Origin of the sequence: Acinetobacter tianfuensis (genome assembly GCF_003611465.1) — a bacterium.
Classification (GTDB): Bacteria; Pseudomonadota; Gammaproteobacteria; order Pseudomonadales; family Moraxellaceae; genus Acinetobacter; species Acinetobacter tianfuensis.
Genome location: NZ_RAXV01000008.1, coordinates 57672 through 98917, shown reverse-complemented (window position 1 = coordinate 98917; position 41246 = coordinate 57672). Strand labels below are relative to the sequence as shown.

The 41246-nt window shown below is 41.9% G+C and carries 41 protein-coding genes and 1 pseudogene (1 of these 42 only partly in view); 27 read left to right on the top strand and 15 right to left on the bottom strand.

The window, feature by feature from the left end; genetic code table 11:
- On the top strand, nt 1-203 hold a 203-nt coding region (locus tag D7V32_RS17455), incomplete at its 5' end, for a hypothetical protein (protein WP_213072543.1).
- Nucleotides 204-246: 43 nt separating this feature from the next.
- Here the strand turns inward: D7V32_RS17455 and D7V32_RS17690 are convergent.
- From D7V32_RS17690 to purL, 3 genes are all read right to left on the bottom strand, one after another.
- The gene (locus D7V32_RS17690; RefSeq protein ID WP_257227276.1) at nt 247-375 is read right to left on the bottom strand and encodes a KGW motif small protein; all 129 of its coding nucleotides are present in this window, start codon (nt 373-375) and stop codon (nt 247-249) included.
- A gap of 271 nt (nt 376-646) precedes the next feature.
- Nucleotides 647-1258 (bottom strand): hypothetical protein, encoded by a 612-nt coding sequence (locus tag D7V32_RS05550; protein ID WP_120401914.1) that lies wholly within the window; start codon nt 1256-1258, stop codon nt 647-649.
- Nucleotides 1259-1305: 47 nt separating this feature from the next.
- Nucleotides 1306-5142 carry a phosphoribosylformylglycinamidine synthase gene (gene purL, locus D7V32_RS05545; RefSeq protein ID WP_120401919.1) on the bottom strand — a complete coding sequence of 1279 codons (3837 nt, stop codon included), beginning with the start codon at nt 5140-5142 and terminating at the stop codon, nt 1306-1308.
- 727 nt (nt 5143-5869) lie between these two features.
- Between purL and D7V32_RS05540 the strand changes: the two genes are divergently transcribed.
- The 10 genes from D7V32_RS05540 to pal all read left to right on the top strand — a co-directional run bounded on the left by D7V32_RS05540 (nt 5870) and on the right by pal (nt 16134).
- Nucleotides 5870-7207 carry a deoxyguanosinetriphosphate triphosphohydrolase gene (locus tag D7V32_RS05540; RefSeq protein WP_120401913.1) on the top strand — a complete coding sequence of 446 codons (1338 nt, stop codon included), beginning with the start codon at nt 5870-5872 and terminating at the stop codon, nt 7205-7207.
- Between the two features lie 141 nt (nt 7208-7348).
- Nucleotides 7349-7951 carry a Holliday junction branch migration protein RuvA gene (ruvA, locus tag D7V32_RS05535; protein WP_120401912.1) on the top strand — a complete coding sequence of 201 codons (603 nt, stop codon included), beginning with the start codon at nt 7349-7351 and terminating at the stop codon, nt 7949-7951.
- Nucleotides 7952-8248: 297 nt separating this feature from the next.
- Nucleotides 8249-9250: a Holliday junction branch migration DNA helicase RuvB gene (ruvB, locus tag D7V32_RS05530; protein WP_120401911.1), complete on the top strand. Its 1002-nt coding sequence runs from the start codon at nt 8249-8251 to the stop codon at nt 9248-9250.
- Between the two features lie 747 nt (nt 9251-9997).
- Nucleotides 9998-10381 (top strand): hypothetical protein, encoded by a 384-nt coding sequence (locus tag D7V32_RS05525; RefSeq protein WP_120401910.1) that lies wholly within the window; start codon nt 9998-10000, stop codon nt 10379-10381.
- A gap of 487 nt (nt 10382-10868) precedes the next feature.
- Complete coding sequence (ybgC, locus tag D7V32_RS05520) at nt 10869-11276, top strand: tol-pal system-associated acyl-CoA thioesterase (protein ID WP_120401909.1); 408 nt, start codon at nt 10869-10871, stop codon at nt 11274-11276.
- Nucleotides 11277-11301: 25 nt separating this feature from the next.
- Nucleotides 11302-12000, top strand: coding sequence for a protein TolQ (gene tolQ / locus D7V32_RS05515; RefSeq protein WP_120401908.1), 699 nt, complete (start codon nt 11302-11304; stop codon nt 11998-12000).
- A complete protein-coding gene (tolR, locus tag D7V32_RS05510) occupies nt 12000-12449 on the top strand; it encodes a protein TolR (protein ID WP_120401907.1) in 450 nt (149 codons plus the stop codon). Before tolQ ends, tolR begins: the two co-directional genes overlap by 1 nt.
- 3 nt (nt 12450-12452) lie before the next feature.
- The gene (gene tolA, locus D7V32_RS05505) at nt 12453-13595 is read left to right on the top strand and encodes a cell envelope integrity protein TolA (protein WP_120401906.1); all 1143 of its coding nucleotides are present in this window, start codon (nt 12453-12455) and stop codon (nt 13593-13595) included.
- Nucleotides 13596-14247: 652 nt separating this feature from the next.
- The gene (gene tolB / locus D7V32_RS05495) at nt 14248-15531 is read left to right on the top strand and encodes a Tol-Pal system beta propeller repeat protein TolB (protein ID WP_171407587.1); all 1284 of its coding nucleotides are present in this window, start codon (nt 14248-14250) and stop codon (nt 15529-15531) included.
- Between the two features lie 33 nt (nt 15532-15564).
- On the top strand, nt 15565-16134 hold the full coding sequence (gene pal / locus D7V32_RS05490; protein ID WP_120401918.1) for a peptidoglycan-associated lipoprotein Pal: 570 nt from the start codon (nt 15565-15567) through the stop codon (nt 16132-16134).
- A gap of 75 nt (nt 16135-16209) precedes the next feature.
- On the opposite strand, the gene D7V32_RS05485 is transcribed toward pal, so the two are convergent.
- Nucleotides 16210-16398 carry an NF038105 family protein gene (locus tag D7V32_RS05485; RefSeq protein WP_120401904.1) on the bottom strand — a complete coding sequence of 63 codons (189 nt, stop codon included), beginning with the start codon at nt 16396-16398 and terminating at the stop codon, nt 16210-16212.
- 186 nt (nt 16399-16584) lie between these two features.
- Here D7V32_RS05485 and D7V32_RS05480 point away from each other — a divergent pair, with 186 nt between their 5' ends.
- The 5 genes from D7V32_RS05480 (at nt 16585) to D7V32_RS05460 (ending at nt 19876) form a co-directional block, all read left to right on the top strand.
- Complete coding sequence (locus D7V32_RS05480) at nt 16585-17559, top strand: class 1 fructose-bisphosphatase (RefSeq protein WP_120401903.1); 975 nt, start codon at nt 16585-16587, stop codon at nt 17557-17559.
- Between the two features lie 53 nt (nt 17560-17612).
- Nucleotides 17613-18389 carry a TrmH family RNA methyltransferase gene (locus D7V32_RS05475; RefSeq protein WP_120401902.1) on the top strand — a complete coding sequence of 259 codons (777 nt, stop codon included), beginning with the start codon at nt 17613-17615 and terminating at the stop codon, nt 18387-18389.
- A gap of 158 nt (nt 18390-18547) precedes the next feature.
- The gene (locus tag D7V32_RS05470; protein WP_120401901.1) at nt 18548-19162 is read left to right on the top strand and encodes an RNA polymerase sigma factor; all 615 of its coding nucleotides are present in this window, start codon (nt 18548-18550) and stop codon (nt 19160-19162) included.
- A complete protein-coding gene (locus tag D7V32_RS05465) occupies nt 19159-19479 on the top strand; it encodes a hypothetical protein (protein ID WP_120401900.1) in 321 nt (106 codons plus the stop codon). The genes D7V32_RS05470 and D7V32_RS05465 overlap by 4 nt, the downstream gene beginning before the upstream one ends.
- Complete coding sequence (locus tag D7V32_RS05460) at nt 19469-19876, top strand: DUF3106 domain-containing protein (RefSeq protein ID WP_120401899.1); 408 nt, start codon at nt 19469-19471, stop codon at nt 19874-19876. Before D7V32_RS05465 ends, D7V32_RS05460 begins: the two co-directional genes overlap by 11 nt.
- 135 nt (nt 19877-20011) lie before the next feature.
- Here D7V32_RS05460 and D7V32_RS05455 read toward each other — a convergent pair whose 3' ends face one another.
- The 4 genes from D7V32_RS05455 to cxpE all read right to left on the bottom strand — a co-directional run bounded on the left by D7V32_RS05455 (nt 20012) and on the right by cxpE (nt 26321).
- Nucleotides 20012-22468 carry a CSLREA domain-containing protein gene (locus tag D7V32_RS05455; protein ID WP_120401898.1) on the bottom strand — a complete coding sequence of 819 codons (2457 nt, stop codon included), beginning with the start codon at nt 22466-22468 and terminating at the stop codon, nt 20012-20014.
- Between the two features lie 13 nt (nt 22469-22481).
- Nucleotides 22482-24266, bottom strand: a complete 1785-nt coding sequence (rbtA, locus tag D7V32_RS05450; RefSeq protein ID WP_120401897.1) for a rhombotarget A — start codon at nt 24264-24266, stop codon at nt 22482-22484.
- Nucleotides 24267-24383: 117 nt separating this feature from the next.
- A complete protein-coding gene (hda, locus tag D7V32_RS05445; protein ID WP_120401896.1) occupies nt 24384-25088 on the bottom strand; it encodes a DnaA regulatory inactivator Hda in 705 nt (234 codons plus the stop codon).
- Nucleotides 25089-25103: 15 nt separating this feature from the next.
- Nucleotides 25104-26321 carry a chloramphenicol efflux transporter CxpE gene (cxpE, locus tag D7V32_RS05440; protein WP_120401895.1) on the bottom strand — a complete coding sequence of 406 codons (1218 nt, stop codon included), beginning with the start codon at nt 26319-26321 and terminating at the stop codon, nt 25104-25106.
- Between the two features lie 135 nt (nt 26322-26456).
- On the opposite strand from cxpE, the gene purM reads away from it, so the two are divergent.
- A complete protein-coding gene (purM, locus tag D7V32_RS05435) occupies nt 26457-27527 on the top strand; it encodes a phosphoribosylformylglycinamidine cyclo-ligase (protein WP_120401894.1) in 1071 nt (356 codons plus the stop codon).
- Nucleotides 27528-27534: 7 nt separating this feature from the next.
- A complete protein-coding gene (gene purN, locus D7V32_RS05430) occupies nt 27535-28164 on the top strand; it encodes a phosphoribosylglycinamide formyltransferase (RefSeq protein WP_120401893.1) in 630 nt (209 codons plus the stop codon).
- Between the two features lie 52 nt (nt 28165-28216).
- Here the strand turns inward: purN and D7V32_RS05425 are convergent.
- Nucleotides 28217-29023: pseudogene (locus tag D7V32_RS05425) on the bottom strand (alpha/beta fold hydrolase).
- Nucleotides 29020-30054 carry a signal peptide peptidase SppA gene (gene sppA / locus D7V32_RS05420; protein ID WP_120401892.1) on the bottom strand — a complete coding sequence of 345 codons (1035 nt, stop codon included), beginning with the start codon at nt 30052-30054 and terminating at the stop codon, nt 29020-29022. The pseudogene D7V32_RS05425 and the gene sppA overlap by 4 nt, the downstream one beginning before the upstream one ends.
- 127 nt (nt 30055-30181) lie before the next feature.
- Here sppA and D7V32_RS05415 point away from each other — a divergent pair, with 127 nt between their 5' ends.
- Complete coding sequence (locus D7V32_RS05415; RefSeq protein ID WP_120401891.1) at nt 30182-31141, top strand: lysophospholipid acyltransferase family protein; 960 nt, start codon at nt 30182-30184, stop codon at nt 31139-31141.
- A gap of 27 nt (nt 31142-31168) precedes the next feature.
- Here D7V32_RS05415 and D7V32_RS05410 read toward each other — a convergent pair whose 3' ends face one another.
- From D7V32_RS05410 to D7V32_RS05400, 3 genes are all read right to left on the bottom strand, one after another.
- Nucleotides 31169-33589: a DNA internalization-related competence protein ComEC/Rec2 gene (locus tag D7V32_RS05410; protein ID WP_120401890.1), complete on the bottom strand. Its 2421-nt coding sequence runs from the start codon at nt 33587-33589 to the stop codon at nt 31169-31171.
- 103 nt (nt 33590-33692) lie between these two features.
- On the bottom strand, nt 33693-34376 hold the full coding sequence (gene lolD / locus D7V32_RS05405; RefSeq protein WP_120401889.1) for a lipoprotein-releasing ABC transporter ATP-binding protein LolD: 684 nt from the start codon (nt 34374-34376) through the stop codon (nt 33693-33695).
- Nucleotides 34369-35604 carry a lipoprotein-releasing ABC transporter permease subunit gene (locus tag D7V32_RS05400; protein ID WP_120401917.1) on the bottom strand — a complete coding sequence of 412 codons (1236 nt, stop codon included), beginning with the start codon at nt 35602-35604 and terminating at the stop codon, nt 34369-34371. Before D7V32_RS05400 ends, lolD begins: the two co-directional genes overlap by 8 nt.
- A 27-nt stretch (nt 35605-35631) precedes the next feature.
- Between D7V32_RS05400 and D7V32_RS05395 the strand changes: the two genes are divergently transcribed.
- Nucleotides 35632-36201 (top strand): PilZ domain-containing protein, encoded by a 570-nt coding sequence (locus tag D7V32_RS05395; protein WP_120401888.1) that lies wholly within the window; start codon nt 35632-35634, stop codon nt 36199-36201.
- Here D7V32_RS05395 and D7V32_RS05390 read toward each other — a convergent pair whose 3' ends face one another.
- On the bottom strand, nt 36202-37119 hold the full coding sequence (locus tag D7V32_RS05390) for a DMT family transporter (protein ID WP_120401887.1): 918 nt from the start codon (nt 37117-37119) through the stop codon (nt 36202-36204).
- On the bottom strand, nt 37119-37601 hold the full coding sequence (locus D7V32_RS05385) for a YaiI/YqxD family protein (protein WP_407641535.1): 483 nt from the start codon (nt 37599-37601) through the stop codon (nt 37119-37121). Before D7V32_RS05385 ends, D7V32_RS05390 begins: the two co-directional genes overlap by 1 nt.
- Before the next feature lie 399 nt (nt 37602-38000).
- Between D7V32_RS05385 and D7V32_RS05380 the strand changes: the two genes are divergently transcribed.
- The 7 genes from D7V32_RS05380 to D7V32_RS05350 form a co-directional block, all read left to right on the top strand.
- Nucleotides 38001-38297, top strand: a complete 297-nt coding sequence (locus tag D7V32_RS05380) for a hypothetical protein (RefSeq protein WP_120401885.1) — start codon at nt 38001-38003, stop codon at nt 38295-38297.
- The gene (locus D7V32_RS17825) at nt 38198-38431 is read left to right on the top strand and encodes a DUF2750 domain-containing protein (RefSeq protein ID WP_120401884.1); all 234 of its coding nucleotides are present in this window, start codon (nt 38198-38200) and stop codon (nt 38429-38431) included. The genes D7V32_RS05380 and D7V32_RS17825 overlap by 100 nt, the downstream gene beginning before the upstream one ends.
- Complete coding sequence (locus tag D7V32_RS05370) at nt 38424-38873, top strand: PAAR domain-containing protein (RefSeq protein ID WP_120401883.1); 450 nt, start codon at nt 38424-38426, stop codon at nt 38871-38873. Before D7V32_RS17825 ends, D7V32_RS05370 begins: the two co-directional genes overlap by 8 nt.
- Nucleotides 38866-39423, top strand: coding sequence for a PAAR domain-containing protein (locus tag D7V32_RS05365; RefSeq protein ID WP_120401882.1), 558 nt, complete (start codon nt 38866-38868; stop codon nt 39421-39423). The genes D7V32_RS05370 and D7V32_RS05365 overlap by 8 nt, the downstream gene beginning before the upstream one ends.
- An 18-nt stretch (nt 39424-39441) precedes the next feature.
- On the top strand, nt 39442-40125 hold the full coding sequence (locus tag D7V32_RS05360; RefSeq protein ID WP_120401881.1) for a hypothetical protein: 684 nt from the start codon (nt 39442-39444) through the stop codon (nt 40123-40125).
- On the top strand, nt 40125-40628 hold the full coding sequence (locus D7V32_RS05355; protein ID WP_120401880.1) for a putative periplasmic lipoprotein: 504 nt from the start codon (nt 40125-40127) through the stop codon (nt 40626-40628). Before D7V32_RS05360 ends, D7V32_RS05355 begins: the two co-directional genes overlap by 1 nt.
- A 369-nt stretch (nt 40629-40997) precedes the next feature.
- Nucleotides 40998-41246, top strand: partial view of a hypothetical protein gene (locus D7V32_RS05350; protein WP_120401879.1) — the 5' end (the start) only. It continues 681 nt past the right edge of the window; 249 of the gene's 930 nt are visible here — the first part of the coding sequence; its start codon is at nt 40998-41000; the stop codon falls past the right edge of the window.

Genomic DNA, 41246 nt, shown 5'->3' with positions numbered 1-41246 from the left:
AATTATCTAATAGGCTGCTAGATGAATTTGAACTTCTAGATGTTTTTGAATTAAATACTCAAGAAATAGTTAGCACTTCAAAGCAATCTAAATTAATTAATGACTCCACAACATTTATTAAAAACCAAATATCTCAACCACGTTATATTCTTCCATCTATTATTTTCATTTATATAACTCTGAACTACTTTTTCAACAAATAACACATAAAAAAACCGCCTCACGGCGGTTTCTATATTTCAAATATTACATCTGCAACGCATAACCCAAAACTAAAAACACCAACTGCAAACACACGACTGCACCAAAAAGCTTCCAGCCCTTTTTACGCAGTGCAGACTTATCAACTGCCGAATAATCTACTGTTTTAATCATGTCATCACCTCATCATGAGTGTTGATACTGAACTCGTTTAGTTATCCATCTTTCTTTTATTTTGCGTAGTTTTTGCATAGTTATTGCGCATAAATTACACACTAGCATGTTTCCACAAATATAAAAGCAAAATCTAAACCAAGTTCAGCATGGGAGACTGCAAAAGTTGCAGACACAAAAAACCACCAAATAGGTGGCATAATAATGAGGCATCTTAACCAATGTTTTAATATTTTTCCATAAGGTAAAATTAAGACATTATTTTACAATATTATTTACTACAAAAATTATTGTTAGCCAATGTCATTACGGTTCCATCCAAAGCCTGACTAAATGCTAAATGCGCTTTAAAACGTATTTTGGTATTCATGGTAATTGCACTAATATCTTTAACAACCGTCATTGCTTTAGGCAATTCATCTACTTGAAAACGTTCATAGATGCACCCTATTGCACGTGATTTCTCAAATGAAATATGTTTAACCTGCGCTAGGTTCTGTTTATCTACTAATAGGCTCTTTTGTAATTGCATCGCATATTGAGCGACTGCCCTTTGCTGCTGTATCTGCTTAAAATTTTGAGCGATATAAAGATCAATATCATCACGGACACCATTCAGATCTGCATCCGTACCCTTTAAATTACTATCAGTATTCAGCTGAAGTCGTCCGCTTCTTTTTTCCACTTCATGGAGCTGTACAACATTCTGTCGCCACATATACGCTTCACAGCCATTCAGAAAAATAATACTCGGAATAACAATAAGGGGAATTTTTACTAATTTTTGTAGATTCATAAGCGATCTATTTTTTATTTTAGCAATCCATCTTAAACGAAAAGCCAAGCCATTTAAAACGCTGAAAGATAAGTATCTCTTCGCCATAAAAAAAAGCCCCTTGCGGGGCTTTTTCAATTTGTTGATTAAATCAATTAACCAATAAATTTACGTGCATTACGGAACATACGTAACCATGCACCATCTTGATCCCAATCTTCAGGTTTCCAAGAATGCTGAATCGCACGGAAGTTACGTTCAGGGTGCGGCATCATAATCGTTGCACGGCCGTCTTTAGACGTTACACCTGAAATCGCTTCTGGCGAACCATTCGGGTTCATTGGGTAATGCTGCGTTGGGTTGCCTTGGCTATCTACATAACGCAAGATCACTTGATCGCCTGCATTCAATGCTGCAATGTTTTCCGCGCTAGCAACTACACGGCCTTCACCATGTGCAACAGCGATAGGAAGAATCGAACCTTCCATACCTTCTAACAATACAGAATTTGATTTTTCAACGCGTACGTTGACAGCACGCGCTTCAAACATCTCTGAAGTATTGCGGTGGAAACGAGGCCAAGCTTCTGCACCCGGAATTAATGGTGCAAGCTGAGACAGCATTTGACAGCCGTTACAGATACCTAGAGAGAAAGTTTCATCACGGTTGAAGAATTTCTCAAATTGGTCACGAAGTTTTGGATTGAACAATACAGATTTAGCCCAACCGCCGCCTGCGCCCAATACGTCACCGTAAGAGAAACCGCCACACGCAACTAGACCTTCAAAGTCATCAAGACTGATACGGCCAGCAAGCAAGTCGCTCATGTGTACGTCTACAGTGTTGAAGCCGACTTTATCGAATGCAGCAGCCATTTCTACATGGCCGTTTACACCTTGTTCACGCAGAATCACCATGTTTGGACGGCGTTCATTGATGTACGGTGCTTCGATTGGCTCGTTCAAATCAAATGTTGGTTTTGCAATTAAACCTGCATGTGATTTATCAGCGATTAACGCATATTCTTGATCCGCAGTTTCTACGTTGTCACGCAGACGTTGGATTTGATGTGACACTTCTGTCCATGCTTGCTGTAATTCAGCACGTTCTAAGCTCAAACCATTTACAGTTAAAGTATCTGTATCATTTACAGTACCTACAACTGCAATCGCATCTTTAAGGCTAGACGCTGCAACTTCAGCTTCTAATGCAGCCCAATCCGCTTTGCTGATTTGTAGCACTGCACCAATTTCTTCTGCAAACAAGCTTGCAGTAGATTGATCTTCAAGTGCTGCACCTAGACGTGAAGCAAACATCATTTCTGCAACAGTTGCCAATAGACCACCATCACCGATGTCATGGTAAGCCTTGATTAGACCACGGTTGTTCCAATCTTGAACCAATGCAAAGAATGCTTTGAAGTCATCGAAACTGTCTACGTCTGGTGTTACAGAACCGATTGCTTTATAAACCTGAGCAAGGATCGAACCGCCAAGACGGAATTGACCTTTAGAAAGATCGATACGTACCAGTACAGACTCGATATTTTTAAGTTCAGGTGTAAGTGTTTTGCGAACATCAGTCACAGGTGCAAATGCAGTGATTACGCCTGACATTGGAGAAGTTACAGATTTATCTTCGCCTTCGTCATTCCACGTTGTACGCATAGACAATGAGTCTTTACCCACTGGAATTGCGATACCTAGTGCAGGACACATTTCCATACCGATGGCTTTAACACCTTCGAATAGCGCTTGGTCTTCACCTTGTTGACCTGCAGCAGCCATCCAGTTTGCAGACAATTTAATGTCGCTGATCTGGTCGATTTTTGCAGACATGATGTTTGAAATCGATTCTGCTACAGATAAACGTGCAGAAGCAGCAGGATTCAACAACGCAACTGGTGGACGTTCACCCATTGCCATCGCTTCACCTGTATAGCCTACAAGGCTCGTCGTAGTTACTGCAGCGTCCGCTACAGGAACTTGCCACTTACCTACAAACTGATCGCGTGCAACCATGCCTGTAATCGAACGGTCACCAATGGTGATTAAGAACGACTTAGATGCAACAGTTGGGTTTTTAAGAACGCGGTAAATCGCATCTTTCAAATCTGTTACTGTTTCAGCAGTGAAGTCATCGCCTTTACGTTCAATTGTTTCATATGAACGGCTCATGCGCGGTGTACCGCCAAGCATTACTTGCATTGGCATATCCACAGCTTTGTTTTCAAACAATGGATCGTTCACTGTCAATTGACGCGCTTCAGTTGCTTCACCAAGTACGGCGAATGGGCAACGTTCACGTGCACATAGTGATTCAAATAATTCTAATGAGCTTGGACGGATTGCCAATACATAACGCTCTTGTGCTTCGTTCGACCAGATCTCCATTGGAGACATGCCTTTTTCCAATGATGGAATTTTACGAAGATCAAGAATTGCGCCTAACTCGTGATCGTTCACAAGTTCAGGCATTGCATTTGAGATACCGCCCGCACCCACGTCATGTACAGACACGATTGGGTTATGGTCTTCCATGCGCCAGCAGGCATCAATCACTTCTTGGCAACGGCGTTCCATTTCTGGGTTTTCACGCTGTACAGATGCGAAGTCTAGGTTTTCACCTAACTTACCGCTGTCTACAGAAGACGCTGCTCCACCGCCTAGACCGATCAGCATTGCAGGACCGCCAAGTACGATTAAAAGATCACCCGGTTGGATTGCATCTTTTTCAACGTGGTCAGGACGGATGTTACCGTAACCGCCGGCAATCATAATTGGCTTATGGAAGCCTTTTACATCACCATTTACATTTTGTTCAAATGTACGGAAGTAACCATTTAAAGCAGGGCGACCGAATTCGTTGTTAAACGCAGCGCCACCCAATGGGCCTTCAATCATAATTTGAAGCGGAGATGCCATACGAGACGGCTTGCCGTAGTTTTCTTCCCAAGGCTGTTCAAAGCCCGGAATGTTCAAGTTAGAAACAGTGAAACCTGTTAAACCTGCTTTTGGCTTACCGCCACGGCCTGTTGCGCCTTCATCACGGATTTCACCGCCTGAACCTGTCGCAGCACCCGCAAATGGAGCAATTGCTGTCGGATGGTTATGCGTTTCCACCTTCATTAAGATGTGAGCAGCTTGGCTCTTATATTTGTAAACGTGCTGACCTGTTTCTTCGTCTTTTTTCGGATAGAAACGTTGAGTGTCAAAGCCTACGATTACTGATGCGTTGTCTTTATATGCAGACAAAACGTCATCTGGAGATTCTTTATAGGTGTTTTTAATCATTTGGAACAATGACAATGGCTGAACTTCACCATCAATTGTCCATTCAGAACCAAAGATTTTATGACGGCAGTGCTCAGAGTTTGCTTGAGCAAACATCATCAGTTCGATGTCATGCGGATTACGGCCAAGCTTGTTAAACGCAGCAACTAAATAATCAATTTCTTCATCAGATAAAGCAAAACCAAACTCAGAGTTCGCTTTTACTAAAGCATCTTTACCCTGACCTAAAATGTCAATTGCATTTAGCGGCTTTGGTTCTGTTTCTGAGAATAATGCAGCAGCGTCATCAATCTGACTGAAAACACTTTCCGTCATACGGTCATGCAGCACTTGTTTTACTGCATCAGATACGTCTGAAATACCTTTTAAAGTAAACAAAACACCGCGTTCAAGGCGGTGTACAGGCGTATTGCAGTTGGCAAAAATATCTGTTGCCTTAGACGACCACGGTGAAATTGTACCTACGCGCGGTGTCACTAAAATTTGAACTTCATCACTTGCAGCCTGACGAACTTCAAACGATGCGCCATCGTTTAAAAGCTGTAAAGCAGATTGCTGTTGTTGCTCGTTGAGCGCTTGGTCAAATAGATAGACCAATTGACTTTCAATTTCTTGAACAGAACTAATCGAAGATAGACGTGTTAATAGTTGCGTTTTCTTAAAAGAAGAGTGTGCTGGTGCACCGGCCACGATAAACATGCTGATTTTGGCTCCACGGGCTGGTCTTTTGAACCAAGCCGCAATGTGACTTGAAGAGAGCGCATATTCTACTGTGAAAGCGGATTTTGAGCTAGTCATATCAGGCTTTAAAAAAGCTGAAATCTTTGTTTTAGATGCTCGATTTTCTTTGACTTTCAGTTTTAATCATGATTCGTAACAATTCAGTTATGTTATGAATAAATAAGTTTGACTATTTGCTGCAGTAAAAATCATTCCCCTTTTTTCAGCGTATATGCACAATTATGCTTATACATTGTACACCTAATATTAAATGAATGACTGCCTTTGTCAAAAGGCTCTATTTGCGTTGCAGACAATAGGAGTTCACATACAGCGCATAAAGTAAAAAAAAACTTAAAATGACAGAAAGAATCCATCCTCTCCAAATGATCAAATAATGATGATTTATCTATCATGTTCCTAAAACAATCAGTAAGGCGGCAGCGCCTAATTGATAAATTACTAGAAAATAACTTTTCTCATTTCAATAATTTTTAAGGTTATATTTCTGAGGTTCGACCAGCGCTATTCTTATTGCATTTTAAAATATAGATTCAAACGCCCAATGCATCAGTATATTTATTAAAGCGGCTTGAAAATTAAAACAAACATCATCCATTTAACAAGACAACTTATGTCGCCCTGCACTGGTACATTTTCAAGAAATTTGGCATGATGCATTCAGATCACCACTGAATAATGATAAATGGAACAAATGCGTTGGTTAGAGCTGCTTTCGACAGTTCGTATTGGCAGTAAAAAGCAAAGTTCAGAACAGGCTCGAAGCCCATTCCACAAAGATTATGACCGTATTATTTTCTCGCAAAGTTTTCGCCAGCTGAACCGAAAAACCCAAGTTCATCCGCTGACGCAGCATGACGGCATTCATACCCGCTTAACGCATTCACTTGAAGTTTCCTGCATTGGCCGCTCTCTTGGCATGCTGGCGGCAGAAAAAATTAAAGCTCAGCTTCCTGTATGGATTTCTCCAGCCGATGTCGGCGCCATTATTCAAGCGGCTTGCCTTGCGCATGATATTGGCAACCCGCCTTTTGGACATGCAGGCGAATATGCGATCCGCGAATGGTTCGATGATGCTTCGCATACCGACTTCCTGCAGGACCTCAGCCCAGAGCAGGAAGCCGACTTACGCCAATTTGAAGGCAATGCGCAAGGTCTGCGCCTGCTGACCAAAATTGACTACCATCCCAATGACGGCGGCATGCGCCTAACTTACGCAACGTTAGGGGCTTACTTAAAGTATCCATGGCTTTCGAAAACCATTGCATCTCAAGGTGATACTCCTGCCAGCAAACGCGCAAAGTTTGGCTGCTATCAATCTGAAAAAGAAATTCTGCAGCAAATTGCAGAACAGCTTGGCCTCATTCAGCTCGGTGACTTTCATTATTGCCGCCATCCGCTGACTTATTTACTCGAAGCAGCCGATGATATGTGCTACGCCCTGATTGATTTAGAAGATGGCATTATTCTGAATATGCTCAGCTATGAAGAAGTTGAACCAATCTTTCTAAATCTGATTGGCGACTATGGCATCCCTGCTGAACTTTCAATGAATACCACTTGGCAGCAAAAAATTGCAGCTTTGCGCGGCCGTGTCATGAAACGGCTAGTCGATGAAGTCACGACTGCTTTTGCCAAGCATCATGTTGAAATTCTATCTGGACAGCTGCAAGGCAGCCTGCTGGACTATTGCCCAAAGGATGTTGGCGAAGGCATTAACCGCGCAAAGAACTTAGCGCGGGATAAAATTTTTGAGCACCCGCAAAAAGCTGGACTCGAAATTATTGCCCATCAAAGTCTGCAAAATATATTAGATGCCTTTATTCCGCTCACTACGCCGCATAAAACACTAAGTTTTAAAGAACAGCGCCTGATGTCCATTTTACAGCGCTCTGGCACGCAGTTTAGCCATGATCATTATGAAAACATCATGATGGTGCTGGATATTATTTCCAAATTTTCAGATCATCAGGCATATAACTTGTCGCAAGAACTGCAAGGCAATAAAACAGGCCTCTTATAGTCTTTGCCTTGGATTTTTGGTAAATACTGCAGCATATGCATAAATACGCCGCATAAAATCAACTGAACAGCATCGGTATTTTGTAATTATGCATCATGCCGATTACTATGCTTTCCAACTACATAGAAGTGAATAAATTTAATGATCGGATGTCTAATTGGTGAGGTGCTTGCATTAGAAGCGCCAACAGTTCTTTTAAATGTAAATGGCGTGGGCTATGAAATAGACACCCCGCTTTCAACATTTTGCCAATTGCAAAAAGGACAAAAAGTCACTTTATGGACACACTTGGCTGTACGTGAAGATGCACAGCTGCTATACGGCTTTATCAACCCGCAAGAAAAAACCATTTTCCGCACCCTGATTAAAGTCAATGGGGTAGGTCCAAAAATGGCTTTGGGTATTTTATCTACACTCAGTGTCGAAATGCTCATTCATACTGTTGAAAATGGTGATGTTAAAACACTGGTCAAAGTCCCGGGCGTTGGCGCAAAAACAGCTGAACGTCTAATGATTGAACTGCGTGATCGCTTTAAAGCAATGTCAGCTGTATCTGTTCCAAGCAACTCTACAAGCCCGCAAATTCAATTTACAGGCAACTCAGCTGTGGCTGAGGCTGAAGCGGCTTTACAGTCTTTGGGCTACAAACCTGCTGAAGCCCAAAAACTGGTAAATGCGGCTAAAGGTGATTTCACTGAAGCCAGCGATATTATTCGCGCTGCACTTAAGTCGATGAATAAATAAGACGATAAAGACCAATTACAACTAGCTTGTGATACGCGTAAACGTCATTCGCAACTGTTCGAGGCAGGAAGCATAGGCATGATAATGTTTCTACGATATAGTTGATTCGCATCATCATTCGACGAGTTTTGCGAATGACAATGGTTTTGCTTACTTTTGCCGAATGAGAAATATATTTCGTAAGGTAAGGCGAACCGCAGGTTATTCCCTGAGTAAAAATATTATTGAAAAGACACTGTTATGCTTAGCAGCATGCTGCATGTTTTTTAGCAAATCGTATTAATTGAAGTCAAACTTATGCAAGACCGTCTCATCGGTGGTTCCGAAAAACCCGAAGATCATATCGACCGCGCCATCCGCCCAACCTCACTCGATGACTATATCGGTCAGCCTGTGGTTCGTGAACAAATGGAAATCTTTATTGGCGCTGCCCGCGGCCGTGAAGAAGCGCTGGATCATACCCTTATCTTTGGCCCGCCGGGTTTAGGTAAAACAACACTTGCCAATATTATTGCCCGTGAAATGGGCGGCAATCTAAAGTCCACTTCAGGCCCTGTCTTGGAACGCGCTGGCGATTTAGCAGCCATGCTGACCAATCTTGAAGAAGGCGACGTTTTATTTATTGATGAGATCCATCGTCTTTCTCCAGTCATTGAAGAAATTTTGTATCCTGCAATGGAAGACTACCAGCTGGATATTATGATTGGTGAAGGCCCTGCTGCCCGCTCAATCAAACTGGATTTACCGCCATTTACTTTAGTTGCGGCAACAACACGCGCAGGCTTGCTCACCTCTCCGCTTCGTGACCGTTTTGGTATTGTGCAGCGTTTAGAGTTTTATTCAGTTGAAGATCTCACACATATTGTCACCCGATCTGCAAATTTAATGGATGTGCCGATTACAGCTGCAGGCGCACAGGAAATTGCCCGCCGCGCTCGCGGCACACCGCGTATTGCAAACCGCTTATTACGCCGCGTTCGCGACTATGCTCAAGTGAAAGGCACAGGTGAAGTCACCCAAGATATGGCTCAGCGTGCACTGGATATGCTGAATGTTGATAAAGACGGCTTAGACACTTTGGACCGCCGCTACTTATCCATGCTGCTGGAACGCTTTGATGGCGGTCCTGCAGGTGTAGAAGCTTTAGCTGCTGCCATGGCAGAAGATTCAGGCACATTAGAAGATGTGATTGAGCCCTATCTTATCCAGCAAGGCTATGTCATGCGTACCGCACGCGGCCGTATTGCAACCAATATGGCATACTTGCAATTTGGCATGACACCGCCAGAACCTAAATAGTTAAACGCTTTTGTACAGCCCAAAACGAGACTTCAACTGCTATCCTTCAGTTGAAGTCTCGTTTATTTAAGATACATAGCGCCCATTCACCATCACAATAAACAGCAGTGTATAAAAAAACAAAGGCTTTGGGCTGATTTCAATCTATCAAAAGCAACAGCCCGCTTGCGTAAAGCGCACTTATAAATAGTATAAAAAAAATAGGGCTATAAAACATTCTGCCCCCCAAATAATAAACGCCAAAGCGGGTTAACTATCAAAAAACAGTCAGAACTTATGTATCTTGACACATCAGAGCGCTAATAATCTTGGCATCAGAAAATCATCACTATTTAAACTTTAAAGAATTATATCGCTGAGCATAAATTTGCGGGACCGCAATAATTTCCCTCCCGTTTTTATTTATCATTATTCAATAAAACTTCCTAAAAATCACAAAAACAGCCACTTAAAAACGTGATTCAATTTACATTTCATTACCGTTTATACAATTAATTTTACAAAATATTCATACTGGCTTGTTGTGTTTAGCACTTTGTTTGTTTAAGTTTATAAATGTGATGAACTTAACATTAATACTGTAAAGCGTTAAATAAACAGATCATTAAAATCATCAATATAAAAATAAAAAATAAGTTGTAATCCAAGCCAGATCAAAAGAAGCAACACCGGTGTTATGACTGTTCCCAATGTTTTCAGTACAGTCATAACACCGCTAACTTAAGATATTTATCAGGGATAACGGTCATGAAAAAAATTATATTTATTGCTGCCACGGCAATGTTTTCAACGGGGCTTTGGGCAAATGGGGCATGGAAGTGCGCCAACAGCATTGCAGAAGTGGCATGTCAGCAAGGAAATTGTACAGCTGCCCATACACCCGCAGACAGCTTTCTCATTTCCATTAAACATGACACGCAAGTTTCCGTTTGCGCTAAAAACAAATGCTGGCGCGGCAATACACAGCCGAATACCCGCGGAAATCTTGTGCTCTATCCAATTAAACAATTCAATTGGACAACCTTAGAACAGCCCGACAATGAATACACTCTTGCGGTAAATCAGCATAACAAAAATCTATCTATTCAAGGCGGAAACCGCAACTACCCATTGCAATGCGTACAGGCATAGACCAAAGAAGATTTAATTTTAATGATGACAATTATAGCACTGTGACCATTTTCCCAATCTAAAAATAAAATACAGGGTATGGTCGCACAGCTTAAACTTTTGCTTCATCGCATTTATTGTTCAATATTTACTGCACTCTTACTTCTTCTGCTTTTTAAATTATTCATCCATCTAATTTTAAAGAAATTTTTATTTATGTTCTGCAGTTAAGCTAAAGCTCATCTAAATAGCGCGGCACAATACAACGATACAAAGCATCCTGAAGATCTATTTTTATCCAAACATAAAAGCACAGCTTTCCCCCACAGCAAAAATTACAGTTTAGATTTGAAACCTTGTGCCATTGGACGGATTATTCAGAGTGCTAAACTGCCCCGCGTTACAGCGCTTGACCTTCAGCAATAAACACGTCAATTTGAACGGCATATAAAGCTTGCTGAATGAAAGCAATATTTAAGAAAATAGATTGAAAAAACGGGATACTCTCATGGCGAATCACTTCGAATTCAACATTCGTGTTTATATTGAAGATACAGATGCAGGCGGTATTGTTTACCACGCCAATCATATCCGCTTCATGGAGCGCGCCCGTACCGAATGGCTTCGCGCATCTGGCATCAGCCATTACTGGCACCAGAAAGATTATAATTTTGTCGTACACAAAATAAATGTAAAATATTCACGTCCAATCCTAATGGATGACCTCATTACGGTAACTGCACGTGTAGTTTCATGTAAAGCTACGTCATTTGTATTGCAACAAAATATTTATCGTGGTGAAATCATGCTTGCGTCAGGTGAGGTCGAATTGGCATGTATCAGTGCAGAAATGAGGCCTTGCCGCCTTCCTGAAGAAATTCGTGAACTGATTCTAAAAGAATTGGAACAAGATTAAAAAAATTAATTGGCTTAATGTAACTATGGCAACACAACTAGAATCTACTTTGCATGTCTCTGATCTTATTTTACAGGCGAGCCCTGTAGTCCAGCTGGTCATGCTTGCTCTCCTCTTAGCATCATTATACAGCTGGTACTTGATTGCCAAACTGCATCTAAGCTACAAAAAAGCCCAAGCCGAAGATGAACATTTTCAAAAAATCTTTTGGTCAGGCGCTGAATTAAACACCCTGTACAACAATGCTCAGCTAAACTCAAAACGTGTAGGCCTTGAAGATATTTTCTATCAAGGCTTAGGCGAATTTTTTAAGTTAAAGAAACGTCAAGCCGCAACAGCCCAAAGTATTGAAAGCACCGAACGAATTTTACGTGTTGGCCTAAGCCGTGACCAAAGCGGTTTAGAACAAGGCCTTGGCGCTTTAGCCAGCATCGGCTCTGTTGCGCCTTATGTCGGTTTATTCGGTACAGTCTGGGGCATTATGAATGCCTTTATTGGCCTTGCAGATGTTGACCAAGTGACATTAGCGACTGTTGCCCCTGGTATTGCCGAAGCGCTTATTGCAACGGCAATTGGCCTATTTGCAGCGATTCCAGCTGTATTGGCTTTTAACCATTTTACTGCCAAAGGTGAAGCCGTATATTCTGACCGCGCATTATTCGCAGAAGAAATGATTGCGCTGCTTCAGCGCCAATCTATCGGTACAGCTCAGGAAAATGACTAATGGCCATTCAGCGTTCTGGACGCTTCGAGCGTATTAAAAAACCGCTGAAAAGCGAGATGAATGTCGTTCCCTATATTGATGTCATGCTGGTATTGCTGGTTATTTTCATGGTCACAGCACCCATGATCACCAGCGGCATCAAAGTAGATTTGCCTCAGGCTAACGGCAACCCTATTGAATCTAAAGATGCGCCTGCAATGGTGACCTTAGATCAAAATGGACAATACTTTTTAGAATATAAACAGCATAAAGCGGAACCTTTAGAGTTATCTCAGCTAAAACAAATTTTAACCGAAGCTCAAATACAGGCTGAGGCCGAAAATAAACAGCTGCAAGTTGTCATTCGAGGCCACAGCAACCGTCCGTACGGTGACGTGATTGCACTGATGTCTAATTTGCAAGATGCTGGTTTAACTCAAGTTGGTTTGTTGACCGAGCCTTTAAAGTAACTTATGAAAGATTTTAAAAAGCCGCCATTTAAACAAAATACTGTCGCAATTGCCTTCACCTTAGGTGTGCATATTGTTGCGGTTGTGGGCTTGCTATATCTTGGCATGAGCAAACCGCCGGAACCGCCAAAACAAATTAAAACAGTCCTCATCAAACCTGAAGACTTAAAGCCAGTTACACGTGAAGAAACCGACTTCACTGAAACAGCGCATGAAAATGCAGCAAAAGAAATTACACAAACAGCAGAGCCGGCAGTTGAACCAGCTCCTGTTTTGCCGACAGCTGCCCCTATACCGCCCGCTCCTGCCGCTGCCCCTAACACACAAAAGTTAGATGCGCAAAAAGCAGCCCAGCAAGCTGAAGCCGCGGAACGTAAAGCAGCAGAAGATGCAAAACGTATAGAACAAAAGCGTGCAGCTCAAGAAGCAGCGCAACAAAAAGCACAGCAGGCAGCACAACAAAAAGCGCAAGCTGAAAAAACTGCACAAGCTAAAGCTGCTGCCGATGCAAAACGTAAAGCAGATATTGAAACGCAGCGCCAAGCTGAAAATGCTAAATTAAAAGCTGCTGCGGATGCAAAAGCCAAAGCTGCTGCTGATGCTAAAGCCAAAGCCGCTGCTGATGCTAAAGCCAAAGCTGCCGCGGATGCTAAAGCCAAAGCCGCTGCTGATGCTAAAGCCAAAGCCGCTGCTGATGCTAAAGCCAAAGCTGCCGCGGATGCTAAAGCCAAAGCTGCCGCGGATGCTAAAGCCAAAGCTGCCGCGGATGCTAAAGCAGATGCCGATGCACGTGAACGCGCGGCCGAAGAAGCCAAAGCCTCTTCTGCCCGTAAAGCGGCAGAGGAAGCTGCCCAGAAAAAAGCTGAAGCGAAGAAAATTGCCTCAACAGCAAAGCGTGATTTTGAAAATAAAATCCGCCGTGCTTGGGATACGCCTTCAGGTTCAATCGGTAAAACGGCTACTGCACGAATTAACCTCACAGAAAGCGGCGCAGTACGCTCTGTAGTGGTTACGTCTAGCGACCCAGACATGAAAGCCAGTATTGAAGCTGCAGTTCATGCCGCTGCTCCGTATCCAATGCCATCTGATCCAGATGCACGCCGTGAAGCCATGAGCATGACTTCAACATTCAGATCCTCAAATTAATATCAATCCCTTTGACTCTTCAAAGGGGTTTTTTATAGAACTAACCCTTCATCACGCGCCTATTTAAATTTTTCCTTTTATTTCCTGTAATATCTGGTTTATCGCTCACATTTACCAGCCAAACAGATAATCAAACCGCGGCTCTGAGTTAACCTGAAACAATAGCTGCGGCAAAAATCTGAAACTAAAAAAATTGCATCAGATACAAAAACAATAATACAGCAAACCATTCTCAAAAAATGGCAAGTTCTGCCAAATTCAACAGGTCAAAAAACCCAAGCAAGAATCATCCTGACACCGTCAGGTTCAATTCAAGCCATAGTCATTCACGGCATACCCAATCCAGCATTTTAAAGACAGTATTAAAAAGTCATTTATAGTTTTTGCGCTCTTTTGAGCTGCCTGAAAATCCCAGCAGTAAACATCAGCCTCAAGCCATTTATATTTCTTTTCAAACCAAATAGATCATGCTTTAAACGATTTTTTGTATTTTTAAAGAAAGAGTCATCATAAAATGTGAATATTGAGACATGAATTCACAGACGAATAACAGATTAATCATAATGTTGTGCTTTCAATATTTCAGAAACATGCCATTATGTGACAGATTCACACCAACAAAAATTTATTGTTTTAGAGTATTCAGCGAATGATGGAAATGACGCGAAAACATCTGCTCTGCTTAGCCGTATTAACTGCACTCAGCCCTATTTTAATCACTCAATCCCATGCTCAGCTGCACTTGGAAATTACCAAAGCGCCTGAAGAAGCGCCAAAGATTGCCATTATTCCATTCAGCAATGATCAAAGCATTTACCCGATTGTTGAAAATGACTTAAACCGTTCAGGCAAGTTTACCAGCGCGTCCAAAAACCTTCCGGCCACAGCTGCTTTGAATTCGCCAAATGCTGAAGCATGGCAAGCAGCGGGTGTGCCGTATGTGGTAACGGGCAATATTAAAACTGCAGCTGACGGCTCATTTGAAATTCAATATCAGTTATATGATGTCGCAAAAAAACAATATTTGCTGAATGAATTGCTCAGTGTTCCAGCCTCCCGGACACGCCAAGCCGCTCACATGATCAGTGATGCAATTTATGAAGCTTTAACAGGAATTAAAGGCGACTTCAGCGGCCGTATTGCTTACGTTTTACGTAACCCGGCAACACCTGAACAGCGCTATACACTGCAAATTGCAGATACAGACGGCGAACAGCCGCGTACCATTTTAACTTCACGTGATCCAATTTTGTCTCCAGCATGGACACCAGATGCTAAAAAAATTGCTTATGTATCATTTGAAACCAAACGTCCTGCAATTTACATTCAGGACCTAGCGAGCGGCAGCCGCGAGAAAGTTGCCAGTTTCCGCGGTTTAAATGGCGCACCAAGCTTCTCGCCTGACGGCAGCAGCATGCTGTTCACGGCATCTCTGCATGGCAATCCTGAAATCTATCAAATGGATTTAAACACACGCCAATTGCAGCGCATGACCAATGACAGCGCAATTGATACCGAAGCCCGCTACTCACCTGACGGCAAATCTTTTATTTTTACATCTGACCGCGGCGGCTCTCCGCAAATTTACCGCTATAGCTTTGCAGATGGCTCAAGCAAACGCTTAACTTTCCGCGGCGCATTTAATGCACGCGGCACACTCAGCGCTGACGGTAAAAAATTAGCACTGGTACACCGCCCTAGCGGCAGCAACTATAAAGTTGCGGTCCAAAATATTGACTCAGGTGTAACCAATATTTTGACGCCAACAAGTTTAGACGAATCACCAAGCTTCTCACCAAATGGACAAATGGTGGTCTACGCAACACGTGAAGGCAGCCGCGGCTTATTGTCTATTATGTCTTTAGACGGACGCTTCCGCATGAATTTGCCAAGCGAGCAAGGCGAAGTTCGTGAACCAGCTTGGGCTCCGAAATAATTTTAATTTAAATTCAACATCATGGAATTAAAAATGCAAACGATTAAACTTTTTGTACTTCCAGTATTAGCTGCAGCAGTTGTGATGACGGGCTGCGCAAACCGTAAACCTGCAACCGTATCTGAAGCAGGCCAAAATCCGACTGGCGCAACAACAGTAAATACTCACGGCTTAAGCGAAGATGCCGCCTTAAATGCACAAAACCTTGCAGGCGCTTCTTCTAAAGGCGTAACAGAAGCCAATAAAGCTTTTTTAGCTAAACGTGTTGTACATTTTGACTATGACAGCACAGAGCTAAGCAATGAAGACCTCCAAACATTGCAAGCGCATGCGCAATTTTTAGTTGCAAATGCAAACTCGCGTGTTGCGCTGACAGGCCATACTGATGAACGCGGTACACGTGAATACAACATGGCGCTCGGTGAACGCCGTGCGAAAGCAGTAGAAAGCTTCCTTGTAACAAGCGGTGTAAGCGCTAATCAGCTTGAAGCTGTAAGCTACGGCAAAGAAATGCCAATCAATGCAGGCCATGATGAAAATGCATGGAAAGAAAACCGCCGCGTAGAAATCAACTATGAAGCTGTTCCGCCGCTTTTAAAATAATGCTGCAGATGCTTAATTGAGCGACACACATTAAAAAAGCACTCAATCGAGTGCTTTTTTAATGCTGTTTTTTCATCATTCAGAAGTTTCTGCTATCTGATCAGCACTTTGCATAGATTCAATCAAATCATGCTTATTAAACTTCTTATATTCAGGTTTAGATTCATAGCTGCTCCAAGCTTCTTTCATCTTGTCCGCCGAAATTTCATCTAAATTAATGCCTTCTGTCGGTGTTGGAGTCGCATCAAATTTTTGTGTCGTCATTGTTGTGCTCCTTTGCAGTTGTAATAAATATCCTGTATCCAACATAGCATGTTATTCAGGACTTGCAAGCGCAAAATCACGGCAAATAATCGAGTTTAATTGTTCTTTTCATCCATTCTCATCTAAAATATAGCCATATTCTATTCCGATCAATTTTGACCGTATTTATTTTGGAGCATTCCACTGATGTCTTATCTAAACCTTTCCCAATTTTTACAACAACAAAGCGGAAATTTAACTCCTGCCCTAGCTCAAGTTATTGAAACAATTGCAAATACCTCTATGGATATTGACCAATTACTGCAAAAAGGCGCTTTGGCTGGCGTATTGGGCAGCGCACAGCATGAAAATGTGCAAGGTGAAGAGCAAAAAAAATTAGATGTGATTTCTAATGACTACTTAATTAATGCGCTTCAAGTCAATCCGCATGTCGGCGGTTTAGCGTCTGAAGAACTGGATGAGTTCACTGCTGGTCAAGAAAATGGTGAATACCTTGTACTGTTTGACCCGCTAGACGGCTCAAGCAACATCGACATTAATATGTGCGTAGGTACAATTTTTTCCATCTTGCCTGCTAAAAATGCAGTTACTCAAGCTGATGACTTCATGCAAGCTGGCGTAAACCAAGCAGCAGCAGGCTATGTGCTGTATGGCCCTTCTACAATGATGGCGCTTACGGTGGGCGCTGGCACAATCTTCTTTACTTTTGACCCAGAATCTAAACAGTTCCTGTTGACCACTGACAGCGTTCAAGTCGCAGCTGAAACAAAAGAATATGCGATTAATGCCTCTAACCAGCGCCACTGGGAAGAACCAGTTAAACGTTATATTGATGAACTTCTTGCAGGTAAAACAGGCCCGCGTGAAAAAGACTTCAACATGCGCTGGGTAGCATGCATGGTAGGCGACATTCACCGTATTCTTTGCCGCAGCGGTATTTTTATGTACCCATACGACTTAAAAGACCCTAAAAAAGCAGGCCGCCTACGTTTAATGTATGAAGCAAACCCAATGAGCATGCTGATTGAGCAAGCTGGCGGCGCATCTACAACGGGCCGTTTGCGTATTCTAGACATTCAGCCAACTGAACTTCATCAGCGTGTTCCTGTAATCATCGGTTCAAAAAATGAAGTTGATCTTGTTACTGGCTACCATAACTAATTTATTTTTTAATACAGCGGTTAGATGATTAACCGCTGTGGATTTAATCTCCCATGGCAACAATTTTTCTTGAATCAAAAGACAATCCCAAAATTAAACATTTACGGGGTTTGATTGAGCAAAACACTTACCGTAAAAAGCAAGGTCAAACCGTGCTTGAAGGTACTCACCTCTGTCTCGCTTGGCTGCATGAAAGTAAAAAAATCAATTCGATTTTCACTACTGAACGCGCGCTTGAGCATCCAGATTTTGAAAGTATTTTGGCAAAATATACAGGCGCTGTTTTTGTTATCAGTGAATCGCTTTATAAAGATCTCAGCACCTTAGGAACAACGCTTGCATGCTTAGCGATCATTGATTTGCCTAGTTCAAGCCAAGCGCTGCAGTTTGATCAAGACACATTAATTTTAGAAAATGTTCAAGATCCGGGCAATGTCGGCACATTGTTACGTTCAGCAGCTGCAGCAGGCATTGATCAAATTGTCTGTACCAAAGGCTCAGCATCTTTGTGGTCTCCGCGCGTCTTACGTGCAGGTATGGGCGCGCATTTCAGCCTGCATACTTTTGAGAACATTGAACTAGAAAGTATTTTAGAACGCTTTGAAATTCCAGTTTATGTGACCAGCTCACACCGCTCTGCCAGCCTTTACAGTAAAGACTTGCGTAAAGCCTGTGTATGGATTTTAGGCAATGAAGGCCAAGGCGTAAGTGACTACGCGTTAGCACATGCTGAAGCTGTGACAATCCCGCAGCCAGGCGGTCAAGAATCATTGAATGTCGCGATTGCAGGTTCAGTCTGTTTCTTTGAAATGGTACGCCAGCGCGTATAAATCGTTATTTTATTTTAAACGGTCTAGCTCATTTCAAAAAATAGATTACACTAGAAAAATAACAAGTAATGATGTCAACCAAACCATTATTTTCAACGTTATAGTAATATGAACTTGAAAATAATGGTGGGTATCCAATGACAGGATTTTCCATCTCTATGGATTTAGCGCCAAAACAGTCAAAACCAGCGGATTCGAGTGTTCTTAAGAGCACGGCAGAGTCTCGCCTCAAAAACTTCATGCATGAAGTGACTGGACGCGCGCTGGTGATGATGGAAAGCGCAACCCATAATCAGCAAGGCATTGCAATGGATTTGGTTCAGGAAGCTTTTATTTCCTTACACAAATCTTATGCAGATAAATCCACCGAAGAGTGGTACCCGCTCTTTTACACCATTTTAAATAACAAATTACAAGATTGGCGCCGTAAAGAAGCGCGCCGCGCTCAACCATTTTCTTTTTTCAGAAAAGTCTCTTTAGACGATGACGAATTTGAAGTACAGGATGTCGTAGATGAATCGACACCTAATCCTTTTGAGTTTTTATCTCAAGCGGTTACTGCAGATGAAATTCAAGATGCAATTGCGCAGCTTCCAGTGCGCCAGCAGCAGGCATTTACGCTGCGCGCTTGGGAAGGGTTTGATACGCAAACCACTGCACAAATTATGAATTGCACTGAAGGCAGTGTAAAAACGCATTACCACCGCGCTATACAGGGCCTAAGAGCCGCGTTATCACATTTGAATCCCAACTTGGGAGGGTCATCCAAATGAAACACGATGATTTTATCAAGCAAGTGAACCAAAAATTGGATGGACTTGCTCAGTCACATCAGCATAAAGCCAAAGTCATGAATAACGTTTTGGATCGTATCCAGCAGCGAGAAAGCACACGTTACGGCATGCTGAAAATGTCAGGCTTCGCTTTAGCAGCAGCCATTGCTGGCTTTGTTGTACTGCCAAATGCAGCAACAATGAATGAAAAACCCGATACACAAGTTGTTTCAGCACCTAAACTTTCACCGCAAATGGTGGAAGATCTAGAAATGCTGATGGTCTTAGGCGAGGACAAGGTTCCGCATGGCAGCTAAAAGATTAGCTCTCGCATTCTGCGCATTCAGTTTTCTGCAAACCAGTTTTGCAGGCTTTGAACGCTTTTGGATTTTTTCCAAAGATGCAAATACTCAAGTCAGCGATACTTGGGATTCATTATCAGATGCTGAACAAATTGCTTTGATCAAACGCTATCAATCACTGAAAGAAATTCCAAGTGAACAGAGCGTGAGTTTACAGCAGCGTATGGATTGGTTTAATCAGCTGCCAGATGCAGAAAAACAGCGGATGCGTGAAACATGGCAAAAAATGAGCACACAAGAACGCAGAGATCTTGCTCACCGTTTGCAAAAAGCAGCGCCAGATGAACGTGCATCTATCCGAGAAGAATACATCACAAAATATTTAACCAATGAAGCAGGAAGCGTTCATTAAGTTCTGAACAAATAAAAAGCCTCTTGTATGAGGCTTTTTATTTGTTCATTGAGTGGCCAAAAAATATATTTTATAGCCAAACTTACTAAAATTTAAAAAGCCCAATATTCGTCTGGGCTCTTGATCATTTCGCTCTTAGCTTTTACGCATACGGCGCATCATTGCCAAACCAAACAGGCCAATGAGGCCAAATACACCTATTGAGCCGCCGCCGCTTGATGACGTATTGGTATTTTTAGCCGTATTTTTAAGCGTAATGATTGTCTCATTTGATTGCTGTTCATCAGAGTCAAAGACAATATATGGAATTTTGTAGTCGAATTGACTTAGGTTATTTTTAACTGTGAACTCAATCGTACCGCCATAACAAGTTTCACGCGCAAAAGCATTTGGGCATGGGCCGCTTAACTCGGCTTTCCAAGTAATACCTGCCGGCATTGTTCCAAATTTAATTGGAATATTTTTACCTTCTGCATTTTGGTGCCAAATATGTTTTCCAGCAGGTACTAATTCATCTGGACCATCCCCGCGGTCATGATCATTTTCCAGCGGATTCACACGTACGCTGAGATTATTGCTGGAGTTAATCTCATAGATGTCTGCCACAGCAACAGGCGGCAAATTCTGAATTTCAGTTTTTAAAATACCAGAGGATGAAGCCAGCACAGCTGATGGATTAGCAGGATCCGCTTTTTCAGTCAAAGTATAAGCACAATACCCTTGAACACCAGATACAGTCGTATTTGCGCCTGTACGATAAATAATGATTTCTTTTAAATCAGCATTCCACTGACAAACCAAATCAGAGTCAGGATCCAGGTTTACAACTGTTGGCACACCTGAATTGACTGTAATATCTGTGCCTAAGCCTAATGTTTTAACACTGACATTATAATTATCTGTATTTAAAATTTTTAATGTTCTATTTCCAGCACTGTCTGCAGCCTTTTCGGCTTCTAATGCAAGCTTAAATGGGTCAAAGTAAATACCGCGGTATTTCAAATTCTTTTTCAAACTGGTCAGATAAAGTTCCAGCTGATCCACATCTGCTTGGTTAGCAATCTTAAATTTACTTAAATCTGGGTTAACGACATCCTTTTTCAGCTGATCTAATTTTGCTTGATAGCCATCCACTAAATTAATGAGCGAAATATTTTTCAACTCATCGACATCAGCTGCAGTCAAATTCATCATTTCAACAGAGCCAATTTCACATAAATTACGCTGATCAGGATTCAGTATTAATGTTCCATCCACCACACGCTCTAAACCCCGCTGATCAAGAATAAACTCGGAACCATCGGACTTACCGCAACCTAATTCACTGAAATTAATTAAATCATTGCCCTTTGCATATGGCTTAGGATAGTACAGCGGTAAAAACACATTATATTCAGAAGATGGCATTAAATTGCTTAAAATATTGCTCATCGCAATTGAGCTGACATCTAGATTTTTTTTGATGTCTACGGCCTGATCTAAAGCAGCCTTAGGTAAATCACATTTTTCTGTACCCAACTCTAAGGCGTTGACATATGCATCGATGATGATGCTGTCTGGCGGTGTTTCATTATTTTTATAACGGCATGATTTTGCATTAGCAATATTGCGGCCATTATATGCCAAGACATTATATGCCAGATATTTCGCGCCATTATTGTCATAATTTAAAGCTGTATATACATCATTTTCGACAATGGTATTGTTCATTAATAACAAAGATGAACTCGCTCCCACCAGCTGATTGCCTTCGGAAACCATTTTTATTAAAGCGCCATTCGCACTGCTTGCAATATTCTGCGCAAGGGTACTGGTTGAAATTTTAGCCGATGCTGTACCGCAAAAATCTAAGACACTCACAGAGCTGCTATTGCCATTTTTGATCATACTGCTTTGTGTAATAGAAATATTTGGCTTACTGCTGCTGAAATTGGCAATACAGTCCATCGCGAGCACACTGCCTTTTTTAGACTGGTTGGCTTGCAATAAAGAGCCTGCTATCGTTAATGATTTTTCACCGCTCTGAGTTGCATTAAAAATTGCTCCTCCCGCTTCAGTTGCGGCAGAATTTAAAATAGCGGCGCGGTTCAGCGTTAAATCACCGCCCGCCAAGATAGCCCCGCCGTAATCCGCTTGACCATTTTTTAAAGCTAGATCTGTTAAAGTTAAAGCTGCAAATGTGGCAGACGTATTAAATAATCGCGACTGACTGCCTGCATCAATGGTTGTTTTAATATCTTCATAAGCTGGGTAGTAGCCTGATAATACGTGCTTTTTATCATAGTTATCCCGGCTCTTACCACGAATCTGCACAAATGAATCTGGCTGCAGCTCACCATGTTTGAGCACATAAGTGCCCGCATCTAACTGAATAATATCTTGTTGCGTAATATTCGTGTTGCCTTGGCTGCAGCCGCCATAAGCTGCATTCTTTTTTGCTGCAACTAGTGCTTCGCGCAAAGAACAATTATTGCTGTTTTCACCATTTTCATCAGCAAAAGTGTTTACCACAATAGTCCTTTCTTCAGCGGCCATTAAAGACATTGCAGTCAGCACCATTACACCGAGCAATCCTTTTTTATAATTTTTCATAGATATTCCCTACTTACTTTTTCAAACGGCGCAATCCAATTAAACCCAACAGTCCTGCAACGCTCAAAAAGCCCAAAGCACCGCCTGAAGTTTTTACCGTCTTACTTTCAACTGTGTTGTCTGGCTTTTGATGAATACGTACTTTAACTGATATATATTTATTCACTGTATTAAATCTTTTAGACGACGTAACAACCTGAATTTCAAATATATCTGCTCCATGCCATGCGCCATTTGGGGTATATTCCAAATCACCATTCAAGTTCAGTACTGTTTTACCCTTAGAATCTGTCTCAGTTTGTTTAATTAGCAAACAGCCATCTTGCCATGCTTCTCCTTTAGGGTGAGCACCCACAATGTTATTGCATTGTTCTTTTGGAATTAAGTCACTGTCACCCAAGGATTCAAGAATATTAAACTGAGCAATTTGACCCTGCTTAATATCTTGACCATTAAGCGGAATGGTATCTGGAACAACAATTTCAATTGCGCCACGGTCACACCACAAATTATCTGCATCCCGCAATTTTCCGCGCTGATCAGCACCTTCACATGCCACAAAATTTGTATTGCCATTTGCTTCAGATTGACCCTTATTTAAAATCGGCCCAGCAAAAATATCTGTATAGCTTAATAAAGAACGCGGACGTAAATACCCCAAAAATGAGTTTTTAGGAACCGCATATGGACATAGCAATGAGTTTTGATCTTCAACCAAATTTTTACACAGCCCTTCATCCGGCCCGGCAATAAAATGTGAATCAGTCCAAACGGTATTGTTATTCGCCGCTGCCGCATTGCTGCATTCTGCAGTTAAAGCATTATTAAATAAAACACTTTTGTCTCCTGCAGCGGCAGTACTGCAGTTTTGCTGCCCATTGCCTAAAATAATACTATTGGCAACAAAGCCCTGCCCAGTTAATACATCCAGCACTACGCCGCCGCCATTTTTGATGATGCTTAGGTTATTGAAACCCATACCATCTTTCAGATTTGCTGCAAATCCGCTGTTCTTAAAGAAAGTACTGCTTACAATGGCATGAGTTTTATACGGAAAAACCAGCTTGTCTGCATCCGCCAGCGCATTTTGTGTATAAATCGCGATTGGTCCTGTATTGCCTTTAAATACGGATGAGGTGATATTTAAACTAGGCGCTTGCGTATATATTGCTGCACCCTGTCCGGCTTTATTATTTTCGAACAGACTGTTATAAATTTGCACCGTACTGGCGGAGCTTACACCTTCACTTGAAAACCCGACATTATAAATGGCGCCGCCAAAATCAGCTTGACCATCCTTCAATGACATACTTTGCAATTTCAGTGTTTCATTATTATAAATCAGACCGCCTTGCGCGGCGCAAACAGACTCACCGCAGCCTTGCAAGGAGACCTCTTGCAGATTTACCGCGATTAAGGCTTTGTCATTATTATCTATGTGCAAAATTTGGTCTTTAGCAGCCATTTGCAGCAATGCATTATTTAGACCTGGTGTCGTTGAATCAACCTCCGTTGATTCATAGATCGTTCTAATCGTCATGGCTGCTTTAATATCAAGGCGGCTATTCAGCTTATATACGGCCTTGTTTTTAAGCAGAATAATGGCGCTTGCGTCTTTTCCGCCACAGCCATGATATCCAGCCTCCGGCATACCCGAATTAATATATTGAATAGCTTCACGCAGTGAACACTCCTTGTCATCTGCATCTTTATCTTCAGTCGTAGTAACTAAGATTTCAGCACTGTAAGCGTGCCCTGCGAAACACAGTAATCCCGCGACGATGCTCCGTTTGAGCATTGTATTCTCCTTAATTTTTTATATCTTTTTATTTTCCGGCTGCACATTCCTTGCAGCTTCGAACTATTTTTGTGTACTTTGTCACAGCTAGAGTAATTACTCAAGATTTTTTATCTGTTATCGATACTCGTCTATCAGCGCATAAATTTGACGCAAATTGGCATTACTGATTTTGGTTTTTTCGCCTTTCAGAAGCTGAATAAGCTGCTCCAATGTCTGCAGCAGCACAGAGGTTTGATGCGGGCCTTGAAGCAGTAAATAATCAATAACCTGTTCATCAATATGTATTCCTCTGCGGCCTAATACAGAACTGACCAATGCCTGACGGTCTGCAAATAAACTGCCGTTAGGTACTTTAACACTCACCGCCTGAGTCAGTCTCGACTGCAAATCCGGCAGCTCAAGTTTCAGTTCTATAGGCGCAAAACGGGAGGAAAACACCAGCTGACCGCCGCCTTCATTATTATAATTAATGAGATGAAAGACTGCCCGCTGCCAATGCGGTACGCCGCTAATGGCTTCAATATCATCTAATGCGACTAAGTCATATTGATCTAAGGACGTAATTGCTTCTGTAGGCGCATCAAGCAACTCCAGCAAAGAAACTTGAATGGCTGATTTGCCAATTTCCAGATAGGAGTCGCAGATTGCTGACAGCAAATGACTTTTGCCCGAACCTGCGCCGCCATAGACATAAAAACGGTTCATCAGTCCTGCATGCAGCTGGCGAACAGCATCAATTACATGCCCCCAGCCCGGCCCTGAAAAATCACTGATTCGGGCATCGAGTTGAGGTTCTATATCTAATTGCAATTGACGCATCTTTTTATGCAGGCCTTATCTGTCTTTATGCTCTGATGATTCGATCTTACTCGAATTTTCAGTCTCTTGCAGTGCTTTTGGTGTGTCTTCTTTTAATTCAATATCAATATTTGCCTGCTCTGTTTCTATGTTGATTGAGCCAGCCCCTGCCAAATGCACTGCGGGTGTATCGGTATATATGGCGCTCTTCTCATAGCATTCACGCGCATGGCGCAATAACACGACAATAACAGCAGCGACTGGCAAAGCAATCAGCATTCCCAAGAATCCCGCAAGCTGAGCTCCTGCAAGGACAGCAAATACCACCGCTACAGGCGATAAACCAATTTTATCTCCTAACAGGAATGGCTGCAGGATATAACCTTCTATTGCCTGACCAATCATGAATACAACGAGCACCAAAAACAGCTGCATCCAGTCCATGCCAAATTGGAAGAGAGTTGCAATAACCGCTGCAATAATACCAACTGCAAAACCTAAATAAGGAATAATGCTTGCAAGCCCTGCAATCATACCGATAATCAGGCCAACCTCTAAACCAATGAGCTGCAGGCCTACTGCATAGACCACCCCCAGCAAAAACATCACTAAAAACTGCCCCTTCACAAAAGCGCCAAGCACACTGTGGCATTCGCTTACAATAATCATGGTGCTTTTTTCATGCTTACGCGGAATAAGACGGCGCATACGGTCCAGCATGCGGTTCCAATCCAGCAGGAAGTAAAAGGCAATAACAGGAATCAGAACAATTGTGCCGCCGATCTGTATAAAGTTCAGCCCTGACTGCGCAACTTTCAGCAGCATCGCTTGAATACTGTCCGCACTGTAATTCGTTTGTATATATTCCATAATGGCCGCAGACATTTGTTCTGTGTCTATTTCCATTGGAACTAAATTGAAGGTATCTGACAGCCACGGCAAGAAGGTATAGTTAATCCAATGAATATTCGCAGGAATATTGTTTTTGGCATACATTAACTGTTCCCAGATTAAGGGTACCAAATACCATGCAGCCAGCGTCATGACTACACCAATACCGACGAATACAGCACTGATTGACATCCAGCGCGGCAAGCCCATGCGATGTAAACGGTTCACCAGCGGGCTGAATAAATATGCGATTAAAAAAGCGCCCATAAATGGGAGCACTACAGGTTTTAATAAGAATAATATCCAAAGAATTAGTGCAATACCCGCGAGGATAAAAATGCGGCGCAAGGTGCGGTCACCCATAGAAGCTCACCTTTATGTCAGTGTAATCATTATAAAAGAGAAATATTTTAATAAAGATAGCATTTTAGCGCATAAATAACATAAGAGTTTCGTATATTCAGGTATAATCGCTCCCGCGAATGCGGAGACTTCATTATGAGCAACTCAACCTCTACCCCAAACACTGGTTTAAGCTATAAAGATGCAGGTGTCGACATTGAAGCGGGCGACGCGTTAGTCGATCGAATCAAATCAGTCGCTAAGCGTACTGCACGTCCTGAAGTAATGGGCGGACTTGGCGGCTTTGGCGCCCTTTGTAAAATTCCTAAAGGTTATGAAGAACCTGTTCTCGTATCTGGCACAGACGGTGTTGGTACAAAATTACGTTTAGCATTGAATTTAAATCGCCATGACACAATCGGCCAAGACTTGGTTGCAATGTGTGTAAACGATCTTCTTGTATGCGGCGCAGAACCATTATTCTTCCTTGACTACTATGCAACAGGCCACTTAAATGTCGATGTTGCTGCAAATGTAGTGACTGGCATTGGCGCTGGCTGTGAACTTGCCGGCTGTGCATTGGTTGGCGGTGAAACTGCTGAAATGCCAGGCATGTATGAAGGTGATGATTACGACCTTGCAGGCTTCTGCGTAGGTGTCGTTGAGCAAAGCAAAATCATTGACGGCACTAAAGTTAAAGCAGGTGATGTTTTAATTGGTGTAGCGTCTTCGGGTGCACACTCAAATGGCTACTCATTGCTTCGTAAAATTTTAGACGTGAAAAACGTTGACTTGACTCAAATCGTAGATGGCCGTCCTCTTGCTGACACAGCAATGGAACCGACGCGCATTTATGTCAAACCAATTCTTGAATTGCTGAAGCAAGTTGATGTACACGCTATGGCTCACATCACTGGCGGCGGCTTACCGGGCAACCTGCCTCGCGTACTGCCAAATGGCGCTCAAGCAATTGTGAACGAATCTTCTTGGGAATGGCCTGAGTTATTCAAGCTTCTTCAAAAAGAAGGCGGCGTTGAACAATTTGAAATGTACCGCACATTTAACTGCGGCGTAGGCATGGTAATTGTTGTCGATGCAGCTGAAGCTGAAAAAACTGTTGCTCTTTTAACTGAACTTGGTGAAAAAGCATGGGTTATGGGCCAAATTGCAGACAATGCTGAATCTGTTGAAGGCGCTGACGAAAAAATCCGTGTGATTTTCGCTTAAGCTGCTCATGATCAAAATTGCTGTTCTTGTTTCAGGCAGCGGAAGCAACCTTCAAGCCCTGATTGATGCCAATCTATCAGGGGCTATTGTTGGAGTGATTTCGAACAAGCCTGAAGCTTATGCTTTAGAACGGGCTCAAAAATCGGGCATTGCCACTGCAGTGATTGAGCACAAACAATATCCAAACCGTGAAGCTTTTGATGATGTCATGCATCAGCAGCTGCTGGACTGGGGTGTTGATTTGGTCATTCTTGCAGGCTTTATGCGTATTTTAAGCGCTAAGTTTGTACAGGCATGGGAGGGAAAAATGATTAACATTCACCCTTCTTTACTGCCAAATTATAAAGGCATGCATACTCATCAGCGCGTATTAAATACCGGTGATGTAATGCATGGCTGTACAGTGCATTATGTCACTGCTGAACTGGATGCAGGTCAAGCGCTTGCACAAGCCGTTCTGAAAGTGAATTTGCACGACACAGCTGACAGCTTAGCAAACCGTGTGCATGTATTAGAACATCTCATTTATCCTCAGGTTGCTGAATGGATCTGTAACGGCACGATTCAGCATACTCAGCGTGGCGTTCTGTACCGCGGCAAGCCTATGCTTGAAGCTATTCAGTTCTGCAAGTTCTGAACCCTATTGAAATAAAAAACGCAGCCTAGGCTGCGTTTTTTATTTGTCTGTTTTATTGAACTGCGGTGCTTAGCGCCAACCGCTTAATGAGCGCAGCCACTTCCAGCGGATGCTCCAATGGAAACATATGCCCGCCTTCAGCCATATGCATAGGCACATTAAATTTTTTGCCGACTTGCTACGGAAATTTGTATTGTAAAAATGGACTGCCCTTCGGCACGATCAGCAGCGCCGGCACTTTAGTTTTTGGCTGCGGCAGCCAATACCAAGACGGATTGGTATTAAACAGCGCAACTTCATCATACTTTGAAATGGTCAGCTCTACGCCGCCGCGGACAGGGTCTTCAGTCAGCGCATAGTCGATATAATGCTGAAAGCATTCTGGATCAAAATCTTTATAAAAGCTTTTTGATCTCAATGATGCCGCGGCTTGCTCCCGCGACTCCCAATGATCACGGCGGTGCTTGGATAAACCTGCAGGTGAAAGCTTATCCAGCATTTTCAGCCTGAGCGTTTTCACAATATGCAGCATCAAAGAAGCATTTCCCGTCACAAAAGGCGGGTCCATCATAATGACTTGAGAAAACAATTCAGGACGCTGTTGAGCAGCTTTAAAGGTCAGCAATGCACCTAAAGAATGCCCTAAGCCAATCACTGGCCGCCCCTGCGCCTGCTGCACAATACTGTCGATAAGCTGCTGAGTTAAACTGTTCCAATGATTATCAATGGGATAACGCCTGTCTGAGCCAAGCAGAGGCACATAAATGATGTCAAAATCATCCTTTAATGCCTCAAAAAATTTCAAATAAACTTTTGATGGCACGCCATTGGCGTGCGCAAAGTGAATCAACGGCTTCATTGCAATTTAGCATGATGTTCAGATTGAACTTGCTGGCTGAATGCCGCGGCAAAACCCTGTCCAATTGAACTTCCCATACGGCCTAAGACCGAATCAAATGGGCTATATTCAATGGTGTAATTCACAGTTTTATCGGTTTGAAGCTCACGTTTCAAACTCTGAATACTGCCTGTACGGTCAGCAATACCTAATTTAACCGCTTGCTCGCCTGTCCAGAACAAACCTGAGAATATTGCTGGATCATTCGATTTCAGTTTTTTACCGCGGCCTTGTTTTACAGCATTAATGAAGTGGTCATGGACATTATCCAAGACACCTTGCACATGCGCTTTTTGCGCTGGATCAACAGGCTGTGTCATTGAAAGCAAAGCCTTATTTTCACCTGAAGTCATCGTGCGGTCTTCAACGCCCAATTTTTGCATCAAGCCATTTACACCATAGTTCGGCATAATTACACCGATTGAACCCACTAAGCTTGATGGATTGACAATAATTTCATCAGCTGCTGAAGCAATATAATATGCGCCTGAAGCACCTGTATCGCCAATCACAGCATATAGCTTCTTATCTTTATGCTGCTGTTTCAGATACTGAATTTCTTGCCAAATCTCATCCGACTGCACAGGTGAACCGCCCGGCGAGTTAATGTTCAGCACGACTGCTTTGCTTTGCTTATTTTCATATGCTTTTTTCAGCGAACGGATTGTATCATTGCTGTTTACACTCTGTTTATCGGCTGCAATCGTACCGATAATATCAACAACCGCAAGATGACTGCCCGATGCTGAAACATCCGCAGTCGAAGTCGAAGTACTGCAGCTTTTTCCCAATGCAACCAGTACAAACAGCACATAAGCAAAAGTTAAAAATTTAAAGAAAATACCCCAGCGGCGTGCGCGGCGCTGTTCTTCAACAGAGGCTAAAACTGCTTTTTCTAAAATTTTCCACTCATTGCCTGTCGGCTGCTGGGTATTATTTGTATATGATGATTTCTGAATTTCATTTTCAGGTTTTGGCGGCCAATCGGACATAAAAAATCCAATAAAGAGTTATAATGTCGTACATTATATACATGTAAAAGGGTGAAACTGTCTAATTGACATTTTTTCACCTATAATTAATTGATCTTTTTTTTCAACTTTGTACTGACCAAAAACAATGACTCAACAAAGCCAGCAGAATGCAGCAGCCAATTTATTGAAATTCATCAGCCGTCAGCCGATTCAGCTCTCTCGTTTTATTGCGCGCGGCCTAGCCGCTCTGGTCAATTTATTTAAAATCTCTAAAACTGCCAGCACTTTCAGTCTGAATATGCAAATTGCTTTGCCTGAGCTTAGCGATCAAGAACGTAAACGCATTATGGCTCAAGCTGTACGCAATGAACTGATGGCTTATTTTGAGTTTTTCTGCATTTGGGGTTCAAATAATGAGAAAAATTTATCCCGCATTCATCAGGTATATGGCGAGCAATATTTTCACGATGCTATGGCTGCTCAAAAAGGTCTCGTGCTGATTGTGCCGCATTTCGGCACTTGGGAAATCATGAATTGCTGGTTTGCCAAATATACGCAAATGACCATTATGTATAAGCCTGTAAAAGACCCCGCAGCTGATGAGTTTGTGCGTCAAGCCCGCAGCCGTGAACAAGCGAATCTCGTTCCTACCGATGAATCTGGTGTACGTCAAATTTTTAAGGCGCTTAAGCAAGGCGGTACTACTGTTATTTTGCCAGATCACACCCCCAATACTGGCGGCGAAATGATTGAATATTTTGGTATTCCGCTTGCAACCAGCAACCTGAGTGCAAAATTAATTCAAAAAACCAAATCTGCAGCCTTATTTGTTTATGCCATGCGTAATGAAAATAATGGCTTTGATATGTATATCGAACCTGTCAATGCGCGTATTTACGAAGGGACAGCCAATGATGGCTCGAGAGTTATTTTTGAAAAACTAGAAGATCTAATCCACAAATATCCAGAACATTATCACTGGAGCTATAAACGATTCAAAGCCAATCCTGCATTGGAGGATATCTACAACAGACCTGTGGATGAAGCCATACACATGATTCAAACTGTACGCAAAACAGCTCAACAGTCTGAATCAGCCACATAAAGCCAAAAACAACTTTATATTTCAGCATCATTGCCGCTGCAGCCAGCGGCGCTGCGTCCGATAATTTTTTATTTCAACATGGCCTTGCTGCATCAAAAATCGAATACTGCCTTGTTCTGCAGTATTCAGCATGGGTATTTGCAATGCTTTAAGGCGAGTCTTTGTCAAAAGACTGGGATGCCCATATCTGTTGAATTTCCCAGCAGACGCTATGGCCAATTTTGGCTGTATAGCCTGCAAAAATTCATAAGATGAACTATGACGGCTGCCATGATGTCCCAGTACCAGCACATCAGCATGTAAATCTGGATAATCTTGAAGCAGCTGATATTCCGTCTTCCAGCCCGCATCCCCCATTAGCAAAAAACTCTGATACGGCGCAGCCTTGGCCAATGTCACGTAGAGAACACATGAGTTTTCATTACGGTTTGCACCCGCTCTGACTGCCTGAACATTTTTAGGCGATAAAACGTCAATACTTGCTTGCCCCAATTGCCAGCGCTGCCCTTGCAGGCAATACTCAAACTGAGCAGGTATCGGCGGCTGTACAGACTCACTTGCATTTAATATTTTGACTGGCAGCTGCTGCTGTATAGAAAAATAACCGCCGCTATGGTCTTGATCTAAATGCGTCAGCACCAGACGGTCTAATTGGGATACAGCATTTGAATGCAAAAAAGGCAATACGATCTGTTTGCCTACACTGAATTTCTGCTCATCATAATTACCGCCCATATCCACCATCATGGTCTTCGTTCCATCACGAATAAATACCGCCTGCCCTTGTCCAACATCCAAGATTTGCAGTTCAAATGGATACGGCAGCCAAGATTTGACCAGCAGCACTATAAATCCCAGACCTGCTAACGATTTAGGCAAAAGTCCATTTGGTAAAAATAAAATAGCTAAACAGAATCCAATTAAGAAAATCATCCAGCCGTTTAAAGCCAGCGGCTGCAGCTGAGGGTTTAGAAGCTGATCACAGAGATTCATCAGGCCTAACATAACAGCCAGACACCAGTCATTCAGCAAAAAGAGCATCGATGATAAATCAGCAGACAGATAATAGCTGAGTGCGGCCACGACATCTAAAGGCACAATGACCAGTCCCAGCCAAGGTATAGCCAAAATATTGCTAAAAGGCGCAATCCATGCAAACTGCTGAAAAAACAGCAGCGTTAAAGGGATTAGGGCAATGAATATTTTCCATTGTGACTCTATCAATATCCGTACAGTCAATTTAAAACGTGTCAACGCTTCTGCTTCAGCATTCATTCGCTGCTGATGTTCAGCCATGGTTTGATAAATTCGCAGCAAAATAAAACATGCGCCATAAGACAGCCAAAATGCTGCAGATAAAATACTGAAAGGATCGATCAGTAAAAGTAAAGAAGCACTGATAAGCAGCAGTTTAAATACTTGCAGCTTTAAGCGCAGCAGTATCATTAAGCTTGCAATGACACACATCAGCAGCGTACGCATTGCAGGAATTTCAAATCCAACAAAGGCGCAATATAAAAAAACACACCCAAGGAAAGGAAATAACAGCAAATAATGACGAGGAATACGCAAGTACAGCCGAGGACAAAAACGATTTACGGCCATTTTTAGACTAAAACAAAATAAGACTGCAAATATCACCACATGCGGGCCAGAAATCGCTAATAAATGACTCATGCCATAGCGCTGAAACTGCTCAGTAACCGTATCATCCAACAGACTTTTATCTCCCGTCAGCAAGGCCAGCAATAGCCCCTTATGGCGCAGGGGCTGATGTAAAATAAACTCGCGGAAATTCAGCCTCTGCTGCTCAATCCACAGTAAAAACTGCTGGTCAAATGCGGCATGCCGCTTGAATATATCTGTGTAGCCCATGGCATAAATCTGCTCAGCGCTTAAACTGACCGCATTTTTCACTTTAAAGCCAGATTGTATATTTTGCTGCAGCAGCCACTTTTCCTGATCAAATGCACCTTGCACTGCATAACTATGCGCTGGCCTGTAACTGCCCTCTATACGGTAATACTTGCCAAGTTCAAGCGCTTCAAAGCGCTGCTTGCCTTTTACTGGCAAATAAGCCAAATATTGCCGCCGCTGGCGGTCAGCACTCAGTACATCCATGCGCTGCTGAATGGAATTTTCATTCAGCTGGCCCATTTTAGAAATATATACAATCAGTTCAGCAGAGCCTGTTTCATAAACCGTATGTTTTAGCCGCTGTTCCAGCTGCTGATTGGCATAAGCCATCCCTAATACGGCGCCAAGGCAAAGCCCCGCCATACCTATCCAAAATTTTAGAAAAAATGGCAACTTAACCAGTAAAGCAGAAACTGCCAGTACAGTAAGCCAACAGATCACCGTAAATAATGCCGAAATATGAAGATCTGGGTCTGCACGTCCCATTCTAGAAATGCCGAATATCCAGCCAAGGCCAAACCAAAGCCACATAATGATTATTCTTATGTATTTTTATTGCAGGCATCATAAAGCCCGCCGAGGCGGGCTTCAATTCATACAGGATTAATCCATTAAATTAATCAAGCATTACCGCTTATTGATCAACCCAGACACCATCCTGCATGTGCAGCACCGCATCGGCCGATTGAGCGAGAAACTCATCATGCGTCACAATCAGCATGGCCATATTGAATTCTTGACGCAGCTCAGTCAGCAGTTCAAAAATTTTCAATGCCGTTTTACGGTCTAAGTTGCCCGTCGGTTCATCTGCCATCATCAATTTTGGTTGAGCAACCAAGGCCCGCGCCATAGCGACACGCTGGCGCTCACCGCCAGAAAGCTCCCCTGGCTTATGTGTTAAGCGGTGTGATAAACCAACACGCTCTAACAAATATTCTGCTTCGCTGCGCACTTTTTTAAAATCCGCGCCCTTACGGAGCATTAAAGGCATTGCTACATTTTCCAGCGCAGAAAACTCTGGCAATAAATGATGAAACTGATACACAAAGCCCAAATGCTCGTTACGGATATAACCGCGCTCTGCTTCATTCAAGCTGTCAAAACGTGTTCCATTTAGAAACACCTGCCCAGAGGTAGGACGGTCCAAACCGCCCAAAACATGCAGCAATGTACTTTTGCCTGAACCGCTGGAGCCGACAATCGAAATAAACTCGCCTTCTTTGACTTGCAAGGACAGGTTTCGGATGACGTCAACTGAGGTTTTGCCATCGGTAAATGACTTGCTGATATTTTGTGCATCTAAAACAATCTTACTCATAGCGCAGTGCCTCCGCAGGCTGAATTTTCGCAGCGCGCAGCGCAGGATAAATCGTTGCTAAGAAGCTCAGCAGTAAAGATAAAACTACAATCAGCAAAACATCTTGCCATCTTAAATAAGACGGTAAATAGTTAATGAAATATGCATCAAACATATTTAAACCCAGTGCGTTATTTAACCAGCCGACAAAACCGCTGATACCGGAAGCGGCAATAATGCCCAAGATTGCGCCTGATACCGTGCCAATTACACCAATAACCGTGCCCTGCACCATAAAAATACGGGTAATCGTACTAGGTGAAGCGCCTAATGTACGCAAAATCGCAATATCAGATTTTTTATCTGTCACCACCATGACCAGCGAAGACACAATATTAAATGCCGCGACCAGTACAATTAAAAACAGCAGCAAGCTCACCATGGCCTTTTCCATTTGTATCGCGCTGAACAGGTTGCCGTGCGTATATGTCCAGTCTGAAGCATAGAAGTTCGCAGGCAGTTTGCTGACAATTTCCTGCGACACTGTAGGCGCAGCAAAAATATCATCCAGCTTCATACGCACACCCTGCGCGCCATCCGGCAAACGAAGCAAAGTCGAAGCATCATTCAGCGCAATATAGCCCATCATCGAATCAACTTCTGCGCCGATGCTGAAAATGCCGACCACTTTAAAACGTTTAAAGCGCGGCACGACTCCCGCGGGTGAAGGTGTTGCTTCAGGCAGCACCAAGGTAATGCTGTCATTTAGCCCCAAACCCAAGGCATCCGTCATTTGCTTGCCCAGCACAATACCGAATTCGCCTTTTTTCAGGCTATCAATACTGCCTTCCACCATGTGGTTTTGAATAATTGAAACCTTTTTTTCATATTTTGGTTCAATACCCGTGACCATAATACCGGCAACTTGGCCTTGCGCAGTCAGCATTCCCTGCAGCTGCGTAAAAGGCGCAACGCCCTGAACATGCGGATGATCTTCAATTTGTTTTGCAAGATCTGGCCAATTTGTTAAAATTTGTGTTGATGAAACAGTGGCTTGAGGTATCATTCCCAAAACACGGTTTTTTAGTTCACGATCAAAACCATTCATTACGGAAAGGACTGTAATAAGTACAGCCACACCTAAGGTGAGGCCGATCATGGAAACCAAAGCAATAAAAGAAATGAAGTGGTTACTGCGCCGTGCGCGAGTGTATCTCAACCCTATATATAGCGAGATCGGTTTAAACATAACCATCTAGTCCGAGGTAATATAATTATGGAAAATTTACAGCATCAAAGCGCTTCAACAGAACGCCGTGTAATGTCTCGTATCGATGCTGCCTTGCGAATCAACTATCAGATGATTTCTGATGAGGTTGCGCTGAATGATCCTTACGATCCTAATTTTATCTTACCGCGCTATTTTCTACTACTTGCAGAATTAGATCAATTTGATCATGCGCTGAACTACGAATTAGAACAATTAGCTGAAAAAGATCAACAAATTTCACGAATCTTATCCTTATTCAACCAAAAATTAAACCTGATTACAGGCACTTTATACGATGCTATTGTACAAAGCATGTTACCTGTGCCCCAGCACGTCAATTTTTCTGAAACCGGTTTAAGCTTTTTCAGCGACAATCCAATCACTGAAGGCTCATACTTGCACATGACGCTCAGCCATCCGGAAAACTATTTCCATATTGCAACAACGGCGCATGTCGTTTATAGCCGTCAGGAGGAAAATGGAAAATACCGTATCGGCGCGTACTTTCTGACTCTTCACCCGCAAGACCGCGTTAAAATTGCAGAATGCGTAGAATTAACTCAAAATAAGCCCTGATTAGCTGCTGGGCTTATTCAGTTTATGGGCGAATTTTCGGTTCGCCCTAAAATCTTGATAAAAATATATAAGTAACCCTGAAAGTAAAACTGCTGCACCGAAAAGCACCATCATGGTCAATTTTTCATTATTCAGCAGTGCTCCAATCAAAATGGCTAAAATAGGCGTCATGACTGTAGTTAAAGATAAAGTTGATGCTTGAATATTTCTAACCAATTTAAAATAACAAAACATTGCAATCAGAGATGCCATGACAGAGGCGTACAGCAGACTGAAAAGCGATTTGGCCGCAGGCAGCTGTGCAGGCGCTTCAGACCAAATAAACGGCAGCATACACAATGAAAATATTACCGAAATACCAATTGACCCTAAAGCTTGCGCCATTGGTTCTACAGGCGCATTCACCTTCTTAATCCAAAAAATAGAGACACAATAAATCAGTACACTCAGCAGCATCAGCATAATGCCGATGGGATGCACGTGCTGCCCGCTGCCGCCTAAACAAATAATGCCGAGTCCGCACACCGCGATCATCATGCCCAGCCATTGCAAACGGCGCAAATGAACTCGAAATACAAAATGCCCAATCAGCCCTGTCATAATCGGCGCTAGGCCAAACATCAATGCAATGATGCCTGAACTTAAATAACTGGTCGCCATATAGGTGAAAATCTGCGAACCGATAAAGCTGCATGCGCCAGCCAAATAACTGTGCAGTGCGTGTCCATTAAACGGAAATGGGATACGGCTTAAATATAAAATAACAGCAGCCAGCGGCAATGCGATAAAAAACCGCAAAGCCAGCGCCCAATACAAATTAATATCTTGCACACTCCAGACAATTGCCAGAGGTGTGGATGCCCAAATGAGAACTAAAAGCCCATAAGTTGCAGAGAGATTCGCTTTAGATGGCTGCATCAAATTGAAGTTTTACGCTTTTGTTTTAAAATCGTTTGATCCAGACTGCTGGAAAACTCGCGCTTGTCACGCTCTGAAATAGGCGGCGGCCCGCCTGTTTGCACGCCTGCGCCACGCAGACTGTCCATAAAGTCACGCAAATGTAATCGCGCTTTGACATTGGCGACAGTATACACCTCACCGCGCGGATGAATGGCGATACCCCCCTTTTCAATCACTTGCGCCGCCAGCGGAATATCTTGCGTCATCACAATATCGTGTTCTTTCATTCGATCGATGATTTCTTTATCCGCCGCATCTGCACCGCTCATGACCTGAATTGAATTAATTCGTACCGATGGCGTGATGCCTACGTTTTGATTCGCAACAAAAGTAACTTCCAGCTGATAACGGTCTGATGCGCGAATAATCACTTCACGCAAAATTTTAGGTAATGCATCTGCATCTACCCAAAGTTTAAATGGCAGCACAATCACTTCCAGTACAAAAGTATGATCAGTATTTTAACAAATTTAGATGATAGAAATACGTGATATTGCTCTATTTAATGCATTGCTTTCTCAAAATTTGACAAAGCACCATCTATCATTAACAAACAATTGATTTAAAATAATAAAATCTTCAAATTTTGGCTTCAGTAATTGATTAAGAGTAACCATCTGCTGGCGAATTATTCGAATAGCATCAGTCAAACTTATGAAATATGTTTATCCAAATAAACATAAGCAGCAGATTAAGTTATGACTAAAAATACGCTTAATTTGGGTATTTCATTTAAGGGAGTCGGTTGTCCATAATCCTGTCTAGGATTACTTTGCCTAAACTTCAGCATAAACATAATAGAAATAGCAAAACAAGCAACTATTAAGGATATAAATTTAATGTCAAACTTATTACAAAAACAAATTCAGGCCATTTTAAACTTACCTGCGCCTGAGAAATATTCTCATTTTATTAAAGAAACTGTTGGTAGTGATCAAATTTGGATGTTATATAAAAGCGAGGAGTATGATGGCGACTTAGAAGATAGCCCCATTGGCGGTGAGTACGCCTATCTTCAAGATGATAATTCAAACTTATTTTACCGCTTTGGCCTGCAGAAGAATATGCCAACTTATGTAGAGTTAATGGTTGGGAAAGTTTTCAACCAACCTGGCTGGGCATTGAGCAATTTATAGATGAATATTTGCCACATTTTTTAGAAAAAAATATTAAATTCTGTATTTTTCCAACTGTAGATGATGCGGGAGTAATCCCCACTGTTGAAGAATTTGTTTGTCATTTAAATACTGAACTTTCTCTATATGAATAATTTTTTACTTTTGCATGAACTGCCAGAAGAGCAGTTAAAAAAGCTTTCTCAAGATGATACTCAAAAGATTCACCAAGCAGAACAACTCTATTGGAATAATAAGCCGTATACCAAATTTTTTACTGCATTTAATGGTGCTAAAACGAAAAAAGGTGGATTAATCAGAGCCTCTACTGATACTTATAAAGTTAAAGGTATTTCTTTAGCTTTAGTAGGTGATGAAGCGATATATGCTGATGGTTCAACGGCAAAAATTATCTCTGGCGCCGGTAGTGCCATCACTGTTTATAATCGATCCGCAGCACTTATTGGTTCACCATTAGAAAATGGTGATGAAATTATTGATAGTCCGATGACCTCTCATGTCTTACATCTATATCATAATGCGATGATTCCAGAAGAGTTTATGACTTCAGTTTATGGAGATTCAAATAATGACTAAAGGTTTTGGCATCCACGGTTCTACAACAAGTCATGGTGGAACTGTGATATCCACTCAATCTCGAAGCTCACAAATGGGGAATTTATTTCTTCGTGCGGGAGATGGTTTTGCTTGTCCAAAATGTAAAACGTGGTCTACTTTGATTAAAAGCAATGACCATGTGATTTTTGATGGTAAAGCAGTCGCTTATGTCGGTGATAAGTTCACATGTGGTGCTACTCTAATGCCAAAACAAGTTCATGTTGTTGGCACAAGCGGTGGAGCTAGTTCTACTTCTAGTATCTCAACAAAAACCACACCTATCATGAGTAGTTTGGTTGAGGATATTGCGAAAGAAATCCATAAAATTCAGTTCAAAATTATAGATGAAGATTCTCAGGAATTACTTTCAGATATGTTGTATGAACTTTATAGCAAAGAATCAGGGGAATTATTAGTTCAAGGCTATACAGATGAAAATGGCATGACAGCAATTTACGAAAGCGAGCATCAGCCAGAAGCTATTGAACTTATAACGTTGGACTTGTCGAAGACATTAGATCCCTTATAAATAATACTAGGAAAAAAAATGAGTGATACTGGCCGCTTAATCTATCATAGCAATTACGATAAAACTCCTATTCAGGCTCAAGCAGCGGAACGAATTGATTTAAAAGGAACAGTCAACATGTGCCGAGCTGATGATGAATTTCTTACAGCATGTGAAGGTTGGCAAAACTTAATTAAAGTGAAGCAAATAGTACCTTATACTTTTTGTATTCCACAGCATCTTTGGGATCATATTAAGAGACGACAACCCTTTGAATATGATATGGCTTTAAGATTCGGTTTGGAGTTTGATTTAAGGCAAATTGAGAAAGATACACCTGGATTTATTTATACTGAATATTTTCACACAATGATGTATCTCAAATTTGCTACATATATGACTAAGGTTAGTAAAGACAAAGCACTGATAGCAGCCACTGAATTATTAAAAGATACATTTAAAATTCGAGTTGCTGCTCATTATAAAAATAAGGAAGATATCATTCAGCTTACGCCAGCTGGCTATGGTATGTTCTCCAAAGCAGAATATGTCGGTAAAGCTGGACAAATTCTAAAAAATGGTGGTCCTTTTATGATTAGTGAAAGATTGTATACGATGATTTTTGGAAAAAGCTGGAATAAGCAAGCTCATAGTTTTGCTGTTTCAGAAGGCTACAGAACTCCTAGAAAAGAAGAATTTGAAAAATTTGATGGAACGTATTAATGAAAAAGATCTTCTCTCTATTAATTTGCTCTATGCTTCTTTCTTCTTGCTCTAACGCTAAAAAAAATACAATCGATGAAGGCGAGTTAGATAAACAAATAGTACAAACAAAAATTATGGCTATTTCAAGTAGTCTAGAAAGTGCAAGCTTTGTATATCGAGCTGCATATAAAAATTCGGAAAAACCTTCGGAAGTTAACGATCACTTATATTTATATGCTTTGAGTGAAATTGAATCACTTTTTAATACTTATGATATGGGGGGGGTAGACTATAAGAAAGACATTACAAGTTACAGGTTAATATCGGGAGATGCTATTGATTCAATGTGTATTATTAATAAATTTTTGAAAAAATATCAGAATCATTTGGAAAGAAAAGAATTAGCAAAACGATATGATACAACCTTGAGTAAAACTTTTGTGTTGCAAAGTGAATATTTAAATCTTTTGAAAAATGATCCAGATTTAATTAATGGATCTCAATGTTTAAAGTTAAATTAACATAATACACGCTACACGAAATATTCAATTTATTACATATTTTTCAATACCTTATTACTAAAAACCCCAAACCTACTTATTCATTTTTTTGACGATTTTCCATGTTCCACATTGAATATGTAAACAATGTTTCACAGCATCATGCAGCGTGATTGAACAATAAAGCAGAAAAATGAACAAGGAACGCATAGCCATCTGTCACTGGTATTGCTCATCAGTATTCTGAACGTATCTCACTATTCATTCACTTTTTACATGCTGTAGACAGAAAAAAGTGTCATGTTATGGAATATTTAGCGCTATAGACTTGAAAATTGAAAATAACCCTCGATTTAATACTTAGATAACAATCCAGCATCAATTGTGAATATGAAAAATCAAAACAGACCTGAAATCATCACCATTGAAGATCATAACTTCGGCAGCCACATTGAACACTGGAACCTGCTGACAGACCAGCCTGCTGCTGATGTGCCAAAATGGCTAGGTCAAGCGCTTGATGCCCCCATCATGCCAATGGGTCTTTGTGCTGAAGAAAACGACATGGATGCTGAAACATGGCTAATTCAAGGGCCAAGCAAAGCTTCTGTTCAGCTTAGCCAAGTGATTGCAGTTGAA

What these genes read in the sequence shown, in the direction of transcription:
- tolB (WP_171407587.1), top strand. Translation starts at nt 14,248, where the DNA reads ATGGAAATGACGCGAAAACATCTGCTCTGCTTAGCCGTATTAACTGCA.
- D7V32_RS05470 (WP_120401901.1), top strand. Translation starts at nt 18,548, where the DNA reads ATGGATTTAGCGCCAAAACAGTCAAAACCAGCGGATTCGAGTGTTCTT.
- tolQ (WP_120401908.1), top strand. Translation starts at nt 11,302, where the DNA reads ATGGCAACACAACTAGAATCTACTTTGCATGTCTCTGATCTTATTTTA.
- D7V32_RS05370 (WP_120401883.1), top strand. Translation starts at nt 38,424, where the DNA reads ATGAATAATTTTTTACTTTTGCATGAACTGCCAGAAGAGCAGTTAAAA.
- D7V32_RS05540 (WP_120401913.1), top strand. Translation starts at nt 5,870, where the DNA reads ATGGAACAAATGCGTTGGTTAGAGCTGCTTTCGACAGTTCGTATTGGC.
- pal (WP_120401918.1), top strand. Translation starts at nt 15,565, where the DNA reads ATGCAAACGATTAAACTTTTTGTACTTCCAGTATTAGCTGCAGCAGTT.
- purM (WP_120401894.1), top strand. Translation starts at nt 26,457, where the DNA reads ATGAGCAACTCAACCTCTACCCCAAACACTGGTTTAAGCTATAAAGAT.
- D7V32_RS05390 (WP_120401887.1), bottom strand. Translation starts at nt 37,119, where the DNA reads ATGCAGCCATCTAAAGCGAATCTCTCTGCAACTTATGGGCTTTTAGTT.
- hda (WP_120401896.1), bottom strand. Translation starts at nt 25,088, where the DNA reads ATGCGTCAATTGCAATTAGATATAGAACCTCAACTCGATGCCCGAATC.
- D7V32_RS05400 (WP_120401917.1), bottom strand. Translation starts at nt 35,604, where the DNA reads ATGTTTAAACCGATCTCGCTATATATAGGGTTGAGATACACTCGCGCA.
- D7V32_RS05415 (WP_120401891.1), top strand. Translation starts at nt 30,182, where the DNA reads ATGACTCAACAAAGCCAGCAGAATGCAGCAGCCAATTTATTGAAATTC.
- D7V32_RS05395 (WP_120401888.1), top strand. Translation starts at nt 35,632, where the DNA reads ATGGAAAATTTACAGCATCAAAGCGCTTCAACAGAACGCCGTGTAATG.
- D7V32_RS05365 (WP_120401882.1), top strand. Translation starts at nt 38,866, where the DNA reads ATGACTAAAGGTTTTGGCATCCACGGTTCTACAACAAGTCATGGTGGA.
- tolA (WP_120401906.1), top strand. Translation starts at nt 12,453, where the DNA reads ATGAAAGATTTTAAAAAGCCGCCATTTAAACAAAATACTGTCGCAATT.
- tolR (WP_120401907.1), top strand. Translation starts at nt 12,000, where the DNA reads ATGGCCATTCAGCGTTCTGGACGCTTCGAGCGTATTAAAAAACCGCTG.
- D7V32_RS05465 (WP_120401900.1), top strand. Translation starts at nt 19,159, where the DNA reads ATGAAACACGATGATTTTATCAAGCAAGTGAACCAAAAATTGGATGGA.
- D7V32_RS05360 (WP_120401881.1), top strand. Translation starts at nt 39,442, where the DNA reads ATGAGTGATACTGGCCGCTTAATCTATCATAGCAATTACGATAAAACT.
- sppA (WP_120401892.1), bottom strand. Translation starts at nt 30,054, where the DNA reads ATGTCCGATTGGCCGCCAAAACCTGAAAATGAAATTCAGAAATCATCA.
- D7V32_RS05480 (WP_120401903.1), top strand. Translation starts at nt 16,585, where the DNA reads ATGTCTTATCTAAACCTTTCCCAATTTTTACAACAACAAAGCGGAAAT.
- purL (WP_120401919.1), bottom strand. Translation starts at nt 5,142, where the DNA reads ATGTTTATCGTGGCCGGTGCACCAGCACACTCTTCTTTTAAGAAAACG.
- rbtA (WP_120401897.1), bottom strand. Translation starts at nt 24,266, where the DNA reads ATGCTCAAACGGAGCATCGTCGCGGGATTACTGTGTTTCGCAGGGCAC.
- D7V32_RS05525 (WP_120401910.1), top strand. Translation starts at nt 9,998, where the DNA reads ATGAAAAAAATTATATTTATTGCTGCCACGGCAATGTTTTCAACGGGG.
- D7V32_RS05410 (WP_120401890.1), bottom strand. Translation starts at nt 33,589, where the DNA reads ATGTGGCTTTGGTTTGGCCTTGGCTGGATATTCGGCATTTCTAGAATG.
- D7V32_RS05380 (WP_120401885.1), top strand. Translation starts at nt 38,001, where the DNA reads ATGTCAAACTTATTACAAAAACAAATTCAGGCCATTTTAAACTTACCT.
- ruvB (WP_120401911.1), top strand. Translation starts at nt 8,249, where the DNA reads ATGCAAGACCGTCTCATCGGTGGTTCCGAAAAACCCGAAGATCATATC.
- D7V32_RS05355 (WP_120401880.1), top strand. Translation starts at nt 40,125, where the DNA reads ATGAAAAAGATCTTCTCTCTATTAATTTGCTCTATGCTTCTTTCTTCT.
- D7V32_RS05475 (WP_120401902.1), top strand. Translation starts at nt 17,613, where the DNA reads ATGGCAACAATTTTTCTTGAATCAAAAGACAATCCCAAAATTAAACAT.
- ybgC (WP_120401909.1), top strand. Translation starts at nt 10,869, where the DNA reads ATGGCGAATCACTTCGAATTCAACATTCGTGTTTATATTGAAGATACA.
- ruvA (WP_120401912.1), top strand. Translation starts at nt 7,349, where the DNA reads ATGATCGGATGTCTAATTGGTGAGGTGCTTGCATTAGAAGCGCCAACA.
- purN (WP_120401893.1), top strand. Translation starts at nt 27,535, where the DNA reads ATGATCAAAATTGCTGTTCTTGTTTCAGGCAGCGGAAGCAACCTTCAA.
- cxpE (WP_120401895.1), bottom strand. Translation starts at nt 26,321, where the DNA reads ATGGGTGACCGCACCTTGCGCCGCATTTTTATCCTCGCGGGTATTGCA.
- D7V32_RS05455 (WP_120401898.1), bottom strand. Translation starts at nt 22,468, where the DNA reads ATGAAAAATTATAAAAAAGGATTGCTCGGTGTAATGGTGCTGACTGCA.
- D7V32_RS05485 (WP_120401904.1), bottom strand. Translation starts at nt 16,398, where the DNA reads ATGACGACACAAAAATTTGATGCGACTCCAACACCGACAGAAGGCATT.
- D7V32_RS05460 (WP_120401899.1), top strand. Translation starts at nt 19,469, where the DNA reads ATGGCAGCTAAAAGATTAGCTCTCGCATTCTGCGCATTCAGTTTTCTG.
- D7V32_RS17690 (WP_257227276.1), bottom strand. Translation starts at nt 375, where the DNA reads ATGATTAAAACAGTAGATTATTCGGCAGTTGATAAGTCTGCACTGCGT.
- lolD (WP_120401889.1), bottom strand. Translation starts at nt 34,376, where the DNA reads ATGAGTAAGATTGTTTTAGATGCACAAAATATCAGCAAGTCATTTACC.
- D7V32_RS05550 (WP_120401914.1), bottom strand. Translation starts at nt 1,258, where the DNA reads ATGGCGAAGAGATACTTATCTTTCAGCGTTTTAAATGGCTTGGCTTTT.